We start from the raw sequence: 55,982 nt of genomic DNA, 5'->3' as shown, positions 1-55,982 counted from the left end.
CGGCACGGTCGGGCCGACGGCGGCGGCGCACTCGCGGACCAGCGAGGCGATCAGCCGGTCCTGACCCGGCCCGTCCGGATCCGGGACGACCAGGAACGGCGCCGGACCGTGCCAGTCGGCCAGGATCGACGGCGGCATCACCGGCGGCGGATGCCCCAGCGGCGGGCGCACCGCGACCAGGCCGATCGTGCGCGGCGGCTCCCAGCGCGCCGAGCGGGCCAGCTCGGCGATCGCCTCCCGGCTGGCCGGCGGGTCGACGATCAGCAGGTCGCGCAGCCGCCAGCGGGATCGTTCCCGTTCGGTGACGACCTGCTCCTGGGCGGCGGCGTAGCCCTGCGCGGCGGCCCCGGCCAGCTTCTCCAGGAACACGAACAACGACTCGGTGATCTGCCCCAGCACGTCCAGCGACCAGTCCAGCCGCCGGGCGTCCCGGATGAAGCGGCGGCAGGCGACCTGGCCGCTCACCCGGATGGCCGTCTGCAGCCCGTCCAGGCTGCGGCCCTTGCGCGCCTCGTACGCGCCGATGCCGGCGTAGATCCCGGTCAGCTCCGTCCAGTCGAAGTCGGGCCGCCCCATGGCGTCGACGAACTGCCGGACGGTCTCCTGCACCGCCCACTTCATCCGCCGGCCGTACTTGCTGTCGGTGGGGCGGGCGTACTCGGGGACCAGGCCCCGGATCTCCTGCACCATCTCCTCGGCCGCGGCCTCCAGGTAGGGGCGCAGCGGGTCGGCCAGCTCGGCGGGGACCTCGGCGAGCGGTGGATCTTCGGTGGCGGGGACTTTGCCCATGCGGACCCTCCCGGTGACGTGAGTCGCATGTGGCGCGGATAGCGCTCAGCGTTGGCAGTCCACACAACGAGTCACGGCGAGGTAAGTGCCTGAAGTGAGCCGGATCGGGAGCATAATTGTCCGCCAACTCACAAGAACGGGAAATGCCGGGATCCGTAGTCACTGGGACCGCCCGGGCCGCTTCCGGCCGGTATTGCCGCTGACCTGGGGTGGTCGGCGGCGGTGGGAATGTCGGACCCGCCCGCTAGGGTTGGCCGCATGGGTCGCACCAATGCCGAGGTGGCGGAACTGCTGCTGGAGTACGCCGATCTGTTCGCCATGAACGGGGGCGACGACATCCGGGTCCGCAGCTACAGGAAGGCCGCCGAGTCCATCGCGGCGCACCCCGGCGACCTGGCCGCCATCGACGTGCGCACCCTCCCCGACGTCGGCGAGGCCATCGCCAAGAAGGTCGAGGAGGCCCTGCGGCGCGGCACGTTCCGCCAGCTCGAGGACCTGCGCGCCAGGACCCCCGCCGGCGCCCGCAACCTCCTGGCCGTCCCCGGCCTCGGGCCCAGGCGGGCCCTCCGGCTCCACACCGAGCTGGGCGTCGACTCCCCCCGTGCCCTGGCCGCCGCCATCGAGCAGGGCCGCCTGAACGGCATGCGCGGCTTCGGCCCCAGGACCCGCCAGTCCCTCCTCGACGCCATCGCCGCCCTCTGACCCCGCACACGCCGGAACGGCGCCCGCCCTCCCGGCGGCGCGAGGCCGGGCACGGTCTCCTTCCGGGCCGCTCCTCCTGATCAGGGGCCGAGCGGTCCCGAAGACGGCGGCGGACGGGGTGATCGCGTTGCGATCCCTCGTGGGGCCGATCAGGGCCGCGCGGTCCGATGGCGGCGGGCTGCGCGACCGGGGCCGCCCCGCGAGGTGATGCGGACGTCAGAAGGCGGTGCGGGCCAGCCAGTGGTCCAGGAGCGCGGTGTCGCCGGTGATCTCGGTGCGGGCGCGGTCCGGGGGCAGGCGGCGGGTGAAGACCAGGACCAGGTCGGTGACGGGGCCGGTCAGGGTGACGTCGGCGGGGCCGTCGCCGCGTTCCCAGGTGACGCCCTCGGGAGCGCGGGTGATCAGCCAGCCGGGCTCGTCCAGGTCGGCGGGGGACAGCAGGAGCCGTTCGCCCGTGCCGCGGAGTTCGGCGATGGCGGGACGGGCCTGGGCGGCCAGGGGCAGGCAGAGCAGTTCCAGCCCCTCGGTGAGGGTGTCGGCGGCCAGATCGGGGGCGTAGTCGACCTCGACGCCCAGGGCGACGGCCGCGTCCGCCCGGTGGACCAGGGTGTCGTGGAGCATCCGGCGGATCCAGAACGAGGCGGGCCGCGGCCCGGCGAACGTCCACACGGTGGTCTCGGTCCCCGTGCGCCGTGCGGCGTCGAGCACCAGCGCGGCGCCCTCCCGCAGCCAGCCCGGCCAGTCCTCGGCCGCGGGCGACGGCGCGGGCGCGAGATCCAGTGCGGGCGGCTCGGTGAGCCGGCGCTCCACCAGGTCGGCGGTCCAGCGGTGGGCGTTCCCGATGTGCTCGACCAGGTCCCGCACCGTCCACTCCGGGCAGGTCGGCACCCGCAGATCCGGGTCGGCCCCACCGACGATGTCCGCGATCCGACCGGTCTCCTCGCGCAGTCCCGCCGCGAGCCGTTCCACTTCGAGCATGGCCTCTCCTTTCCGGCTGCTCGTACGGTAGGAACTCCACCCGGGTGGAGGTTCAAGTGAGTGTGACGGGGGTCACGGTGCTCGGCATCGGGGAGTTGGCGCGGTTGACCGGGGTGCCGGTGCGGACCATCCGGTTCTACTGCGACGAGGGGATTCTGGAGGCCGGGCGCACGTACGGCGGGCACCGGCGGTTCGGGCCGGACGCGGTGGAACGGCTGCGGACCGTGCGGCGGCTGCGGGCGCTCGGGCTGGGGCTGCCCGAGATCGGGCGGGTGCTCGCGGGGGAGCGGTCGCTGGCGGAGGCGGTCGCCGCCGAACGGGCCGCGCTGGACGCCGAACTGGCCGACCTGGCCTGGCGGCGCGCGTCGCTGCGCGCGGTCGAGGAGGCCGACCCCGCCGAACGGGCCCGCAGACTCGATCTGCTCGCGGCGGCCGAACGAGGGGCCACGGCCCATGACGCGCTGGTCGCGTTCTGGCGGGGCCTGGTGGTCGCGCAGGTGCCGCCCGGCTTGATGGAGGCGTTCCTGCACGGCACCGTCCCGGATCCGCCGCCCGACCCCACCCCGGCGCAGGTCGTCGCCTACGCCGAGATGGTCGCGCTCGCCGCCGACCGGTCGCTGGCGCGGACGCTGCGGGCGGGGGTGCGGCGGGCGGCGGCGGAGATCGCCGACGAGGGCGCCCTGATGCTCGGCGCCCACGAGGCGTCCGCCATGGTCCGGCCGGCGGTCGCCGCCGGCCGTCCCCCGGCCCCCGGACCGGCCCTGGACCTGTTCGTCGAGGCCCACGCCACCGCCCGCGACGCCCGCGACACCCCGGGCTTCCGCCGCCGTCTGCTGCGCACCGTCAGGGCCGGGCAGGACGAGCGCATGGACCGCTACTGGCGGCTCCACGGCGAGGTCACCGGCGACCCCGTCACCCTCGGCGCCGCCCAGTCCTGGCTGGTCGCCGCCCTCGCGACCACCTGCCCGCCACCGGCGCAGTGACGCCGCCCGGCCCGGCGCGCGCCCGCGGGGGCGCGGTCTCGTTCGACATCTCGTTCCTTCCGTACGTGTGTTCGGACGGGCGGACCGGCGGCGGAACGCGAACTCATCGGCGCGAGGGCGATGAGTTTCCGCGGCGCGGGTTGTCGGTACCGGTGACTACAGTCACGGGAAAGGACGAGAGGCCATGCTCATGACCCGGACCGAGGCTCCCGACACCGAGGACTTCGAGCGGCTGGCGGACCCGTTCCGCCGGGAGCTGATGGCGCACTGCTACCGGATGCTCGGGTCGGTGCACGACGCCGAGGACCTGGTGCAGGAGACCTACCTGCGCGCCTGGCGGGCCTACGACCGGTTCGAGGGGCGTTCCTCGCTGCGCACCTGGCTGTACCGGATCGCCACCAGCGCCTGCCTGACCGCGCTGGAGGGCAGGGCGCGGCGGCCGATGCCGACCGGGCTGGGCGGCCCCGGCGACCCCTCCGACGACCTGGTGGAGCGGCACGAGGTGCCGTGGCTGGAGCCGGTGCCGGACGCGCTGGTGGGGGCCGAGGGCACCGACCCGGCCGCGGTGGTGACCTCACGGGAGAGCATCCGGCTGGCGTTCGTGGCCGCCCTGCAGTACCTGCCGCCCCGGCAGCGGGCCGTGCTGATCCTGCGGGACGTGCTCAGGTGGCGGGCCGCCGAGGTCGCCGAGGCCGTGGGCGTCAGCACCGCCGCGGTCAACAGCATCCTGCAGCGCGCCCGCGACCGGCTCGACAAGGTCGCCCCGCGCGAGGAGGACGTCACCGAGCCGCCGGCCGCCGAGCAGCGCGACCTGCTCGACCGGTACGTGGCGGCGTTCGAGACCAAGGACGTCGCGGCCATCGTCGCGTTGTTCACCGACGACGCGGTGTGGGAGATGCCGCCGCTGCCCACCTGGTACGCCGGCCGCGACACCATCGGCCGTCACCTGGTCCAGGTGTGCCCGGCCCGCCCCGGCGACCTGCGGCTGCTGCGGACCTCGGCGAACGGCCAGCCCGCCGTGGCCCAGTACATGCGCGACCCGGCCGACGGCGTGTTCCGCCCGTTCAACCTGCAGGTGCTGAGCCCGACCCCCGAGGGCCTCATCAGGCACTGCGCGACCTTCCTGGACACCGGCCTGTTCCCGGTCTTCGGCCTGCCGGAGACCCTCCCCGCGCAGTCCCGATGAACGCCGGGCTCGCCCTGCTGGAGCGGGCGGTCGGCTACACCCTCGGCAGCCTCCTCGCCGTGACGCCCGCCGTCATGTCCCGTCCCACCCCCTGCCGCGACTGGGACCTGCGCGCCCTGCTCGACCACATGAACGACTCCCTGCAGGCCCTCTGCGAGGCCGCCGACCTGGGCCACATGGCCCTGGACCCGTCCCCCGGCCCCGCCGACGACCCGGTGACCGCCCTCCGCGAACGGGCCTGCCGCCTCCTCGGCACCTGGACCGCCGCCCCCGCCCGCGGCGACATCGCCATCGCCGACCTGCCCCTGGCCACCCACGTCGTCACCACCGCCGGAGCCGTGGAGATCACCGTTCACGGCTGGGACGTGGCCCGGGCCTGCGACCTGGACCATCCCATCCCCACCGCCCTGGCCGCGGACCTGCTCCCTCTGACCTCGTTCCTCGTCACCGAGGCCGACCGTCCCGCCCGCTTCGCCCCGCCGCTGTCACCGCCTCTCGACGCCACCCCCGCCGACCGTCTCCTGGCCCACCTCGGCCGCACCCCCCGCTGACCCAGGACCCGGAACAACCGCTCCTCGGCGGCGGGCTTCGAGGCGTTCGCGCTGGGGTTGGACGGTGTACTTCGGGTCGCGGGCGGAGGCCAGGCCGGCGTGGAAGACGCCGAAGCGGGTCAGGGCCGAGGCGGTCAGCAACGCGGCGCCCGCCAGGGCGTTCAGCGGGCGGTTGCGGGGGGCGAGGAGGGCGGTGGCGGTGGCGGCGAGGGTCAGGGCCTCGGCGGTGTGCAGGAGACGGCCCGGCTTGCCGGTCCGGTAGGGGGCGGCGAGCATGCCGAGGCGGCGGCGGATCAGCGCGGTGGCGGTCAGTTCCGCCGCGGTGCCGGTGAGCGCCAGGACACGGGCGGGACGGGTCTCGGCGGACGGGGCGGTCAGCAGGCCCAGCCCGGCGGCGGCCGCGGCGGCGGAGCCGGCGAACAGGAACGGCAGTTCGCGGTGGGCCTCGTGCCAGGCGGGGACGGCGGTGTCGGCGATCAGGACGGCGGTGTAGGTGGTGACGGCCGAGCCCAGGGCGGCGGCGGCCGTGCCGGTCGCGCGGCCCAGGCGGGGGAGACGGCCGGTGAGGGTGGACAGGGCGGTCGCACCCGCCATCGGGCCGTAGGCGGCCAGGAGCCAGGAGCCGACGCTCATGGGGGAGGTGGGCTTGGCGACGCGGAGCATGTTGACGAAGCGGGCGGGGCGGCCCAGGTCGTGGACGAGGGCGGCCATCGACAGGCCCAGCGCGCCCACGGCGGCGACCTCGGCGTTGCGGGCCAGCACCGGGCGGCCGGTCCACGAGGCGCCCGCGGCCAGCGCCGACGACGCGCCCGCCAGGCCGCCGAGGAAGAAGTAACCCGCGATGTCCAGCGGCTTCCACACCGGCGGGTTGAGGACGGGCTTGCCGTAGTACGAGGTGAACTCCGCCTTGGGGACCATCGGGCGCTCCCCGCCCGCGCCGCGACGACGCCGGGGGCTCACCGGCGGCGTCCCGTCAGGCAGGCGAGCGCGGTCGCGCCCAGCAGTCCGGCGGCGGCGACGGCCGCGTGCCGCCACATCGACGGCAGGTCCCGGGTGGTCACCACCGGGTCCGGCGGCAGCCCGTACACCTCGGGCTCGTCCAGCAGCAGGAAGAACGCGCCCGCCCCGCCCACGCCGTCGCCGGGGTCGGCCCCGTACAGGCGGGCCTCCTCCACTCCGGCGTCGTGCAGGGTCTCCACCCGGGCGGCGGCGCGTTCCCGCAACTCGTCCAGCGGACCGTACTGGATGGAGTCGGTGGGGCAGGCCTTGGCGCAGGCGGGCTCCAGCCCGTCGCCGATGCGGTCGTAGCACAGCGTGCACTTCCAGGCCCGCCCGTCGCCCTTGCGCTGGTCGATCACCCCGTACGGGCAGGCGGGGATGCAGTAGCCGCACCCGTTGCAGATGTCCTCCTGCACCACCACCGTGCCGAACTCGGTACGGAACAGCGAACCGGTCGGGCACACGTCCAGGCAGGCCGCGTGCGTGCAGTGCTTGCACACGTCCGAGGCCATCAGCCAGCGCAGCTCGCCCTCCTCCCGGCCCGGCGTCACGGCGCCCTGCGGGGAGATCCCCAGCACGTCCGTGTCCGGACCCACGGAGACCGGCTTGCGCTGCTCGATGAACGCCACATGCCGCCACGTGGACGCCCCCAGCCCCACGGTGTTGTCGTACGACATGCCGGTGAGCTCCATCCCGTCCTCGGGGATGGCGTTCCACTCCTTGCACGCCACCTCGCACGCCTTGCAGCCGATGCACACGGAGGTGTCGGTGAAGAAGCCCATGCGCGGCGGCGGCTCCTGGTAACCGGTGTCCGCGGCGGGGTCGCTCACATCTGCCTCCCGGTCTGCTCGTCGATTCCGGCACGCCGCCGGTACTCGTTCACCAGGTCGCGCAGCGCGGGTCCGCGGGGGCGGCGGCCCGGGCGGATGTCGCAGGCCAGCGCCTTGACCTCCTGGATGTGGACATTGGGGTCCAGCGAGATGTGGGCCAGCTCGTTGGCGGCGTCGCCGGTGCTGTAGCCGTTGGGTCCCCAGTGGTACGGGAGCCCGATCTGGTGCAGCCGCCGTCCCTGCACCTCCAGCGGCTTCATCCGTTCGGTCACCAGGACGCGGGCCTCGATGGCGTTGCGGGCGCTGACGATGGTCGCCCAGCCCAGGTGCTCCAGGCCGCGCTCGCGGGCCAGCTCCGGGGACACCTCGCAGAAGAACTCCGGCTGCAGCTCCGACAGGTACGGCAGCCACCGCGACATTCCGCCCGCCGTGTGGTGCTCGGTCAGCCGGTAGGTCGTCGCCACGTACGGGAACACCTCCGCGCCCCGTTCCCCGTCGGACGGCTGGAAGTAGTCCCGCCCCGGAGGCGGCAGCGACCGTACGGGGTTGCGCTGCTGCCCGTACAGCAGGTTGGTGAACGGCGACTCCTGCGGCTCGTAGTGCGCCGGCAGCGGCCCGTCCACCAGTCCCGATGGTGCATAGAGCCATGCCTTCCCGTCGGCCTGCATGATGAACGCGTCCGTCCCCGACAACGCCTCCGGGCCCGTGGCGCCGGGCGGAGGCTCGTAGTCGGGCGGGGTCGTGGCGTTGAAGTCGGGCACGTCCGGCCCCACCCAGCGGCGCTGCGACTCGTCCCACCGCAGGTACGCCTTGCGTTCGCTCCACGGGCGTCCGGACGGGTCGGCCGAGGCCCGGTTGTAGAGGATGCGCCGGTTCAGCGGCCACGCCCAGCCCCACTCGGCCGCCACCCAGTCCTGCTCGGATCCGGGCCTGCGGCGGTCGGCCTGGTTGACCCCGTCCGCGTAGACGCCGCAGTAGATCCAGCATCCGCAGGAGGTGGACCCGTCCGGCTTGAGCTCCAGGTACGTCGACAGCGGGCGGCCCTCGGCGTCCCGCCCGTTGATCTCGGCGAGCACCGCCTCCGCGTCCGGTTCCCCGTACCGGCCCTCGGTGGGGTAGTCCCATGTCAGGTCCAGGACCGGCCGGTCCATCTCCGGGTCGTCCAGGCCGTGCCGTTCCCGGTAGGCGGGGTCGGCGAGCCTGGCCCGGATCCGCCGCCCCAGTTCGTGGGCGAACCACAGGTCGCTGCGGGCGTCCCCGGTGGGCTCGACGGCCTGCCGGTGCCACTGCAGCAGCCGCTGGGTGTTGGTGAAGCTCCCGGACTTCTCGGTGTGCGCCGCGGCGGGCAGGAAGAACACCTCGGTGCCGATCTCCTCGGTGCGCAGCTCCCCGGTCTCGATCTCCGGCCCGTCCTTCCACCAGGTCGCCGACTCGATCAGCGAGAAGTCCCGCACCACCAGCCAGTCCAGGTTGGCCATCCCGAGCCGCTGCAGCCGGGCGTTGGCCGATCCGACCGCCGGGTTCTCGCCCAGCAGGAAGTAGCCCTTGCAGATGCCGTCGAGCTGGGCCAGCACCGTCTCGTACGTGCCGTGGTTGCCGGTCAGCCGGGGCAGGTTGTCGAAGCAGAAGTCGTTGTCCTCGGTCGCCGCGTCCCCCCACCAGGCCTTGAGCAGGCTCACCAGGTAGGTGCGCATGTTGCTCCAGTAGCCCTTGCGGGCGGACTCGGCCCGGATGTAGGTCTCCAGGTCCTGGTTGCGGTGCGCGTGCGGCATCGGCAGGTAGCCCGGCAGCAGGTTGAACAGCGTCGGGATGTCCGTCGAGCCCTGGATCGAGGCGTGGCCCCGCAGCGCGAGGATGCCGCCGCCCGGCCGTCCCATGTTGCCCAGCAGCGCCTGCAGGATCGACGCCGTGCGGATGTACTGCACGCCGACCGTGTGCTGGGTCCAGCCCACCGAGTAGACGAACGCGGTGGTGCGCTCCCGCCCGGAGTTCTCCGTGATCAGCTCGCAGACCTTCGCGAACGTCTCCTGCGGGACGCCGCAGATCCGCTCCACCGTCTCCGGCGTGTACCGGGCGAAGTGCCGCCGCAGGATCTGGAACACGCAGCGCGGGTGCTGCAGCGTCTCGTCGGTCCGGATCCGCAGCGGCTCCGCGGACACGTCCGCGCCGCCCGAGCCGTGCGCCTCGCCGCGCGCCGCCTCGCGGGTCTCGGCCCGTTCCTCGAACTGCTGCTCCTGCAGCCCGGACGGGGCGGACACGTCCGCGCCCTCGTACCGCCAGCTGTGGAAGTCGTAGGAACGGTTCCGCGGGTCCAGACCGGAGAACACCCCGTCCAGGTCCTCGGTGTCCCGGAAGTCCTCGCTGACGATGGTGGACGCGTTGGTGTAGGCCAGCACGTACTCGCGGAAGTACTTGTCGTTCTCCAGCACGTACCGGATCAGCCCGCCCAGGAACGCGATGTCGGACCCCGCCCGCAACGGGACGTGCAGGTCGGACATGGCGCTGGTGCGGGTGAACCGCGGATCCACGTGGACCACGGTCGCGCCGCGCAGCCTGGCCTCCATCACCCACTGGAACCCGACCGGATGGCACTCGGCCATGTTCGAGCCCTCGATGACGATGCAGTCGGCGTTACGCAGGTCCTGCTGGAACGTGGTGGCGCCGCCGCGCCCGAAGCTGGTCCCCAGACCGGGGACGGTGGAGGAGTGTCATATCCGCGCCTGGTTCTCGATCTGGATGGCGCCCAGCGCGGTGAACAGCTTCTTGAAGAGGTAGTTCTCCTCGTTGTCCAGCGTGGCCCCGCCGAGGCTGGCGAACCCGAGGGTGCGCCGCACCCGGTTGCCGTCCTCGTCGGTCCACTGCCAGCCGTCCCGCCGCGCCCTGATCACCCGGTCGGCGATCATGTCCATCGCGGTGTCGAGATCCAGGCGTTCCCACTCGGTGCCGTACGGCCGCCGGTAGAGCACTCCGCTCTCCCGGGCCGAGCCGGTGGTGAGCTGGAGGCTGGCCGACCCCTTGGGGCACAGCCGGCCCCGGGAGATCGGCGAGTCGGGGTCGCCCTCGATCTGGACGACCCTGCCGTCCCGGACGTACACGTTCTGCCCGCAGCCCACCGCGCAGTACGGGCAGACCGACTTGACGACCCGGTCGGCGTCGGCGACCCGGGGACGCAGCCGCTCGGTGCCCGCGCTGCGCGCGGCCGCCCCGCGTCCCGTCCGGTCGGCGCCGGTGGCCTGACGCCACACCGGCCACCTGCCCAGGAGGTCGCCCCATCCCATGCCCGCCGCCCTACCCGCCGTGCCGTCCCTTATGCACAGGACGAACCGCACATACATCCCGCAGGTCCGGGTAGGCGGGCGGCGACGGCTCCGCGACCCCGCGAGGGAGGTTCCGATGGCACAGAAGGTCGGCGAGGTCATGACCCCGGTCCCGGTCGCGGTGCCGCCTCGGTGCTCGCTGGCCGAGGCCGCCGGGCAGATGCGCGCGCACGGCATCGGCGACGTGCTGGTCGTCGAGGAGGGCCGGCTGCGCGGGCTGGTCACCGACCGGGACATCGTGGTGCGCGCGGTCGCCGACGGCCGGGACGTCAACACCACCACGGTCGGCGACGTGTGCAGCGCCGAACTGGTCACCGTGAGCACGGCCGACGACGCCGACACGGCGGTGCGGCTGATGAGCGAGCACGCGATCCGGCGGATCCCGGTCGTCGACGGCGACCGCCCGGTCGGCATCGTGTCCATCGGGGACCTGGCCGTGCAGCGCGACGAGCACTCGGTGCTCGCCGACATCAGCGCCCAGCCCCCGAACACCTAGACTGCGGACCCATTCGATCATCGAGTGACTCCTCCACTCCCCGAGGGGAGCGGCTTCTCGCTAGGCCGCTTGCGCGGCGTCGCGAAGGGCAAGCCCTGCCCGCAGGAAGTTGATCGCCGCGTTCACGTCGGCGTGCGCCTGGTGGCCACACCCCTGACATCGGAACTCGGCCTGGGTGACGCGGTTCCCGGCGGCGCAGTGCCCGCAGCGCGGGCAGGTGCGGGAGGTGCCGGCGGGGTTCACCGCGATCAGCTCACGACCGGCGCTTTCAGCCTTGTGCGCGAGGATTCGCAGGAACACCCCCCAGCCCGCGTCCAGAATGCTCCGGTTCAACCCGGCCTTGGCGGCGACGCCCCGGCCCGGCTGCTCGGCCGTGCCCTTGGCCGAGCGGGTCATGTTGGTGATCCTCAGGGCCTCATGCGCGATCACGTCATAGTCACGGACCAAGCGCAGGGCGGCCTTGTGCGCGCCGTCCAGGCGCTGGCGGCGGATCTTGGCGTGCAGGGCCGCCACGCGGGCGGCGGCCCTGCGGCGACGCCTGCTGCCGCGCTTCTTGCGGGCAAGGTCGCGCTGGGCGGCCGCCAGCCGGTCGGCGGACGCGGCCAGATGGCGCGGATTGGCCAAATGGTCGCCGTCGCTGGTGGTGACCAGCGAGGCCACGCCCAGGTCGATCCCGGCCACCGCGCCCGTGGCGGGCAGGGACTCGGCGGGCACGTCCTCGCACGACAGGATCACGTACCAGCGTCGGCCTTCCCGCTTCACCGCGATCGTCTTCACCCGGCCACGTACGGGGCGGTGCCGGTGCACACGGACGTGCCCGATGCCCTGCAGCCGCACGAACGTCGCGGTGGGGTGTCCGGGCTGGGAGTCCCACCGGCAGCCGTCACCGTCCTTGGGCCACTCGACCGTGTCGAACCAGCCACGCCCCTTGAACCTGGGGTATCCGGGTGTCTGCCCGGCCTTGCGGCGGCGGAAGAACGCCGCGAACGCCTTGTCCAGCCGGCGCAGCGTGGCCTGCTGGGAGGAGAACGACCAGCGGCCCTGCCCGCCGGGGTCGTCGCCGCGGATGTGCTTGAGCTCGGCGGACTGGTCGCCGTAGCGGATCTTCGCCCCGGCCATCCGGTAGGCGGTCCGGCGGTGCTCCAGCGCGGCGTTGTAAAGCTGCCGGTGCTCCTCCAGACACGCCACCAGCGCGACCGTCTGCCTACTGGTGGGGCGCAGCAGAAACTTGTAGGCGCGCCTCACTGCGCGCGCCGCCGTTCCTCGGCCCGCAGGCCCTCGGTGAGAAGCACCACGGCGGCAGCGTTGATCGAGATGCCGACCTGCTCGGCGTACTCGATGATCCGCCGCTTCAACTCCGGCGGGACGCGCAGGTTCAGCGACTCGCGCGGCGCTCCTCTGACCACAACCAACATGCTACCAAGATGTGGTGACAAAAGGGGGAGCGCGGATTCCCCCGCCGGCCAAGGCAGGCGGTCCCCTCCGCGCGAATCCAATGGGCTCGTACGGGATCGGCGTCGAACGGGCGATGGCCGCGATCGTGGAGGCGCACCACGACGACGCGGGGATCGTCTGGCCCGCCGCGGTCGCCCCGTTCCGGTTCGCGGTGGTCCTGCTCGACCCCGTGACGAGCAGGTCCGCCGGGTCGCCGAACGCCTCCACGGGGAACTGGGCCCGGAGTCGATCCTGGACGACCGCGACGAGCGGCCGGGCGCCTGGCCGCGCTCCGGTCCTGAGGCGCGACCGGGGCGAGGGCGCCGGCCCCGCCCCTGTCGCGCGCGTCAGTTCCGGTCGTCCTCCGGCGGGAGGTCCTCCAGCAGGTCGTCGAACTCGCCGTCCTTCACCCCGGCGACGAACGCCTCCCACTCGGCCTCGGTGAAGTAGAGCGTGGGACCGTCCGGGTCGGCGGCGTTCCGCATCGTGATCGCCTGGGTGCCGGGAGCGAAGACCTTGTTGTCCTTGCGGTGCTCGTCCGGAACGTCGGCGGCGTCGATGAACTCGATGATGACCCTGTCGGAGGCTTCCTGCTCACTCACGCGCACGCCTTCCCTTCGTCGCGAACGGTGTGACACGCCATGCTAGGGCCGCGACCGGCCGGAAGCGGTGTTACCGACAAGATGCCCCGGCCTGCGAGGTTTCATCCCGTACCGGCGAGTTCGCGCGGCCTGGCGTCGTTCTCCTCGCCGATCCCGTACCGGCGGTGCACCCGGGCCAGCGGGCCCGGCGCCCACCAGCAGGCCCGGCCCAGCAGCCGCATCGTCGCCGGCACCAGCACCAGCCGCACCACGGTGGCGTCCAGCACGATCGCGACGGCCATGCCGACCCCGATCAGCTTGATGAACGACACCCCCGAGGTGGCCAGCGCGCCGATCACCACGACCAGCAGCAGCGCGGCGCTGGTGATGATGCCGCCGGTGCGCTGCAGCCCGGCCGCGATGGCGCCGGCGACCTCGCCGGTCCGGTCGTACTGCTCGCGGATCCGCGACAGCAGGAACACCTCGTAGTCCATCGAGACCCCGAACAGCAGGAGCAGCATCAGGATCGGCATGGCCGGGGCGATGTCGCCGGTGGCGGTGAAGCCCAGCGGGCCCGACAGGTTGCCGTCCTGGAAGATCCACACCACCGCGCCGAACGCGGCCCCCAGCGACAGCAGGTTCGCCGCGATCGCCTTGACCGGCAGCACCAGCGAGCCGAACGCCAGGAACAGCAGCACCGTGATCGCCAGCCCCACCACCAGCGCCGCCCACGGCAGCACGGCGCCCATGCTGTCGAGCTGGTCGATCACCGCCGCGGTGGGGCCGCCGACGTGGACCCGCACGCCCGGCGGGGCGGGCACGTCGCGGACCCGTTCCACCAGCTCGCGGGTGGCGTCGGACTGGGCGTCGCCGGCGTAGGTCAGCGAGATCCGGGCGGCCTCGGCGCCGTTGCCGGTGACGGACGCGCCGGTCACGCCGGGGACCCGGGCCAGCCGTTCGGCGAACGCGGCCGGGTCGGTCCGGCCTTCGAGCACGACCTGGACGGGAACGTCGGTGTCGCGGGGGAACTCGCGTTCCAGGGTCTCGTCGACCACCCTGGCCTCGGTGCCCTCCGGCAGCACCCGGGTGTCGACCGCGCCCCAGTCGATCCGCAGGAACGGGGCGGCGACGGCCAGCAGCACCGCGGTGGCGGCCACGGCGTACAGCGCGGGGCGGCGCATCACGCCGTGGGCGAGCCGCTGCCAGCGGCCCGGCCCGTCCCCGGCGGTCCCGGCGGCCCGGCGGCGGACCGGCAGCGCGTTCACCCGCGGGCCGAGCACCGCCAGCAGCGCCGGCAGCACGGTCAGCGCCGCCACCAGGTCGACCAGCACGGTGGCCACGCCGCCGTACCCCATCGACTTGAGGAAGATCTGCGGGAACAGGATCAGCCCGGCCATGGAGATCGCGACCGTGATCCCGGAGACCAGCACGGTCCGCCCGGCGGTGGCCATGGTGGCGGCCAGCGCCTCCTGCACCGCGTCCGGGGCGCCGCCGGCGCGCCGCAGCTCCTCGCGGAACCGGGCGACCATGAACAGCCCGTAGTCGATGGCCAGGCCCATCCCCAGGAAGGTGGTGACGTTCACCGCGAACACCGACACGTCGGTGACCAGCGCGATCGCGTGCAGCGCGGTGAACGAGCCGAGGATGGCGACCCCGCCCACCGCCAGCGGCAGCGCCGCCGCCACCAGCCCGCCGAAGATCACCACCAGCAGCACCAGCAGGATCGGGGCGGACAACAGCTCGGCCCGGGCGATGTCGGCCGAGACCCGCCCGTTGATCGCGTCGTTGGCCGCGACGGCCCCGCCGACCCGCACGGTCAGCCCGTCCGCCCGCCCGAGCGCGTCCTTGACCGCCGCGTACGCGTCGGCGCGTTCGGCGGCGTCGTCCCCGGCGAGCATCACGGCGGCGAACGTCTTGGTGCGGTCCGCGCTGAGGAACGCGGGCGATCCGGTCGAGTAGTAGCTGGTCACCCGGGCGACCCGGTCCCGCGGGAGCTCGGCCAGGGCCGCGGTGACCGCGGCCCGCACGGCCGGATGGTCGGCCGTGCGGCCGGCGCGGTCCTCGTAGACGACCACCACGTCGGTGTCGTCGCGGGGCAGCGACCGCTCGGCGACCTCGACCGCCTCGGCGCTCTGGCTGCCCGGCGTGGAGAACCCGTCGGCCGAGGTCATCGCGCCGAACACGCCGGTGCCCCAGACCCCGGCGAAGATCATGGCGGCCAGCGCCAGGGCCAGGATCGGCCGGCGCCGCCGGTAGGTCAGGCGTCCCCATCGTTCCAACATCACTGCCTCCCCGGCGTCCTGCGATAAACGCCGTTAACTAGAGTTGCCTACGTTCGCATACGGCGTTAACTTGAGTCAACACCGTTAATGAGGGATCATGTGAGGCCCCGACGGCCAAGGAGGGCCCATGGCGGTGACCAGGCGCGACCGGCTCCGCGCGGCGACCGTCCAGGAGATCGTGCAGACCGCCCGCCGGCTGCTGGTCGAGCACGGCCCGGACGCGGTCACGCTGCGCGGGGTGGCCCGCGAGATGCAGCTGACCGCGCCCGCCCTGTACCGCTACTTCGGCAGCCACGAGGAACTGCTCAAACGCGTCATCGGGGAGCTGTTCGGCGACCTGGCCGACCACGTGCGGGACCGGATCACGGCGGTGCCGCCCGGCGACCTGTCCGGGCGGTTCCTGGCCGCCTCGCGCGGCTTCCGCGAGTGGGCGCTGGCCCACCGGCGCGAGTACGCCCTGCTGTTCGGCAACCCGATGCCCGGGGTGGACGTCGACCTCGAGGACCACGCCGCCAACGGCGGACGCCGCCTCGGCTGGGTGTACCTGTCGCTGTACCTGGAGCTGTGGAACCGGGCCCCGTTCCCGGTGCGCTCCCCGGAGGGGATCGACCCCGGCCTGCGCGCCCAGCTCGACCGGTACCGCGACCGGATGGGGGTCGACCTCCCGAGCGGGGCCATGCTCACGTTCCTGCGGTGCTGGACCCGGCTGCAGGGCGCCGTCAGCCTCGAGGTGCTGGGGCACCTGAGCTTCGCCCTGGACGACCCCGAGCCCCTGTTCGAGCTCATGCTCACCGAACTGGCCGCGGAACTCGGCCTGGAGTACCGCCCGCCGGACGGCCCGTAGCCGCCGGTGACCGGGCGTCGCGGGCATCGCGTCACCCGGTCAGGTCCACGCCACGGCGATCGCGGCGTTCGCGATCGTCAGGACGGCGACCGCGTACGGCAGGGGACCGGTGGGCCGGTCGTTGCGGGACGCCGCCGCGTGGGCGCCGTCAGGGCGGCGGCGGGCCAGCAGGGCGCAGACGAACACGGCCACGGCGACGGCGAGCTTGACCGCCAGCTTCGGCTCGTTGTTGCCCATGTCGCCCGCCGTCCGCACGGCGGCCAGCAGCACGCCGGTGCCGAGCAGCGCACCGGCCGCCGCCGGGAGCACGGCGCCGATCCGGCGGCCCGCGCCCAGATGGACGACGACCGAGACCAACAGGACCGCCAGGGCGGCGAGGTGGCCGGCCAGCAGGACCACGCGCAGGACTTCCATGCGCCTCCAATCGTGGGTTCCGGCCTCACACACTGGCGGCGGAGCCCGGGGCCGGGCCTCCGCCGTCCGGCCCGGTCCGCGGCCAGTGGGCGGAGGCGCCCTCCTCCGATCGGAGGAACCGCCGGGAGGGGGCGCCGACCTACCATCGGGCTGTGCTGACCCGGTGGATGGAGCGGATCGTCGACGACCAGGCGGCCCCGGCCCGCTTCGTCGTGCTGTCCGTTCTGGCGCTGGGCGACCTGCGGCTGGTGCACCGCCCGGAGACCGGGCGGGACTGGGCGCTGGCGCTCGGGGCGCTGGCGGTCTGCCTGGCCGGATCGCGGATCCCGCTGGGGGCGGCGGTCACGCTGGGGGCGCTGCTGCTGGGCGGCGACCTGCTCGGCGCGCAGGTCGGGGTGCCGATCAAGGCGATGATCGCGGTGGCGCTGTTCGAGCTGGCGCTGCGCAGGTCGGGACGGCGGGCGGTGCTCGGGGCCGCGGTGACCGTGACGCTGGTGGGCGTGCACGTGCTGCGCTCCCACGACGAGGCGGCCGGGTCGCTGTACCGGCTGGGCATCCTGGCCGGGCTGCCGCTGCTGCTCGGCGCCTACATCCGGCTGACCCGCGAGAACGCCCGGCAGGCCCGTGAACGGGCCGCCGAGACCGAACGCCGCCGCCGGTCCGAGACGCTCGCCGCCCGCGCCGCCGAGCGCACCGCCATCGCCCGCGAGCTGCACGACCTGGTGGCCCACCACGTGTCGTCGATGGTGCTGCGGGTCGGGGTGGCCCGGCACGTGCTGACCGGCGACACCGACCCCCGGGTCGCCGAGGTGCTGGACGACCTGCACGGATCGGGGACCGCCGCGCTGGCGGACCTGCGCCGGCTGGTGGCGCTGCTGCGCGACCCCGAGCAGGTCCGGGCCGACCCGGCGACCTCGCTGGTGGAGCCGGCCGGGCTGGTGGAGGCGCTGGAGGCGGTGCTGGAGCGCGGCCGGCGGCCCGGGCCGGCGGTGACCGCCGAGGTGGACCCGGCGATCACCGGGCTGGACGCGATGCGCGGGCTGACCGTCCTGCGGCTGTGCCAGGAGGGCCTGGCCAACGTGGCCCGGCACGCCGGCCCGGGCGCCGCCGCGCGCCTGTCGGTGCGTCTGGACGGCGCCACGGTACGGGTGGAGATCGCCGACGACGGCGGCCGGGACGTCCCGCCGCCGGACCGTCCGGCGGCGGTGCGATCCGGGGGACACGGGCTGATCGGCATGACCGAACGGGTGGAACTGCTGGGCGGCCGGCTCCAGGCCGGTCCGGTGCCGGGCGGGCGCGGCTGGCGGCTGCTGGCCGAGCTGCCCTCGGGCCCGCCCCCGGCCGCCGAACCCGGCCCGGCGCCGGTGCACCTCGCCGCCCCGCCGGACGCCCTGGATCCGGGCGGGTGGCGCGGAGGGCCGGGCCGGTGATCCGCGTCCTGCTGGTGGACGACCAGCACCTGGTGCGGATGGGCCTGCGGATGCTCTGCGAGTCGGCCCCCGACGTGGAGGTGGTCGGCGAGGCCGCCGACGGCCGGGACGCCCCGCGGCTGGTCGCCGAGCTGCAGCCGGACGTGATCCTGATGGACCTGCGGATGCCCGGGGTGGACGGGATCACCGCCACCGGGCGGATCATGGCGGCCCGCCCGGCCAGCCGGATCGTGGTGCTGACCACGTTCGGCGACGACGACCACCTGTACCCGGCGCTGGCCGCCGGGGCGTTCGGCTTCCTGGTCAAGGACGCCCCGCCACAGGACCTGCTGGCCGCGATCCGCCGGGCCGCCGCCGGGGAGCAGCCGTTCAGCCAGGACGTGCTCGGCAGGCTGGTGGAGCGGGCGGTCGGCGCGCACGACGCGCGCCGGGCCCCGGCCGGGCCCGGGCTGCCGGAGCTGACCGGCCGCGAGCGCCAGGTGCTGGCGATGGTGGGGGCCGGGCTGTCCAACGGCGAGATCGCCGCCCGGCTGCACCTCGGGGTGACCACCGTCAAGACCCACGTCGCCAACCTGATGCGCAAGACCGGCTGCCCCAACCGCATCCGGCTGGCCGTGCTGGCGGTGCGCAGCGGGCTGTCCGCCGAGTGATCCGGACGCGCGACGGCCCCGGACCGCGGCGGTCCGGGGCCGTTCGGGCGATGCGGGCGATCCGGGAGATCAGTACGTGGGCAGGCTCGGGTCGATCTGGTTGATCCAGGCGATCACGCCGCCGCCGACGTGCACCGCGTCGGCGAAGCCGGCCTTCTTCACCACGGCCAGCGCCTCCGCCGAGCGGACGCCCGACTTGCAGTGCAGCACGATCTTCCTGTCCTGGGGCAGCCGCTCCAGGGCGTTGCCGTTCAGGAACTCGCCCTTGGGGATCAGCGTGGCGCCCGGGATCGAGACGATCTCGTACTCGTTCGGCTCGCGCACGTCGACCAGGAAGATGTCCTCGCCCCGGTCCTGCATGGCCTTCAGCTCGTGCACCGAGATGGTGGAGTCCTTGGCGGCCTCGCTGGCCTCCTCCGACACCGTGCCGCAGAACGCCTCGTAGTCCGGCAGCAGCTCGGTGATGGTGGGGTTCTTGCCGCACAGCGCGCACTCGGGGTCCTTGCGGACCTTGACGGCGCGGTACTGCATCTCCAGGGCGTCGTAGATCATCAGCCGGCCGACCAGCGGCTCGCCGATCCCGGTGATCAGCTTGATGGCCTCGTTCACCTGGATGGAGCCGATGGAGGCGCACAGCACGCCGAGCACGCCGCCCTCGGCGCAGGACGGCACCATGCCGGGCGGCGGGGGCTCGGGGTACAGGCAGCGGTAGCACGGGCCGTGCTCGGCCCAGAACACGCTGGCCTGCCCGTCGAACCGGTAGATCGACCCCCACACGTACGGCTTGCCGAGCAGCACCGCGGCGTCGTTGACCATGTAGCGGGTGGCGAAGTTGTCGGTGCCGTCCACGATCAGGTCGTAGCCGGAGAAGATCTCCATCACGTTGTCGCGGTCCAGCGCGACGTTGTGCACCACCACGTCGATCAGCGGGTTGATCTCGCGCACCGTGTTGGCGGCGGACTCGGCCTTGGGCACGCCCAGCGAGGACTGCCGGTGGATGACCTGGCGCTGCAGGTTGGACTCGTCGACGACGTCGAAGTCGATGATGCCCAGCGTCCCCACCCCGGCGGCGGCCAGGTACATCAGGGCGGGGGAGCCCAGACCGCCGGCGCCCACGCACAGCACCTTGGCGTTCTTGAGGCGCTTCTGACCGGCCATCCCGACGTCCGGGATGATCAGATGCCGCGAGTAGCGGTTGACCTCGTCACGGGTGAGCTCCGCAGCGGGCTCGACCAGAGGGGGCAACGACACGGTGGCGCTCCTGTGCTTGGCCTTGGTGGCTGACGGACCGGGACGCCCGACCGAGGCGACCCGTCACTGCACAACCTTGCCATGCCCCCCGCCATTCCCGAACCCGGGGCGTTGCGGGCATGAAGTGGCCGATTGCGGGCATCGACCGGGCACCCGAGAAGTGAGGAGCGAACAGATGCGGTCGAAACGGCGTACCGCCCCCCGGGGCACCGCCCGCGAACGGCGGCGCGTGCCGAGCCTGCGCGAACTGCGGGCCCGGCTGCGCACCGAGAAGGCCGAGGCGCGCCTGCTGGACACCGAGATCCGCATCCACACCGAGGCCGCCCGCATCCGCGACCAGGTCCGGTCGTCGGCCTGACGGGCGGGTCGCGCGGCGACGCGCGAACGACAAGGAGGCGCACGATGGGACTGCTCGACAAGCTCAAGAACAAGGCACAGCAGGCCAAGGGCCGTGGCAAGGAGGAGGCCGGCCGGGCCACCGACGACCCGCGCCTGGAAGGCGAGGGCAAGGCCGACCGGACCTCCGGGAGCGTCAAGCAGGTGGGCGAGCACGCCAAGGACGCCGCCCGCGACGTGAAGCGCTCTTTCGATTGAACGCCGGGCGCGCCGGGGGGTGCGTCGTCGCCCGCCGGTATGCGCATTGCGGGCCCGTGGGCATTATGTTGTGAGACGTGGCCCTCCAGCCGTTTCGTTACCCGGCCGAGCCCGCGCCGGCGCCGCCCGACGCCCGAAGGGCCCTGGGGCTGCGCGCACGGGACTGGACCTGGGTGGCCCTGGCGGTGGCGATCGGCTACGTGGTGCTGAGCGTGGTGTCGGCGATCGGCGTCGCGCGCGAGCTGGGCCGCGAGCCGACCGCCGCCGAACTGCGCCGGGCGGCCGACGTGGAGGTGGCCCGGCGCTGGCGGGCCTGGCCCGCGGGACGGATCTTCCCGGCACGGCTGGCCTACCGGACCGGCGCCGATGAGGTCGAGTACGCCGTCCGGGCGGGCATCTCCCCGGAGACCGACTGCGCCACCGCGGTGGAGCCGGCCGTCGCCGAGGTGCTGCGCCGGCACGGCTGCCGCGCGGTGCTCCGCGCCACCTACACCGACCAGCTGGAGGGCGTCGTGGTGACGATCGGGGTGGCGGCCTTCCCCGACCAGCGGGCCGCCCACCGGGCCCGGCAGGAGATCCCCGGCTCGGCCACCGCGCTGCGGGCGGCGCCGTTCCCCGGCACCGCCGCCGCCCGGTTCGACGACGACGCCCGGCAGACCGGCACCGCCGAGCGCGGCGGCCCGTACCTGGTGCTGACCACCGCCGGGCAGTCCGACGGGCGCCCGGCCAGGGCGGTGGCCGGCAGGCAGCCGCCCGGCGACCTGTTCGGGCCGGTGCCCCAGCTCGGCCACACCGTCGCCCAGACCCTGTCCACCCGGGCCCTGCCCGACTGCGGCGACCGCGACTGGCAATGCTGAGGCGGCCGGGACGCACCGGGCTCGTGGCCCGGGCGGGGGCGGTGCTGGCCGCGGTCGGCCTGGCGGTCGCGCCGGTCGCCGTTCCCGCGCACGCCGACGAGATCCGCGACCGGCAGCAGCCGATCCTGCGCGCCCTCGGCGTCCCGGAGGCCTGGAAGATCACCCGCGGGGCCGGGGTGACCGTCGCGGTCGTCGACTCCGGAGTGGACCCCGGCCAGGCCGACCTGCGCGGCTCGGTGACGGCCGGCCCCAACATGCTCGCCGACATCGACGGCCGCCGCCCCCCGGTGGGCCGGCACGGCACCGGGATGGCCTCGCTGATCGCCGGGCACGGGCACGGCCCCGGCGGCCGGGACGGCGTCATCGGCGTCGCCCCGCAGGCCCGGATCCTGTCGCTGCGGGTGATCGCCGAACCCGGCGACCCCTCCTACGCGCTCTACCGGTCCGGCCGCGAGTCCGACTCGGTGGCCCGCGGCATCCGGTACGCCGCCGACAACGGCGCCGACGTGATCAACCTGTCGATCGGCAACGACCGGCCCGACCCGGAGGAGCGCGAGGCCGTCGCGCACGCCATCGCCAAGGGCGCGGTGGTGATCTCGGCGGTGGGCAACGACGGCGACGAGCGCGACCGGCTCGACGAGAACGGCTTCGCCCCGTACTCCTACCCGGCCTCCTATCCCGGGGTGATCGGGGTCGCCGCCACCGGCCGCGGCAACGACCGGGCCCCGTTCTCCAACCGCAACCACTCGGTGGTGGTGTCGGCGCCCGGGGTGGGGATCCCGGTCGCCGGGCCCGGCGACGACTACTTCCTGACCGAGGGCACCAGCGACGCCAGCGCGCTGGTCTCCGGGATCGCCGCGCTGATCCGCTCCCGCCATCCCGACCTGCGGCCGGCGCTGGTCCGGCAGGCGCTGCTGGACAGCACCCGGCACCGCCCGGCCGGGGAGTACGACGCGTCGGTGGGGTTCGGCCAGGTGCACGCCGGGGCGGCGCTGCGCGCGGCGGCCCGGCTGGCGGCCGCCCGCGACCCCGGCGGCCTGCCCGCCGACGAGCGGTTCGGCGCCGACGCGCCCGGCCCGGTGAAGGTGATCGACCGGCCCGTCTGGCTGGAGCCGGTCGCGATCGCCGCCATCGTGCTGTGCCTGGGCGGCGTCGCCGGAGGCGGCGCGCTGGCCGTGACGCTGTGGCGGCGCACCCGCCCGCTGCCGTGGTGGGCGGGGCCGGTCGCCGTCGCCGGGCCCCCGCCGCGCCCGGTCCCGCCCCCGCTGGTCTTCGACGACGCCGCCCCGCCCCCGGAGCGCCCCGCGGGCCCGCCGGTGTTCGAACGCCCCGAGGCCCCGGCCGCCACCGAGACGCCGGCTCCGGAACGCCCCGCCGCCCCGGTGGTCCCGGCGGCCCCGCCCGGAGTCCGGATGCCCGCGCCGACCTTCGAGCATCCCACGCAGCCGTCGGGGCCGTCCGGTCTGATGCCGCCCCCGCCCGAGCCGTCCCTGCTGAATCGGCCGGACCCGCCGCCGCGTTCGGCCCGACCGCAATTCGAGCCGCCGGCATAGCGCCGAAAATGTGATCAACCGGCCGGTCAAGATCCATTACATTGCCCGGCATGTCGACCCCCGAGGCGCCGCCCACGCCTCTCCCCGAAGACCCCGAACCCTCCGATCGCCCTGAGCGCCCCGAGCGCCGTCGTGGCCGCCTGCCGGCCGCAGCGCTGGCCGTCCTCGGCGTCGCCGCCCTCGTCGGCGGGGCCACCGGACTCGGCCTGGAACTGACGCGCACCCCGACCCAGAGCGAGATCAAGGCGGCCGGGGACAGGGAGCTGGCCCTGCGCTGGCGGTTTCTGACCGCCGGTGAGATCTTCCCGGCCACCGTGCGGTACGGCAACGGCGCCGAGGGCAAGGTCGTTCCGGGCGAGAAGCCGAAGACAGCGCGGCGCGTCGGTATCGCGCCTGCCGAGGACTGCGCCAAGGCCCTCGATCCAGCCCCGGCGAAGCTGCTCGTGCAGCACGGTTGCCGGACGGTCCTGGTCGCCACCTACGTCGATGACAGCCTCACCCAGGTCGCCACGGTGGGCGTCGCCGTGATGCCCGGCAGCGCACAGACCCTGGCCTTCATCAGTGCCCTCAACGGGCAGGGCGGCCCCGCGAGCGGCCAGGGGACGGGATTGCGGGCACAGGGATTCATCGGCACACCCGCTGATCGTTTCCTCGATTCCGGCCGCCAGGAGTTCGGGATGCGCGCCGATCTGTCGTTCCGCTACGTGATCTTCATGACCGCTGGATGGGGCGACGGCCGGGGCAGGGTCGCGGCCGCGCAGGTTCCGCCAGAGTTCATGTTCGCCCATGCGGTGCTCGAGCGGCTTCGGACGCGGTTCGCGGAGGTCGACGATCCCTGCGGGCAGGAGGGCGTCTCATGCTGACGAGGATCTGTGCGTCTTTTCTGGCGGTCGCACTGACGGCGGCACTGACGGTCGCGGATCCCGCCCCGGCCCGCGCCGACGAATCCTGGGCGCGGCAGTTGGGCAGGGACCTGGGGCTCGCCCGCCAAGTCACCAAGGGGGACGGCGTCACCGTCGCGGTGCTCAGCACCGGGGTCGACCGGAACCTTCCGTGGCTGCGCGGCCGGGTCGAGAAGGAAAAGGACTTCGTCGGCACGGACCACCCGACACGGACCCTCGGAACGGTGCTGGCCTCCCTGGTCGCTGGCGACCATGAGTCGCCCTTCATCAGGCTGGCCTCCGGTGCACGGGTTCTGCCCGTACGGATCCTGCCCGATGGAGAGGAACCGGACGCCGAGAAATGGTGGGAGGACAGCGACCTGGCGAAGGTCTTCGCCGACGGCATTCGTTACGCGGCCGACCAGGGAGCACAGGTCATCGTGATGCCCGTGGCCCTGATGACCCCCGACAGCCCGTACGTCGAAGGGTACTCGCGTGACCTGGGTGTGTTGAGCGACGCCGTGACCCACGCGAGAGCCAAGAACGCCGTGGTGGTCGCTTCCAACGTGCATGTCGGGGATGTCCCGCCCCGGTACTTTCCATATCCCGCCTCGTCGCCTGGAGTGATCGCCGTCAACGGGCTGAACGAGCAGGGCGAGCGGCATCCCGCCTACTCCAAGCGAAGCGGTGCGGTCCTGGTATCGGCTCCGGCCACCGAGATCGGAGTGCCGGGGCCCTCCGATCTGGTGTACGACCTTGGGGGAGATCCCGTCGCGGTTTCCTGGGTCGCTGCGGCCGTGGCATTCGTGAAGGCGAAGTATCCGGATCTGACGCCCGACCAAGTGGCGCGTGCCCTCGCCGCGTCCGCCCGCCATCCCAAGGGCGAGGGGACCTACGACACCGAGATCGGTTACGGCATCGTCAACCCGGACGGGGCACTGAAGGAGGCCGCCAAGCTCGCCGCCCAGGGCAAGCCCGTCCTCGTGGCCAAGGACGGAGCCGTCCCAGAGGACGAGCACTTCGGCGGTGGTAGGCCCGACCCCATCGGCGCGGCGCGGCATCCGGTCGCGGCCATGGCGGGGTTCCCGGCGCTGATGCTGGCGGGGGTGGCGGCGCTGGCGGGGGCGTTCTGGTTGTGGCGAAGGCCGCGCCCGGCGGAGCCCGTCGAGGGAGAAGGCGCGGGAGAATCGGCGGATGCCGCTGGAGCCTGACGAGTTCGCCGAGCTGGTGCTGGACGTGGTGGAACGGATCCCGCCCGGCCGGGTGATGTCGTACGGGGACGTGGCCGAGCTGCTGGGGCGCGGCGGTCCCCGGCAGGTCGGGCGGGTCATGGCGCTGTGGGGCGGCGGGGTGCCGTGGTGGCGGGTGATCCGCGCGGACGGCAGCCCCCCGCCGGGGCACGAGGTGCGGGCGCTGGAGCACTACCGGGCCGAGGGGACGCCGCTGCGGGCGGACGGGACGCGGGTGGACATGGGCCGGGCCCGCTGGCACGGGGCCGACTGACGTCCGAGGCGGCCGGTAGGATCCGGTGCTCCCGACCCAGTCGTCACAGCAGCACCTGATGTCGCATTTGCGACATTTGGTCGTTGTTGTCAGACGAGCCTCGATGATCTGCTGGAATCGTTTGTCGTGCCACCAGCGTCCTACCGCCTCGTCCGTCGCGCCGGTCCCGTCCGGACGGCCCCGCCCGTCCTGGACGAGCGGCAGCGACGGGTGGTGGAGCATGCGCACGGGCCGCTGCTGGTGCTGGCCGGTCCGGGCACCGGCAAGACGACCACGATCGTCGAGGCGGTGGTCGACCGGATCGAGCGGCGCGGCGTGGACCCGCAGCGGGTGCTGGTCCTCACGTTCAGCCGCAAGGCCGCCGAGGAGCTGCGGGACCGCATCACCGGCCGCCTGCGCCGCACCACCCGCTCCCCGCTGGCGCTGACGTTCCACGGGTACGCCTACGCGCTGCTGCACCGCGACGCGGTGGAGAACGGGGAGGAGCCGCCGCGGCTGCTGTCGAGCCCGGAGCAGTTGCTGGAGGTGCGCCGCCTGCTGGAGGGCGAGTTCGCCGACGGCGCGGCCGACTGGCCCGAAAGGCTGCGGCCCGCGCTGACCACCCGGGGGTTCGCCGAGGAGCTGCGGGACTTCATGCTGCGGGCGGCCGAACGCGGCTACGGCCCGCGGGAACTGGAGGAGCTGGGCCGCACCCGGGGCCGGGACGACTGGGTGGCGATCGGCCGGTTCATGGAGCGCTACGACCAGCGGTTCGCGGTCGACCCGGTGCCGACCCACGACTACGCCGACCTGATCGGTGTCGCCGCGCACATGCTGGCCGAGGACGAGGTGAGGATCCGCGAACGCGACGCCTACGACGTGGTGTTCGTCGACGAGTACCAGGACACCGACCCCGCCCAGGAGGCCCTGCTGCAAAGGCTGGCGGGCGACGGCCGCGACCTGATCGCGGTGGGGGACCCGGACCAGTCGATCTACGGGTTCCGGGGCGCGGACGTGCGGGGGATCCTGGAGTTCCCGCAGCGGTTCCGCACCCTCGACGGGGAGCCCGCCCCGGTGGTGGCGCTGCGGGAGTGCCGCCGGATGGGCCCGGTGATCCTGGAGGCGTCCCGCCGGATCGCCCGCCGCCTGCCCGCCGGACCGCTGGCCGCCGAGCACCGGGCGCTGCACCCCCAGGAGGGCGCCGAGGACGGTGAGGTGCACGTCGTCATCGCCGACAGCGCCAGCCAGGAGTCCGCGCTGGTCGCCGACGAGCTGCGGCGCGCCCACCTGCTGGACGGGGTGCCGTGGTCGCGGATGGCGGTGCTGGTGCGCAGCGCCGTACGGCAGGTGCCGGTGCTGCGCCGCGCCCTGGCCCAGTCCGGGGTGCCGGTGGTGGTCGCCGGCGACGAGCTGCCGCTGGCCGGCGAACCGGCCGTGCGCCCCCTGCTGGTGCTGCTGCGCGCCGCCCTCAAGAAGGACTTCCTGACCGGCGAGGTCGCCGAGGAGCTGCTGACCGGGCCGCTCGGCGGCGCGGACGCGCTGGCGATGCGGCGGCTCAAACGGGCGCTGCGCGACGTGGAGGTCATGTCCGGCGGCGACCGCCCGCTCGGCGAGCTGCTGACGGCGGCCCTGCTGGACCCGCGCGAGCTGCTGCTCGTCCACGCCAAGGTCCGCGCCCCCGCCGAGCGCGTCGCGCACCTGATCCGCACCGCCCGCGAATCGGCCGAGGCGGGCGGCACCGCCGAGGAGGTGCTGTGGGCGGTCTGGCAGGAGAGCGGGCTGGCCGACGCCCTGCTGGAGCAGTCCGCCAAGGGCGGTCCCCGGGGCGCCGCCGCCGACCGGGACCTGGACGCCGTGGTGGCGCTGTTCGACCACGCCGCCCGGTTCGTGGACCGGATGCCGCACGCCGGGCCCGAGCTGTTCGTGGACGACATCGCCGGGCAGGAGATCGCCGGGGACACCCTCGCCGAGCAGGCCCCCTCGGGCGAGGCGGTGCGGATCCTGACCGCGCACCGCGCCAAGGGCCTGGAGTGGGACGTCGTCGTGGTCGCCGGGGTGCAGGAGGGCCTGTGGCCCGACCTGCGGCTGCGCGGCTCGCTGCTGGGCGTCGAGGAGCTGATCGAGCACCACGCGGGCAACGACCTCGACGGTTCGGCCGCGGGCGCGTCGGTGGCGGCCAAGCTGCTGGACGAGGAACGCCGGCTGTTCTACGTCGCCGTCACCCGCGCCCGCCGCCGCCTCGTCGTCACCGCGGTCGGCGGCGACGACACCGAGGAACGCCCCTCCCGGTTCCTGAACGAGCTGTCGCCCGGCGCGTTCGAGCAGTCCCAGCTCGACGAGAAGACCCGCTGGCTGTCCATGCCGGCGCTGGTCGCCGACCTGCGCGCGGTGGTGACCGACCCGTCCCGGCCCGAGCCGCTGCGCCGCGCCGCCGCCGGCCACCTGGCCCGGCTGGCCCGCGCCGGGGTCCGCGGCGCCCGCCCCGACTCCTGGTACGCCATCACCGCGATGTCGGACCCCGGCCCGGCGTTCACCGAGGACGAGCCGATCACCATCTCCCCGTCGCAGGTCGAGACGTTCACCACCTGCGGGCTGCGCTGGCTGCTGACCTCGGCGGTCGGCGCGCAGGAGGGCGGCCCGAACGAGTTCGCCGCGATGGGCAAGGTGATCCACGCGGTCGCCGAGATGGCCGGGGCCGAGGGCGACCTGGACGACGGGGACGTGGCGCGGCGTCTGGACGACATCTGGAACGAGCTGGACTTCCGCAGCGCCTGGTACTCCGGCAAGCAGCGCGAGCAGGCCGCCCGGATGGTCGACAAGTTCCTGGCCTGGCACCGCGACAACCCCAACGAGATCGTGGCGCTGGAGGAGGCGTTCCAGGTCGACCTGGGCCGGGTGGTCATCAAGGGCCGCATCGACCGGGCCGAACGCGACGAGCACGGCCGCGCGGTGATCGTCGACATCAAGACCTCCGCCACCCCGGTGCCCAAGGACGAGCTGGCCCGCCACCCCCAGCTCGGCGTCTACCAGTACGCGGTGATGCTGGGGGCGTTCGAGCGGCACGGGCTGATCGAGCCGGGCGGCGCCAAGCTGGTGCAGGTCGGCAAGGCGGCGCTGGCCGCCAAGGCGCGCGAGCAGGAGCAGCCGCCGCCCGCCGAGGACGACGACCCCGAGTGGCCCAAGAAGCTGATCGAGATCGTCGCGACCGGGATGGGCAGCGAGGTCTTCGCCGCGCGCGCCAACGACAAGTGCCGCACCTGCCCGGTCCGCTCCTGCTGCCCGGTCCACGAAGAGGGCGGGCAGGTGGGGTCGTGATCTCCCCGGCGGAGCTGGCGCGGCTGCTGGAGATCCCCGAGCCGACCGCCGAGCAGGCCAAGGTGATCAGCGCGCCGCTGGCCCCGATGGCGGTGGTCGCGGGCGCCGGGTCCGGCAAGAGCGAGACGATGGCCGCCCGTGTGGTGTGGCTGGTCGCCAACGGGTTCGTGCGGCCCGAACGGGTGCTGGGCCTGACGTTCACCCGCAAGGCCGCCGCCGAGCTGGCCTCCCGGGTGCGCCGCCGCCTGGACCAGTTGCGGGAGCGGCTGCCGGAGGACGAGCTGGCCCGGCTCGGCGGCGAGGCCCTGTTCGACGGCGAGCCGGTCGTGTCCACCTACCACTCCTACGCCGCCCGGCTGTTCGGCGACCACGCGCTGCGCGAGGCCCTCGAACCCACGATGAGGCTGATCGGCCCCGCCGTCGCCTGGCAGCTCGCCTCCCGGGTGGTGGACGACTACGACGGCCCGATGGAGCACATCGACTGGCAGCCCGACACGGTGGTGCGGGCCGTGCTGGACCTGGCCGGCGACCTCAACGAGCACCTGCGGACCCCCGAGGACGTCCGCAGGGTCGGCCGGTGGCTGGAGGAACGGCTCGCCGAACTGCCCAGGCCGCTCAAGCCGCAGCGCGAGATCCTGGCCCGGCACGCCGTCCGTGAGGAGCTGCTGCCGCTGGTCGAGCGGTACGGCCAGGCCAAGCGGGAACGGGAGGTCATCGACCACGGCGACCAGATGGCGCTGGCCGCCCGGATCGCCCACCGGCACCCCGAGGTCGGGATGATCGAACGCTCCCGCTACTCGGTCGTCCTGCTGGACGAGTACCAGGACACCAGCCACGCCCAGCTCGTGCTGCTGCGGTCGCTGTTCTCCGGCGGGCATCCGGTGACCGCGGTGGGCGACCCCTGCCAGTCCATCTACGGCTGGCGCGGGGCGAGCGCGGGCAACCTGCTGCGGTTCGCCCACGACTTCCCGCTGCACCCGCCGGTCGGGGACCGCCCCGCCACGCCCGCGCCGATCGCCCAGTTGTCGGTGAGCTGGCGCAACGGCGAGCGGATCCTGGACGCCGCCGCCCGCGTCCAGGCCGAGCTGCGCGCCGAGGCCAAGGTCGTCCCCCGGCTGTACTCGGGGGAGAGCCGCCGCGGCCGGGGCCGGGTCGAGTGCGCGCTGTTCACCACGGTCGAGGAGGAGGCCGAACGGATCGCCGCCCGGGTGCTGCGGCTGATGGCCGCCGAGACCGCCCCCGACGGCGGGCCGTGGGACGGCGAGGGACCGCTGAGGTACTCCGACATCGCGGTGCTGGCCCGCAAGCGGTCGCAGTTCCCGCTGCTGCGCCGCGCCCTGGAGGACCGCGGCATCCCCGTCGAGGTCGTCGGGCTGGGCGGGCTGCTCACCGTTCCCGAGGTGCAGGACGTGGTCGCCACCCTGCGGGTCATGCACGACCCCACCGCCGGGGCGTCGCTGGCGCGGCTGCTGACCGGCCCCCGCTGGCGGATCGGCCCGCACGACCTGGTCGCCCTCGGCCGCCGCGCCCGCGAGCTGGCCCGCGAGGCGCGGCGCGACATCACCCCGCCCGAGGGCGCCGAGCAGCCCGAGCCCGCCGAGCCGCCCGCCGACGACGGCGACCCGCTGCGGCAGGTGGTCGCCGAGCTGAACGAGGAGACCGGCAGCCTCGTCGACGCCCTCGACGACCTGGGCGACCCGTCCGCCTACTCCCCGGAGGGGTACCAGCGGCTGCGGCGGCTGGCCGCCGAGCTGCGGTCGCTGCGCACCCAGGCCGGGCTGCCGCTGCCCGAGCTGGTCGCCGAGGTGGAACGGACCCTCGGCCTGGACATCGAGATCGCCGCCCGGTCCGGTCTGGACCCGGTGACCGCCCGCGCCGACCTGGACGCCTTCATCGACGCCGCCGCCTCGTTCGCCGGCGACGCCGAGGACCCCACCCTCGGCGCGTTCCTGGCGTACCTGAAGGCCGCCGAGACCGAGGAGTTCGGGCTGGAGGCCGGCCGGGTGGGGGAGAGCGACAGCGTCAAGCTGCTCACCATGCACGCCGCCAAGGGCCTGGAGTGGCCGGTGGTGATCGTCCCCGGCCTGTCGTACGCGCCGCTCAAGGACGGCCGCCGCCCCGCCAAGGGCTCGGTCTTCCCGTCCCCGCCGCAGAGCCCCACCCGCTGGACCGACAACCCCCGGCTGCTGCCGTTCCCGCTCCGCGGCGACCGCGCCGACCTGCCGGTGCTCGGCGGCCTGACCAAGGAGGACCTGGCCGCGTTCGACGAGGCGTGCGCCGAACGGGACCTGCGCGAGGAACGCCGCCTGGCCTACGTCGCGGTGACCCGCGCCTCCCACCTGCTCATCGCCACCGGCTACTGGTGGGGCGCCTCCAGCCGGCCCCTCGGCCCGTCCCCGTTCCTGGAGGAGATCCGCGAGGTCTGCCTGGAGGGCGCGGGTTCGGTCGTGGCGTGGGCCGACCCGCCGGAGGAGGGCGCGGCCAACCCGCTGCTCGCCGACCCGCCCGAGGCCGAGTGGCCCGCCACCCCCGAGGGACGGCGGCACGAGGCCATCGTCGAGGGCGCCCGCATGGTCCGCGACGCCATGGTCGGCCGGACCGGGCGCTGGGCCGGCGACGAGGGCCTGACCGAGGCCGACCGCCGCCGCATGACCGCCTGGGCCCGCGACGTGGAGCTCCTGCTCGCCGAACGGGACCGGGGCCGCGGCGGCGACGGCATGCTGGTCGAGCTGCCGCCCAAGCTCACCGTCTCCACCCTGGTCGCGCTGTCCCGCGACCCCGAGGCCCTGGCCCGCTCGATCCGCCGCCCCATGCCGCGCCCGCCCGCCCCGTACGCCCGGCGCGGCACCGCGTTCCACCGCTGGCTGGAGGCGCGCTGGGGCCAGCAGCCCCTGCTGGGCCCCGACGACCTGCCCGGCGCGGCCGACGAGGACGCCGCCGACGACTCCCTGCTCGCCACCCTCCAGGCGCGTTTCGAGGAGTCCGAGTGGGCCGCCCGCGAACCCGTCGAGGTCGAGGTCTCCTTCGAGACCGTCATCGGCGACCGCGTCGTCCGCGGCCGCATGGACGCCGTGTTCGCCGGCCCGGACGGCGCCTACGAGATCGTCGACTGGAAGACCGGCCGCCCGCCCACCGACGAGGAGGCCCGCCACGCCGCCGTCCAGCTCGCCGCCTACCGCATGGCCTGGTCCGAGCTGGCGGGCGTCCCCCTCGACAAGGTCAGCGCCGCCTTCCACTACGTCCAGGCCAACCACACCATCCGTCCCGCCGACCTCCTGGACGCCGAGGGACTGGCCGCCCTGATCCGGTCCGTCCGCGCCGTCGACTGAGACCGGCGACCGTGTGCGCGAATCCCTTGTCACCGGATCGGAGCGGGGCTTGAACGCCGCCCGTCCCGCGCGTCCGGATCGACCGGGGAGGCCGCGCATGGCCGGATCCGGACACCGACGGGCACCCGGCGGACACGCTCCGAGGTGGTGCGGGCAGGTCGCGCTTAGTAAGGTCCGCGGCATGCGTCGATTGATGATGGTCGCCGTGCTCGCGTCGGGGCTCGCACTGACCGGTTGCGGTGGTTCGGAGGACGACCTGCCGCCCCCGCCCTCCGTGCCGCCGGAGCTGACGAGCCCTCCGGCTCCCCCGTCGGTGACCATTCCGCCGGAGCTGACGGACCTGCCCACCCCGCCGCCGGTGCCTCCGGAACTCACCGATCCGCCGGAGGCCCCCGACGCCGACCCGTCCTGAACCGCCCCGAAGCCCGGCCGCCGGCCGGGCTTCGGCGTTCGCGGGATGATCGGCCGCCTCGACGGGGCATTACCTCGCTTGGATATGTGAGGGACTCCCTATGGCCTTCGGGTGAAGTTCCGGGAGATGATCCCCGCATCGAACGAGGAGGTCGGTGTGACGGTGACGCGCGAGGAGAAGGTCGCCCGCGAGGGGGCGGTGACCGAGGCGGCTGGTCTGGCGAGGCTGGTGGACTTCATCGAGCCGGAGCTCGACCTGGAGGACGTGGTGCTGGAGGTGGGCGCCGGGACCGGGCGGGTGTCGCGCACGATCGCCCGGCGAGTACGCCATGTCACCGCGCTGGACCCGTCACGGGAGGCGCTGGAGCGCGGCAAGCGCGAGGCCGACCAGGACGCGGTCATGAACGTCACCTTCTCCCGCGGGGACGCCGCCGACCTGCCGTTCGCCGGTCGCTCGTTCACCCTGCTGATCTCCCGGTTCGGGCTGCACCGGGAGGAGGACCCGGCGGCGGTGCTGCGCGAGCTGGTGCGGGTCAGCCGGCCCGGCGCCGGGCTGGTGGTCGCCGACCTGGTGCTGGCCGACGGTAACGGCGGCGACCCCGACCGGCTGCTGCGGCTGCGCGACGCCGGGCACCGCGCCCTGCTGAGCGCCGAGCGGATCGCCGAGCTGATCGCCGAGGCGGGCGCCGACGTGCGGCGCAGCGAGCGGTTCGACCTGATCCGGCCGGTGGACGCCTGGCTGGCCGACGCCCCGGCCGAGGCCGCCGAGCAGATCCGCGCCGAACTGCGCGCCGAACTGGACGGCGGGCCCGCCACCGGCCTGCGCCCGGTGCTGTCCGCCGACGAGCTGTGCGTCACCCTGCCGGTGGCGCACCTGGGGGCCACCGCCTCCTGATTTCGAGCGTTTGTTCGACGCCGCCCGCGGGCCCGCTCTATGCTCTCGATCATGAGTTCGACCCGGAGCGCCCGTCCCCTGGAGCGCGAGCCCGCGGCGCTGGCGATGCGGATCGGCCTGGTCGCCGCCGAGGCGGCGCTGGCCTCCTTCGCCCGCCACCTCGACCTGGACGACCTGGACGGGGAGGTGGACTTCCGGGGCGCCATCGGTCCCGCCGAGTGGCCGGTGTTCTCCCTGGTCGTCGACACCATCGCGACCGCGGACCCCACCGACGACCGGCCGCTGGACGAACGCCGGGTGGACGCCCTCAACGACCTGGCCCGCATCTGCCTGGCCGCCAAGCGCGCCGGCTCCCCGGCCTGACGTGTTCGTCTGGGGGACGACCCCCAGACCCCCGAGGAGGAGGGTCAGACGATCCTCGCTTCGCTGCGGTCGTCTGGCGTGTCCGTCTGGGGGCGGACCCCCAGGCCCCCCGAGGGTGAGGGTCAGACGATCCTCGCTTCGCTGCGGTCGTCTGACCCTCAGCCCGGGGACCGGTGCAGGGGGCTGGGGACGAGCACGTAACCGGCGGCCCGGTCGGGCGAGCGCGACCAGCGGGTCCGCAGGTTGGCCTTGGCGGGCAGCGGCACCCCGGCCAGCAGCGCCCGCAGCCGGGGACCGCCGCCGTGCTCGCGGGCGTACCCGGCGAGGCCGTCGCGCAGGATCCGCCACAGGTCGGCGTCGCGTTGCGGATGCAGGTCGGCGACGGCGGCGGCGACCTCGGCCAGGTGGTTGACCAGCAGGCAGTACACCACGCGGTTCCAGCCCCGGTCGGCGTCGTAGGTCAGGGCCTCGCGCACCCGGGCGGGCAGTTCGGGCAGCGCGGCCAGCTCCGCGTCCCAGTGCCCCTCGACCAGCTTGGTGCCCTCCAGGTCGCGGAACACCGCCCGTACCGGCATGCCCTCCTCGTCCACGGCGACCAGCACGTTCTGCAGATGCGGCTCCAGCACCACCCCGTGGGACAGGTACGCGTCCAGCACCGGGAGGGCGACCAGGCGGACATAGCGCGTCCACCACTCCAGCGCCCCGTCCGGGTCCGCCGCGCACGCCAGCCCGGCCAGGGACCCCGGGCCGGTGCCGTACGGGTCGGCGAGGGCGGCGGCCAGCAGCGGCGTGCCGGGCAGGTCCGCGACCCCGCCGCGCAGGATCACCCCCAGCCCCTCGTGCAGCCGCCGGTCGGCCAGGTGAACGCTGCGGTACGCGGGCTCCGGCAGCAGCCGGCACCCGTCGAACCGGCCCGCCAGCTCCGCGAACACCGGCCGCAGCAGCCGGTCCAGCGTCACCGCCCCGGTCAGCTCGTACCAGGCGTTCTTGCGGACGCAGTTGGTGATCCGCACGTCCAGGCTGAACTTGCAGAACACGTCCGCGCCCGGCACGTACACGGTGCGCACCGAGGACGTCGGCACCACCTCCGGACCGGCCGCCCCCAGATCCGCCACCAGCCCGGACGCCAGCGCGCGGCGCAGCACCGGCCGGTCGGCCAGCAGCCCGAGCTGCCACGGGTGCGCGGGCAGCAGCCGGTGACCGGGCGGGGGAGTCGGCCCCAGCGACTCCAGCGCCGCGAACGCCCCCGCGTCCCCGCCCTCGGCCACCAGGTCGGCGCGCACCGCCAGCCACCGCAGCCGGAACCGCGCCCCGGCCTCCGGCGCGTACGGCAGCCACTCCTGGGGCCGCCCCTGCCGTGCCTTGGGGGTCGGGTGGAACCGGTGCCCGGCGACCAGCGACTGCTCCGACGCCAGATACCCGTCGACCCCGGTCGCGTTCGCCGGCGGGGCCTGCCGGACCTCCAGCAGCGCCCGCAGCGCGCCGTGGCTGCCGGTCACCTGCTCCAGGAACTCGGGGTTGGGCCGCCCGGTCGCCAGCTCCAACTCCCCGGCGATCAGGTCGGCCAGCCGCCGCCAGCCGACCTCGATCCACTCGCCGTCCCGCCGTTCCTCGCACGGCGTCCCCAGCCGGTAGGCGAACGCCACCGGCGGGCGGGCCAGCCGGGCGCGCAGCAGCACCCCCACCCGGGGCAGCCGGATCAGCAGGTGCGCCCCGTGCGGCCGCACCTGGTGCTCGGGGGCGCAGACCTCCCGGACCAGGCAGTTGAGCAGGGCGGTGGCGGTGGCGTCGTCGGCGGACAGGACGCGGTCGGCGGAGCCGGTGAGCAGCACGTGTCAGTCCCGGAGGTAGTCGAGGTAGTTGGGCCCGTCAGGGCCGTAGTGCTTGTTGATGTCGCGTGCTCCGGTGCGGGCCTTGTCGACGAGGGTCCCGGCGGTGAGCATCGCCTTGGCCGGCAGCGCGTCGGCGTCCAGCGTCCGCGACCGCAGGAACCCGTCCTCGGGGCCCAGCGCCGCGTCCAGCCGTTCCCGCACCATCGCCAGGCCGGTGCGCAGCGGCAGCAGCCCCCGTTCGGCCAGCCCGAACGCGACCGCCCCCGCGCACAGGTGCAGGGTGATGGTGACGAAGACCCGCGCCAGCGACTCCGGATCCCCGGCGGCCATCCGCGGATCCTCGAACGAGTCCCGGCCCGGTCCCGGCGCCGCCGCCAGCCGCCGCGGATCCACCAGCATCCCGTCGTTGTCCTTGACCAGCAGCCGCAGCGGGCCGTCGCCGAGGACCAGCGCCACGTTCTGCTGGTGGGCCTCCAGCGCGATCCCGTACCGGAACAGCGTCACGTTGGCCGTCAGCAGCGCCGACAGGTACTCGCCGAACAGCTCCGGCACGTCCCACCGTTCGATCACCGTTCCGCCGCCGGGGTGGTCCGCCAGGAGCGCCGCCACCGGGACGACGTGCGCGCCCTCGGTCTCGGCCGGGAACTTCCGCACCAGATAGCCCAGCAGCGGATCGCCCGCATGCCCGTAGGTCTGCTCGTCGGCGAGCAGCAGCGGCAGACCGGGCTCGCGGGCCAGGACCCGCCGCAGGATCCGCTCGGCCAGCGCGCCGTCGTGGAGGGTCCGCGGCACGATCGTCCGCCGGTTGCGCAGCCCGAGCGTGCTCGTCGGCAACGGCACCTTCAGATGGGTACGTCCGTCCACGGCCACCGTCCTCATCGACAGCGTCGGCCGAACGTCCAGATAAGGCAACGGGGCCACCGCGACGCCCGTGTTCAGCGGGTGCACGGGCAGCAGCTCGCACGGGCCGTCCACGCCCACATCGGCCGGACGCGGCCACCAGCCGGGCCGTTCCCCCGCCCGCGTCACCCGCTCGGGCGGCACCGCCGCCCACCGCAGCGCGAACACCGGCGCGAACTCGGGCGCGTACCGGCGCAGGTCGTCGGTGGTTAACCCGGTCCGGCACCGCCCGGTCGGATACACCGGATGGTCGGTGTGGGCGGCGAGCGTCTCGTAGAAGACCCCCGCACCCGTCACCGGCACTTCCGCCAGGCGTCCGGCCACGGCCGGCCAGGCGTTCTCATGGAGCAGCAGCGTGGCCAGGCACTCGCGGCACTCGCGTTCGAACGCCGCCACGTCGTCGCGAGGGTCGGCGAGGGCGCGGACGGCCGCGAACACCTCCTCCAGCCGCAATCCCGCATCCGGGTCCACGGACCACTCGGCCAGAAACCCCGGCGGCGGCCACACCCCCCGCCCCGCATCCTCGCGCCCGCGCAGCCGGACGACCGGACCGCCGGGAAGCCGCAGCTCACCACCCTGGCGGTAGCGGCGCAGCCCGGCGTAGTCCTCGCGCAGCAGGGCGTCCAGCACGCGGGCGGCCAGGACGGACTCGACGCCCGGCCGCCCCGGGGCCGCGGGGGACGGCGCCCGGCTGCGGCCGGTCGCCGGAACGAGGTCGTCGGCAGGACGGCGAGGCGGGGGAGGGGAACCGGTCGTCACGCGATCTCCCAGCGGTGCTCGGCGCGGAAACGGGCCAGCGCGGCGTCGACGGCCGCCTCGTCCGGCCCGATCGCCTGCACGGTCCCCAGGTAGTCCCGGTTGGTCCCGGTCAGGGTGACGGTCTCGCCCGCCCGCCGGACCGGCCGGTAGGTCAGCCGCACCTCGCCGTAGGCCAGTTCCAGCGGATCGGGGGCCGACCGCAGCACCCCGGAACGGCCGGCGACCACCGAGTCGACCGCCGCGTGCCGGTCCGGGCGCGGTGGCGGCGGCCCCAGCGGCTCGCCCAGATGCACCCGCAGCACCTGCTCGAACACCGGAACGCCCAGCAGGTCCGCCAGCAGGAAGTCGCAGTGGTCCCCGATGATCCGGTAGTTGACCTCGATGATCCGCGCCCGCCCCTCGTGCACCACGAACTCGGTGTGGCAGGCCCCGAACCCCACCCCCAGCGCCTCCAACTGGGCCAGCACCTGGCCGGTCTCGGGCGGGGGAGGAGCCCAGTCCAGCCGCTCCTCGACGAAACGCGGCGGCGGCGACAGGCGTGTGCGGAACGACCCCAGCACGTGCAGCCGCTCGCCGTCCCCCAGGGTCTCCAGCGTGTGCAGCCGCCCCGGCAGGTACTCCTCGGCCACCAGCGGGTCGGACCGCCGCTCCCGGATCTCCTTGTAGCGGGCGGCCAGCTCCTCCGGGTCGGCCACCAGGAACACGTCCTCGCTGGCCACCCCCTCCCGCGGCTTGAGCACCAGCGGGTACGGCCCCTCCGGCACCCCGTCCTCGGTGACCTGCACGCTGAACACCGGGTCGACGCCGGCCAGGTGCCGGCGCAGCAGCGCCTTGTTCTTGGTCCGGGTGGCGGCCCGCCAGTCCTTGCCCGGCAGCCCGAAGTACGCGGCGGCCAGCGCGGTCGGGGCCTGCAGGAAGTCGCTGTTGGAGAAGATCGCGCGGACCGGCCCGTCCAGCGCCGACACCGCGTCCACGACGGCCCGGTAGTCGTCCACCGCGCACTCGACCACCGGCAGGTCCGGGTGGCGTTCACGGTGGTCGGCGGGGCGGTCGGTCAGCACGGTCACCCGCAGCCCGAGCCGCCCGGCGGCGGGCAGGAACCCGTGCGTCACCGAGTCGGTCGCCTTCCCGGCGACCAGGACGAGATGGGGCCCGGACTGCACGGTGCGCCTCCCGGCTGAGGTAAGCCTAACCTAATCCCCGTTACCGTAGTACGCCCCGCCCTCACCGCGCGGCAGAAATCTCCGCGTGTCCCGCCCCGCGCGCGCACGGCAGGATGGCGTTCATGGATCTCCTCCAGCGCTGGATCGCGCTGGCCGGGGAGGACACCCGGCACATCGGGGCCGACCTGGCCGCCCGCTACGGCGAACCGCACCGCCGCTACCACACCACCGACCACCTGATCGCCGTCCTCGACCTGGTCGACGAACTGGCCGGGCACGCCGACGACCCCGACGCCGTCCGGCTGGCCGCGTGGTTCCACGACGCCGTGTACGACCCGCAGCGCGGCGACAACGAGGAACGCAGCGCCGTCAAGGCCGAACGCATGCTCGCCGACACCGACCTGCCGCCGGAGACCGTCGCGGAGGTCGCCCGGCTGGTCCGCCTCACCACCACCCACGCCCCCGGACCCGACGACCGCAACGGCCAGGTCCTCTGCGACGCGGACCTGGCCGTCCTGGGCTCGGACCCGCGGACCTACGCCGCCTACGCCTCCGCCGTCCGGGAGGAGTACGCCTTCGTTCCCGACGAGCACTTCACGATCGGCCGCGCCGGGGTCCTCCGCTCCCTGCTCGACCTCCCGGCGCTGTTCCACACGCCCCCGGCCCGCGAACGCTTCGAGGCCCGGGCCCGCCAGAACCTCCGCACCGAGCTGATGCTCCTGGAGGCCGGCGGCCCGTAGCGTTCAGGCCCCGACGCGCGGCTTGCGGCGGCGCAGTCCCGCGCGGGTCAGCCGGGCCAGCAGCTCCTGGCACCCCACCGGCTCCGCCCCGAGCGCGACCGCCCGCTCGTACAGCTCGGACGGCACGTCGTAGTGGTCCCGGTCGAACGCCCTCGGCGGCACCCCCAGCCGCGCCGCGAACTCGTGCAGCTCCTCGTAGGAGGAGTCCTGTCACTTCTGGGGGCCGCCCCCCAGACCCCCGAAAGGCGGTCGGTCGATCCTCGCTCCGCTGGCGCTCCGCTGCGGTCGACCGCCGCGACCATGTGGGACCACACACGGCCGCGCCACGGCCACAGCGGCGGGTCGATCAGGATCAAGGCGGCTCCAGGGGGAAGGGACCGGCGGATATAGAGTGCCACGCGAAGTGATGCGCGAAGGGGGGCATGAGGCGTGGACGTCCGTGCGTACATCGAGGCCAACGCGGCCGGCTTCTTCGAGGACCTGAAGGAGTGGCTGGCCATCCCCTCCATCTCGGGGAATCCCGCGCACACCGACGACGTGCGCCGCTCGGCCGCCTGGCTGTCGGGGCACCTGCGCGGGATCGGCTTCCCCACCGTGGAGGTGTGGGAGACCCCCGGCCTGCCCGCCGTCTTCGCCGAGTGGCCCGCCGACGACCCCGGCGCCCCGACCGTGCTGGTCTACGGGCACCACGACGTGCAGCCGGTCGAGCCGCTCGAGGAGTGGGAGACCGACCCGTTCCACCCGGTCGAGCGCGGCGACCGGCTGATCGGCCGCGGCGCCTCCGACGACAAGGGCCAGGTGCTGTTCCACTCCCTCGGCCTGCGCGCCGCCCTGGCCGCCTCCGGCCGGACCGCCCCGCCCGTCACGATCAAGATGCTGGTCGAGGGCGAGGAGGAGTCCGGCTCGCCCAACCTGCCGGACCTGCTGCGCCGCAACGCGCGGCGGCTCGCCTGCGACGTCATCGTGATCAGCGACACCACCATGTGGGCCGCCGACGTGCCCTCCATGTGCACCGGCATGCGCGGCCTCACCGAGGTGGAGCTGTCGCTGTACGGGCCCGACACCGACCTGCACTCCGGCTCGTTCGGCGGCGCGGTGCCCAACCCGCTGCACGCCATGGCGGCCCTGCTGGCGGGCCTGCACGACGAGAACGGGCGGGTCACCCTGCCGGGCTTCTACGACGACGTGATCCCGCTGACCGACGAGGAGCGGCGGCTGTTCGCCAAGCTCCCGTTCGACGAGGAGGAGTGGCTGCGCACCGCCGGCAACAGCCGCGCCGCCTGCGGCGAGGCCGGGCACACCACCCTGGAACGGGTCTGGGCGCGCCCGACCGCCGAGGTCAACGGCATGTGGGGCGGGCACACCGGCCCGGGCGGCAAGACCATCGTGCCGCGCGCGGCGCACGCCAAGATCTCGTTCCGGCTGGTCGCCGGGCAGGACCCGGACAAGGTGCAGCGCGCGTTCGAGCAGTACGTCGCCGAGCGCACCCCGCCGGGCGTCCGCGCCGAGGTCACCCTGGGCGCCGGCGGCTTCCGCGCCTGCTTCTCGCCGATCGACTCGCCCGCCGTGCAGGCCGCCCGCCGCGCGATGGAACGGGCGTTCGGCACCGAGGTGCTGTTCACCCGGGAGGGCGGCAGCGGCCCGGAGGCGGACCTGGCCGAGATCCTGGACGCCCCGCTGGTGTTCGTGGCGGTCGGCCTGGACTCCGACCGCATCCACGCCCCCAACGAGAAGGTCGAGAAGCCGCTGCTGCTCAAGGGCGCCGAGTCCGCCGCCTACCTGTGGGACGAACTGGCCACGGCGCTGCGCTGACGGCCCTGGAAGGAGCGCCATGGAGACGCCGCTGGAATGGCTGGCGCTGGCCCGCGGCGGCCTGGACCGGGCCGCCGAACGGCGCACCGACGACGCCTGGCTGGCCGGACGCTGGGCCGACCCCCGCACGCGGGTCCTGGTGGTGGAACGCGGCCAGGCCCTGATCCGCTCCACCGGCGACGGCCCGGAACTCATCCTCGTCGGCCCGGACGACGCCCCCGAGGGCGACCGCTACCTGCTCGGCGTGGACGACGAGGACGTGGCCTACTTCGCCGTGTCCGGCGCCCTCCCGGCCATCGAGGGCTCCGACACCGCCGACCTGCGCCGCATCGGCGCCGCCCTCGGCGACCGCGACTCCACGCTGTTCACGCAGGCGGTCGCCCTGCAGAACTGGCACGGCACCCACACCCACTGCCCGCGCTGCGGAGCCCCCACCGACATCGCCAAGGCCGGGCACACCCGCCTCTGCCCGGCGGACGGGTCCGAGCACTTCCCCCGCCTCGACCCCGCCGTCATCATGCTCGTCCACGACGACCGCGACCGCGTGCTGCTCGGCCGCGCCCCCACCTGGCCGGAGCACATGATGTCGATCCTCGCCGGCTTCGTCGAACCCGGCGAGTCCCTCGAGCAGTCCGTGGCCCGCGAGGTCCGCGAGGAGGTCGGCATGACCGTCGACCGGATCGCCTACCTGGGCAGCCAGCCCTGGCCGCTGCCGCAGAGCCTGATGCTCGGCTTCTTCTGCCGCGCCCCCGGAGACCAGGAGCCCGCCCTGGAGTCCGACGAGATCGCCGAGGCCCGCTGGTTCACCCGCGAGGAACTCCGCACCGCCACCGAGGACGGCTCGGTCATGATCCCCGGCCGCGTCTCCATCGCCCGCCAGCTCATCGAACGCTGGTACGGCGGCCCCCTCCGCGGCTCCTGGCGGAGATAATGGCCCTCTGCTCCCCGCCCAGGCGGGGTTGATCCGGCGACGGTGCCCACCGTGCTGTTTCCCGATGGGTCGGCCCCGCCTCCGCGGGGTTGAACGAGGCTCGCAGCCGTTTCGGCCGCGAGCCTCGTTGCTCACTCGGAGGCCGCTTCCAGCGACTCCAGGTGCTTCTTGACCGTCTTGGCGGGCGGGTTCGTCATCACCGTGCCGTCGGGGAAAACGATGGTCGGCACCACGGCGTTGCCGCCGTTGACGCTCATCACGAACTCGGCGGCCTCGGGGTCGCGTTCGATGTCGACCTCGTGCAGGTAGATGCCGTCACGGGCGAGCTGGCTCTTCAGGCGCCTGCAGAAGCCGCACCAGGACGTGGTGTACATGGTGAGCTTGCCGGTGGGCGTGCTCGCGGGGGTCGCCATCGGTGTCCCGTCTCCTCTGCCGTGGTGAACCTGTCCAGGCATTATCAACCGTTCGGCCCACCCGGACATTCCGATCGCGCAGGTGCCGGATGGTGCGAGGATGGACTCCCGGGAAAGGAGGGGCGGATGGACGCGGACGCGATACTCGACGGGCTGGACCCCGAGCAGCGCGCGGTGGCCGAGGCGGTGCGCGGGCCGGTGTGCGTGCTGGCCGGGGCGGGCACCGGCAAGACCCGCGCCATCACCCACCGGATCGCCTACGCCACCGCGACCGGGGCGGTGGCCCCGCAGCGGGTGCTCGCCGTGACGTTCACCACACGGGCGGCCGGGGAGCTGCGCGGGCGGCTGCGGCGGCTCGGCGCGCCCGGGGTGCAGGCCCGCACCTTCCACGCCGCGGCGCTGCGCCAGCTGACGTACTTCTGGCCCAAGGTGATCGGCGGCGAGCCGCCCAAGATCATCGAGTCCAAGATCGGGCTGGTCGCCGACGCGGCCCGGGCCTGCCGGCTGTCGTACGGCCGGACCGAGCTGCGCGACGTGGCCGCCGAGATCGAGTGGGCCAAGGTCACCCAGCACCGGCCGGAGGACTACGCCGCCGCCGTCGCCCGCACCGGCCGCAGACCCCCCGCCGACGTGGTCGACGTGGCCCGCGTCTACGCCATGTACGAGACGCTGCGCCGGGAGCGCAACCTGCTGGATTTCGAGGGGATCCTGGAGCTCACCGCCGCCGTCCTCACCGAGTACCCCGAGGTCGCCCGGGAGGTCCGCGACCAGTACCGGTACTTCGTGGTGGACGAGTTCCAGGACGTCAACCCGCTGCAGAAGCTGCTGCTGGACGCCTGGCTCGGCGACCGCGACGAGCTGTGCGTGGTCGGCGACCCCAACCAGACGATCTACTCGTTCACCGGCGCGACCACGCAGTACCTGCTGGACTTCACCCGCGCCCACCCGAACGCCACGGTCGTCAAGCTGGTCCGCGACTACCGCTCCACGCCCCAGGTCGTACGGCTGGCCAACGCGGTGATCGGGCCGGCGTGGGACGCGGAAACACGTGGGGAGGCGGCGCGGCGGCACAGACTGGAGCTGGTGGCGCAGCGCCCCGACGGGCCCGAGCCGGTGTACGTCGAGTACGACGACGAGGTCGCCGAGGCCGACGACATCGCCCGCCGCGCCCGCAAGCTGATCGACGAGGGCGTGCCCGCCAGCCAGATCGCCGTGCTCTACCGGATCAACGCCCAGTCGGAGAACTTCGAGGCGGCGTTCGCGGCGGCCGGGGTCCCGGTGGTGCTGCGCGGCGCGGAACGCTTCTTCGAACGCCCCGAGGTCCGCGAGGCCGTCGTCCAGCTCCGCGGCGCCGCCCGCGCCGGGGCCGACGCCGAGACCGAGGGCATGGGCCTGATCGCCACGGTCCGGCACGTGCTGTCGGGGGTGGGCTTCACCGACCAGGCCCCCGAGGGGACGGGCGCGGCCCGCGCCCGGTGGGAGTCGCTGCAGGCGCTGGCCCAGCTCGCCGAGGACGTCGCCATCGCCGACCCCCGGGCGGGGCTGCCGGAGTTCGTCGCCGAGCTGGAGGAACGCGCCGCCCTGCAGCACGCCCCCACCATGGAGGGCGTCACGCTGGCCAGCCTGCACGCCGCCAAGGGCCTGGAGTGGGACGCGGTGTTCCTGGCCGGGCTGACCGAGGGCACGCTGCCGATCGTCTACGCCGAGACCCCCGAGCAGATCGAGGAGGAACGGCGCCTGCTGTACGTGGGCGTCACCCGGGCCCGCGAGCACCTGACCCTGTCCTGGTCGCTGTCGCGCACCCCGGGCGGCCGCAAGAACCGCCGCCCCTCCCGCTTCCTGGCGGGCCTGACGCCCCGCGCGTCCACCCCGAGCCCCGCGCCCGCCGACCGTTCCCGGCGGCGCACCGGCGGCAAGGCGGGCCCGCAGCCGTGCCGGGTGTGCGGGCGCCCGCTGACCGCCGCGCTGGAACGCAAGCTCGGCCGCTGCGCCGACTGCCCCGCCGAGATCAACGAGGAACTGCTGCTGGGCCTCAAGGAGTGGCGGTCGGCGGTGGCCGGGGACCAGCGGATCCCCGCCTACGTGGTGTTCACCGACGCCACCCTGCAGGCGATCGCCGAGCGCTGCCCGGAGACGATGGAGGAGCTGGCGCAGATCTCCGGGGTCGGCGCCGCCAAGCTGAAGAGGTACGGCGCGGCCGTGCTGGCGTTGTGCCGGGGTGAGACGCCGGACACATCGCCCGGCCTGCCAGACTGACGTGTTACCCCGCCGCCGGGCGGGGGATTCGAGGCTCATCGCTCCCCGTCGCCTGCGAGGGGAGCGCGGACACGGTGGGTGGCTTGTGAGAGAGGCGCTGAAGGATCTGCTGGACCTGCTCGACCTGGAGCAGATCGAGAACGACATCTTCCGCGGCCGCAGCCCGCAGGAGAGCCGGCAGCGGGTCTTCGGGGGACAGGTCGCCGGGCAGGCGCTGGTGGCGGCCGGGCGCACCGTGCCGGTCAACCGGTCCGTGCACTCGCTGCACGCCTACTTCCTGCGGCCCGGCGACCCGCTGGTGCCGATCGTCTACATGGTGGACCGGATCCGCGACGGGCGCTCGTTCACCACCCGCCGGGTCACCGCCGTCCAGCACGGCCGGGCCATCTTCATGCTGTCGGCGTCGTTCCAGATCGCCGAGGAGGGGCCGGCGCACCAGGCCGCCATGCCGGAGGTGCCCGCCCCGCTGACGCTGCCGACCATGCGCGAGCGGATGACGGCGCTGTTCGGGGAACGGGCCGCCGACGAGTTCGAGCGCCGCCGCCCGTTCGACCTGCGGCACATCACCCCGCTGACCTTCGAGGCGGCCAAGGACCCCAAGCTGACCGGGCCGGAGTCGAAGGTGTGGCTGCGGGTGGACGGCGAGCTGCCCGACGACCCGCTGCTGCACGTGTGCCTGATGACGTACGCCTCGGACATGACGCTGCTGGACACCGTGCTGCTCAACCACGGTCTGTCCTGGGGCGACAACCGCACGATGGGGGCCAGCCTGGACCACGCGATGTGGTTCCACGGGCCGTTCCGCGCCGACGAGTGGCTGCTCTACGCTCAGGAGACCCCGTTCGCCGGCGGCGCCCGCGGGCTGGCGCGCGGTCACGTCTTCACCGCCGACGGCAGGCTGGTGGTGTCGGTGGTGCAGGAGGGGCTCATCCGGGTGGTGGACGCTCCCGCCGATCCGGAAGTTCGGTGAAATCGCCCACAGAATCGCAGGTCAAAAATAGGTTGATGGTTTTCGCGTCGCGAACGTAGAGTCTTCACGACAGCGAACGAACGTCTCGAGCGCCGCGCGCGCGAGGCCGAGGAGCCAGGAAGGTGGTGTGCAGTCCGGTGATCAGCATGATGCGCAAATCCGCGACCTGGACCGCACCGTGCCCGGGCCTGGCCGGCCTTGCGCCACAGCTCCCCGCATTGACCCTGCTCGCGCAGCCCGAACAGGACTGCGGCAGGAACGGTGGCGATCGGCCGTTCACCCGGACCGCGTCGATGCACCGCGGCCTCGCGCGACTGCGCGAGGTGCGGCACCTGCAGCCGTATCAGGACGAGCGCCAGGGGTGGAGTGTCTTCAGCGGCACCGCCACCGGATCGATCGTCCGCACGGCCACGCAGGGCGGCGTGCAGCGCATCGTCCGCACCGTGTCCGGGCTGGATGAGGCCCACGTGGCCGCCAACGGCGGTATGTCGGGTCCGTACCCCTGGAGGCGACCGGTTTAGCACCGGCTCAGCCCCCAGGCCGCGGATCCAGACACCGGATCCGCGGCCTTCTTCGTATCTGGCCGCAAGTCCCGTCGAACGAACCCGTTGAGAACCCAACGAGAGGAACAAGGGTGACTGCGATGCAGGGGGCTCTCGCTTTCATGAGCGACGAGGACCTCACGCTTCCGTGCCGGACCGACCCGGAGCTGTTCTTCGCCGAGGCTCCCGCCGACGTCGAGCTGGCCAAGGCGCTCTGCCTCGACTGCCCGATCCGCAAGTCCTGCCTGGCCGGCGCCATCGAGCGTCAGGAGCCGTGGGGCGTGTGGGGCGGCGAGCTGTTCGTCAAGGGCCAGATCGTGGCCCGCAAGCGCCCGCGCGGCCGCCCCCGCAAGAACGCCGAAGTCGCGGCCTGAGGCCACGGCCCGGCCGGAGCGCTCCGGCGCCCGGCCGGGCCGGACCGAAGCGGACGGCGGCTCCGGCGGGCCGCCGAAAAGGCACCGAAGCGTACGAAACCTCCCGACCCACGACTGAAAATTTCACAACCACCCAGAAATTCGTGCCGTTCCCGGCACCGTGCGCACCGGCTCCGGCGGGTCGGCGGGCACGGTGCACCCGGGAGGGACGGCGAGACCCTGCGAACCGCGTTCCGTACCTGACCAGGCCGGACGGCGGGCGGCTCCGGCGGGCCGCCCCCGTCCGGCGACCGGCCCCGAGGACCGGGCCGGACGTCGAGGCGGCGGTGTCACCGCGCCCACGGCGGTACGGGACGCGGATCGAGAAAGAGGACGAAGAACCGACAAGGTCGTTCCTGAACGCGACCGGGCGGACGGCGGCTCCGGCGGGCCGTCATCGGTGCGGTGCGGGAACGCGAGGACGGACGGCCGCGGCCAGGGGGCGCGGCCGGTTGCCGGGAGCACACCGTGACCATGGTCCATGCGACGTCCGCGATGGAGCGGGCGATCGAAGACAGAAACCGACTCGAGCCCCACGCGGCGGCACGCGTGCGCGCACTGCGCCGTGCCCGCCGGAACGCGCAGGTCCGCGCGATCCGCGTCCGCCGCATCCTGCTCACCAGGTAGAGGCGGCCATCCTCCCGCGCTTGGGATGGTTTCGCGGGAGGCGCCTCCCCGGTGAGCCGCGTGGCCCGGCGCCCTACCTTCGCCGGTCCCACGCACCCGAGGCCCCGCCCACCATCACTGGGCGGGGCCTCCTTATGGCGCTCGCGCGTGCTCATGGCCGCGGCTTCGCCGCGGCGGCTCGCGCGCCTTTGACGCGCGGCCGTTCGTCGTCGCGGTTCAAGATCGCTCGTTCCTCGCGATCTTGAACCGCTCCTCCTCACGGCCACGCGGGCGCGCTCGCGGTGGTCTTCAGGATCTCCAGATGCGGGGCCGCAGCGAAATGGATCCGCACACCGTAGCCGTCGGGATGGCCGTCGGGTCCCTCAGGCGGACAGCTCGTCGTCCTCGGTGAGGTCGTCGTCCTGGATGAGTTCGTCGTCGTCGGCGAAGCCGGGGATCCACTTGAGGGATTCGGCGCGGGCGGGGATCTCGCACTCGAGCTGGCAGAGGACTCCGGTGCCGGCGGACAGCACGCGGTGGATGATGACGTACTCGGGCGGCAGGTTGAGCTGGCGGACCACGTTGCCCGGACGCAGGTCGGTGACCTTGGCGGCCATCATGCGCAGCCACTCGCGGTTGAAGGCGAAGGTCTCGGTGACGAACGGCTCGGTGATGGGGGCCAGGAACGCCTGCAGGGCCTCGGGGTCGATCTCGACGCCCTCGCGGATGAAGTCCTCGGCGCGCAGCGCCGCCATGATCTCGTCGATCTCGGCCATGCAGCCGATGCGCAGCAGCAGGCCGAGACGGCGCTGGAAACCGCCGGGGATGCGGTCCACCGCGCCGAAGTCCATCACGCCCAGCCGGCCGTCCTCCAGCAGGCGGAAGTTGCCCGGGTGCGGGTCGCCGTGCAGCATGCCCGAGCGCTTGGGGCCCGACAGCAGGAACCGGCAGTACAGCAGGGCGGCGTGGTCGCGCTGTTCCTGGTCGCCGTCGCTGATCACCCTGGACAGCGGGATGCCGTCCATCCACTCGGTGACCAGCACGTTGCCGGACTGGGCGACCACCTCGGGGATGTAGAAGTCCGGGTCGCCGGCGTAGGCCTTGGCGAACGCGCGCTGCGACTCGGCCTCCACGGTGTAGTCGAGTTCCTCGGTGACCCGTTCCTTGAGCTCGGCCAGCATGGGCTTGATCTCCAGCCCCGGCATCAGCACCGCGAACAGCTTGCCCAGCCGGGCCAGCTGGTTGAAGTCGCTGATCAGGGCCTTGCCGGCACCGGGGTACTGCACCTTGACGGCGACCGTGCGGCCGTCGTGCCACACCGCCTTGTGCACCTGGCCGATGGACGCGGCGGCGGCCGGCCTGTCGTCGAACGAGGCGAAGCGATCCCGCCAGTCCTCGCCGAGCCCCTCGGCCAGCACCTTGTGCACGGCCTGCGCGGGCAGTGGCGGCGCCGCCTCCTGCAGCCTGGTGAGCGTGGCGCGGTACGGCCCGGCGATCTCCGGTGGCAGCGCGGCCTCGAAGATCGACAGCATCTGGCCGAGCTTCATCGCGCCGCCCTTGAGCTCGCCGAGCACCTTGAACAGCTGCTCGGCGGTGCGCTGCTGGATCTCGACGGCGACCAGCTCGGCCGGCTTGCCCAGTGTCCGCTTCCCGACGCCGAGCGCGGCCCGGCCGGCGAATCCGAGGGGCAGCGAGGCCAGCTTGGCGGAGCGCGTCACCGCGCGGCGAGGGAGATCACTCACCAGCCCATTGTCAGGGATCGGTGACGCTTCCGCCACATTCCGGTCCGAGCAATCCCATGACTCCCCCACGTCCCACCGCCCTGCCAGGGGAAACGATGTAAGTGTGCGCTTTCTCACGTCGGCGGGCCGCGCCGCGCGCCCGCGGCGCGTGCGGGCTCGCCGGGCCGGACGCCGGGAACGCGTCCGGCCCGGCCGCGTTCCGGGGGGCTCAGTTCCTGGACGCGGTGACCGGCGACTGCCGGGGCGTCAGCCGTCCCCGCGGGGCCCGGCGGGCCCCGGCCGACCGGCGGGTGCGGCCCCGGCCGCCGCGGCCGGCCAGCCCGCCGACCGCCAGGAACGCCGCCACCGGGGCGGTGATCTCGACGACCCGGATCACCGACTGGGCGGGCAGGCCGATCCGCCGGGCGGCCCGGCGGGCGACGGGGCGCAGCGCCCGGCCGGCCAGCCCGCCGGCCAGCGCCCCCGCCGCACTCTGGGCGAGCCGGGCGGCCGGTGACCGGCGGGACGCGCCGGAGCGCCGGTTCTTCCTGGTGTAGTGGCTCATGTGAGTCCCCCCGTAACTAGACTGTCACTTTCGGTACCCGCATGGTCGCGCGGTGAAGCGCCCGCCCGCGCCGCCGGTTTCGCCGGGTCTCTTGCCTAACGTTCCACACCGCCGGCCTTCGGGGACAGCCCTGTGGATAACTTGTGGAAATCCTGTGGATCGGTGGTCCGAAGTTGTGGACAATCTCCGGCGGGGCTGTGGAGATCTTTGGGGATGTGCAAATTCCATTGGGCTGACCTGGGGAAACGCCGATGACCCCCTGTGGAGAAAGCAAAATCTCGGATACCGTCTACCTGTGCCGCCCCCCAATGTCGAGGTCCGCCGGAGCGCCCGTCGGCAGCGGACCGTCTCCGCCTACCGTGACGGTGACAAGACCGTGGTGCTGCTTCCGTCCCGGCTCTCCAAGGCCGAGGAGGAGCGCTGGATCGCCACCATCCTGCAGCGGCTCGCCGAACGCGAACGCCGTCGCAGGCCCAGCGACGCCGCCCTCCTCGCCCGGGCCCAGGAGCTGTCCCGGCGGTACCTGAACGGCTCCGCCCGCCCGGTCAGCGTCCGATGGGTGGACAACCAGCGCTCCCGCTGGGGCTCGTGCACCCCCGACGACGGCACCATCCGGCTGTCCACCCGGCTGCGCGGCATGCCCGCCTGGGTGGTGGACTACGTGCTGGTCCACGAGCTGGCGCACCTGCTCGTGCCCGCCCACAACAGCCGCTTCTGGGCGCTGGTCGCCAACTATCCCAAGGCCGAACGCGCCCGCGGCTACCTCGAGGGGGTCGCCGCCGCGGCCAACCTGCCGATGGCCGGCCAGGAGGACGACTGCCATCCCGCCGGCGAGGACGGCGGCGAGACCGGCGAACTGGCGCGCGAGGCCGCCGGGTGACCACCCGGTTCGCCGCCGTGCTGTCGGTGCCCCCGGCCGGCCGGATCCGCCTGCCCGGCATCGACCCCGACGAGCTCCGCCTGGCCCTGCTCGAGGACGTCTACGAGGTCGTCGCGGGACTGGAGCACGTCCATCCCGCGCTGATCCTCCATCCCCCCGACCAGCCGGACGCCGAGGCCGTCACCTGGCCCGGCACCCCGATCCTGCGCGAACCCGGCCCGATCGCCGCCCTGCGCGCCCTGCACGAACTCGGCGCCGACGAGGCCGCGCTGGTCGTTCCGGACGCCCCCGACCTGCCCCCGCTGCTGATCGGCAAGCTGTTCCGGGCCCTCGGCGCCGCACCCGCCGCGGCCTGCCCCGCCACCGGCGGCGGCCTGGTCGCCCTCGCCGTACGCCTCCCGGCGCCGGACTGGCTGACCGAGGCCCTGCCCGCGCTCGGCCCCGCCTTCGACGACCCGCAGGCCCTCGCCGCCCTGCGCGCCGCGGCCCCGCGCCCCGGCCTGGTCCGCAAGACCCCCGGCTGGCATCGCCTGCGCGAACAGGCCGACCTGGGCCGCCTGGACCCGGGCCTGGAAGGCTGGGAGAACACCCGCGCCCTGCTCGCCGGTCACCCCCTGCCCACCACCTACTGAACGTTCACCGCCCGGGCCACCAGGCGGCGGAGGGCGTCGTCGGTGGGCTCGGGGAGCGCGTCGACGGGGAACCAGCGCAGGTCGTCGGACTCGGCGCTGATCCGGTGCTCGGCCCCCGCCGGGGCGATCGCCACGTACTGCACGTCGAGGTGGTACAAGCCCTCGGGATGGCAGCGGACGAAATGACGGTCCACCTGCACCGGGACCGGATGCAGGCGCAGCCCCGCGATCCCCGACTCCTCGGCGGCCTCCCGCAGCGCGGCCCCCGCCAGCGAGGAGTCGCCCGGCTCGCAGTGCCCGCCGAGCTGCAGCCACGCCTTGATCTTGCCGTGCAGGGTCAGCAGTACCCGCGTCCGCGACTCGTCCAGCACCGCGGTGCTGGCGGTGATGTGGCCGGGGACGCACTCCCGCCACACCCCGTCCGGATGCCGGTCCAGATGGCGCAGGAACTCCACCCGCAACCGGTCCTGCCCGGCGTCGGGCGCGCGCCAGCCCGTCAGCACCCGCATCGCGTCGGCGTGCAGCCCGCCGTGCACCGGCGTCATGCGCCGCCGATCAGCCGGCGGCGACGGCGTTCCTGCTCGTGCGGGCGCTCCCAGCGGACCGCGCCGGCCGCCGCCCGCACCGCGCGCGGCGGATGCGCCGGACGGCCGAACGGCTCACCGTGCGCGGACCGGCCGAGGTCCCCGCCGACCACTCCCGGGCAGCCGCCGCCGTGCCGGGTCGAACGGCACTGGTCACCGCGGCCGAACCGGCGCCTCAGCGCGCAGTGCGCGCTCCAGACGCTCAAGACTCCTCCGGGGAGTCGCCGTCGTCCTTGGAGTCCCCCTTGGAGCCCCCGTCGCCGAACTCGTCGGTCAGCTTCGACAGGTCCAGATCCGACAGCCCCGACGTCTCCGGGCGGCCGTGCACGAACCCGTCCGGATCGTCCAGGTCGTCGGCGGTCGGCATCAGGTCGGGGTGACCCCACACCGCGTCCCGGCCCTCGACCCCGCGCGCCGAGGTCAGCGCCCGCCACAGCGCGCCCGCCTCGCGCAGCCGGCGCGGCCGCAGCTCCAGGCCGACCAGCGTGGCGAACGTCCGTTCCGCGGGACCGCCGGTGGCCCGGCGGCGGCGGACCGCCTCGGCCAGCTTGACCGCGCCCGGCAGCCGGCCGGCGGCCACGTCGTTGACGACGGTGTCCACCCAGCCCTCGATCAGCGCCAGCGCCGTCTCCAGCCGGGCCAGCGCCGCCCGCTGCTGCGGGGTCTCTTCCGGGGCCAGCGAGATCTCCCCGCCCAGCGCCCGCTGCAGCGCCTCCGGGTCGGACAGGTCCAGCCCGGTCACCGCCTCCTCGATGCCCGACAGGTCGACGGTGATGCCGCGGGCGTACTCCTCGACCGCGCCCAGCACATGCGCGCGCAGCCACGGGACGTGCGCGAACAGCCGCTGGTGGGCGGCCTCGCGCAGCGCCAGGTACAGCCGGACCTCCTCGGTGGACAGCTCCAGGCCCTCGCCGAACGCGGCGACCCCGGCCGGCAGCAGCGCGCCCACCCCGTCCGGGGCCAGCGGCAGGCCGATGTCGCTGGAGCCGACCACCTCGCGGGCCAGCGCGCCGAGCGCCTGCCCGGCCTGCCCGCCCACCATCGCGCCGGCCATCTGCTTGACCATCCCGATCAGCGGGCCGGCCATGGCCTGCATCTCCTCGGGCATGGGGCCGCCGCCCAGCGCGCCGCCCATCGAGTCGACCATCCGGGCGGCTATCGGGTCGCAGATCGTCGCCCACACCGGCAGGGTCTGCTCGATCCACTCCGCACGGCTCCAGGCCTGCGGGGTGCGGATGCCGGCGGGCAGCGTGGTGCCCTCGTCCAGCCACAGGTCGGCCAGCCGCAACGCCTCCACCACCTGGGTGCGTTCGGCCTCCACGACCGAGGGATCGCCCTGCTCGGCCACGGTGTGACGGGCGATGTTGCGGGCCAGCTCCCAGTTGAGCGGGCCGCCCGATCCGGACGCGGCGGCCGCGGCCCCGCCCTGGATCATGTCGGCGAAGCGACGCAGCATGTCAGCGAACTGCCGCATATCCCCGCCCATGGCGGAAAAGGGATCGGAGGGCTTGCCGGACGAGGGGTCGTCGCCCTCGTCGCCCGGCCGGTTGAAGCCGAAGGGCAGATCACTCATCGGGACGCCCCCAAGCGGCATGATGGGACCATACGGCCACGTTAGTCGGTCCTCGGCACGACGCGAACTCAGGAAGGGGGCGCTGGCCTTGACAACCGGGAAGGTTCGCCCTCGGCGTAGCACGGGCCCGGTCGTCGCCGTCACCGGCGCCGCCACCGGAGCCGGCAGGCTGCTCGTGCGGCGGCTGGCGGGCAACGCCGACGTCCGCAAGGTGGTGGCGATCGACGGGCACCGGGGGGACGTGGCCGGGGTGCTGTGGCGGGTCGCCGACGTCCGCGATCCGCTGCTGTCCAACCGGCTGGCGGACGTGGACGTCCTGGTCCACCTCGACATCGACCGTTCGCCCGACGGCGACCCGCGGGAACGCCGCACCTACAACGTGCGCGGCGCGCAGACCGTGGTGACCGCGAGCGCCGCCGCCCGCGTCCGGCACGTCGTGCTGGTCACCAGCGCCATGGTGTACGGGGCGGCCCCCGACAACCCGGTGCCGCTCTCCGAGGACGCCCCGCTGCGCGGCGAGGCCAACTCCAGCATCGTCGGCGACTTCCTGGAGATGGAGGAGGTCGCCGCGCAGGCGCCGGTGACCCACCCCGGCCTGCGCGTCACCGTGGTGCGCCCCGCCGCGCTGGTCGGCCCCGGCATCGACACCGTGGTCAGCCGCCACTTCGAGGCCCCCCGGCTGCTGGCCGTCAAGGGCTGCGCCCCCTGCTGGCAGTTCTGCCACGTCGACGACCTGGCCTCCGCCCTGGAACAGATCGTCCTGGACACCGGGGCGGCACGGGCCTCCGGCGCCCCGCCCCGCGTCGTCGGGGTCGGCTGCGACGGCTGGCTGGAACTGGAGGAGGTCGAGGAGATCACCGGCAAGCGCCGGTTCGAACTGCCCGCCGCGCTCACCTTCGGCACCGCCCAGCGGCTGCACCGCCTCGGCATCACCCCCGCCCCCGCCACCGACCTGCACTACGTGGCCTACCCGTGGGTGGTGGACTGCGCCGCCCTGCGCGCCGCCGGGTGGAAGCCCGCCTACGACAACGCCTCCGCCCTGCGCGCCCTGCTGGAGGAGACCGCCGGCCGCCACGCCGTCGTCGGCCGCCGCGTCGGCGGCAAGGAGGCCACCATGGCCACCGCCGCCGGCGCCACCGTGGCCGTCATAGGCGCAGCCGCCGCGGTACGCCGAGCACGCAAGCGCCGCCGCTAGCCGCTCACGAGAAAGGGGCCGCCCTCTGGGAGGACGGCCCCTTCGGCTAGTCGGTCGGTGTGGGACTCGGGGTGCCCGGCGTCGGGGTGGGGGAGGGGGTCGACGGGCGGTTCTGCTGGTTCTGCTGGTTGGCGGCCTGCTGGGCCTGGGCCAGGCGGTTCAGGGCGTCCTGCAGGCCCTTCTGCGCCTCGCCGTAGGCGGCCCAGTCGGGCGGGTTCTTGGCCAGCGCGTCCTGACCGGCCTTGAAGTAGCGCTGGGCGTCGGCCAGGGCCTGCCGGATGTCGCCGCTCAGGTCGCCGTCGTCACCGTCACCGGGCGGCGGCGGGGGAGTGCCGCCGCCGGGGGCGGGGGTGACCTCGGTCTTGAAGAGCTGGGCCAGGGCCTGGTCCAGGGTCGTGCCGGCGGCGACCTTGTCGCCGAAGGCGACGAGGACCTGGCGGAGGACGGGGTAGGGCTCCTGCTCCGAGCCTCCGGCCGCCTGGGCGTACATCGGCTCGATGTAGAGCAGGCCCCCGGCGAACGGGATGGTCAGCAGGTTGCCGGGGACGGTCCGGGTGCCGCCCTGCCGCAGCTTGAACAGCACGTCCTTGACCGCGGTGTCGGCCTCGAAGGCGTTCTGGATCTGGCCGGGGCCCTGCACCAGCGAGTTGCGGGGCAGCTCGAGGATCCGGATGCGGCCGTAGTTCGGGCCCGGGGTGGAGTCCACCGCCATGAACGCCGCCAGGTTGGGGCGCCCGCGCGGGTTGAACACCGTGGTCAGCGAGAACTGCGGGGCCTGGTCGCCCGGCAGCTTCAGGCTCAGGTAGTACGGCGGCTGCTTGCGGCCCTGCGCCGTCGGGTCCTGCGGGACCTCCCAGAAGCCCTGCGCGCCGTAGAACGCGTCGGGCTGGGTGACGTGGTAGCGGGCCAGCACCTGCCGCTGCACCTTGAACATGTCCTGCGGGTAGCGGAAGTGCTCCATCAGCTCCGGCGGGATGGAGCTCTTGGGCTGGACGGTGTTGTCGAACACCTTCATCCAGGTCCTGGCCACCGGGTCGGACTCGTCCCACTGGTAGAGCCGCACCGTGCCGTCATAGGCGTCCACGGTGGCCTTGATGGAGTTCCGCATGTAGTTGACGTGGTCGTTGGCCTGCCGCGCCACCGCCGACCGGGTGTCGGTGACGGTGTCGCGGGTGGCGTCGCCCAGGCTGATCCGCTCCGAGTACGGGTAGCCGTTGGAGATGGTGTAGCCGTCCAGGATCCACAGGATCCGGCCGTTCACCACCGCCGGGTACGGGTCGCCGTCCAGGGTCAGCCACGGCGCGACCCGCTGCACCATCTCCCGCGGCGTCCGGTTGTACAGGATCCGGGCGCCGTCGTTGATCGCGCCCGACAGCAGGATGTTGCGGTCGGAGAACTTGGTGGCGAACAGCAGCCGGTTGAAGAACCCGTCGACCGGCACGCCGCCCCGGCCGCTGTAGGTGGTGTTCTTCTGCCCGGCGGGGCTGTCGTCGGGGTAGTCCAGCTCCTGCTGGCCCCGGCCGCCGACGATCGAGTAGCTGTTGGACCGCTCGCCGAAGTAGATCTGCGGCCTGTCGATCCGCAGCGCGCCGGTGACGGGCATGTCCTTGGTCACCCACTCGGGGGTGCCGTTGGCCGCCAGCCGCTCCCCGTACCCGGACACGAAGCCGTACCCGTGGGTGTAGACCAGCCGGTCCTTCACCCAGCTCTGCTGCCCGGCGGGGGCGCCCGACAGCTCGCGCACGGCCACCACCGCGTCGCGGGTCTGTCCGTCGATCCGGTACCGGTCGACGTCCAGCACGTCGGAGAAGCGGTAGAAGTTACGGCCCTGCTGGAGCTGCTGGAACGTCTCGCCGACCACGTTCGGGTCCAGCAGCCGCACCCCGGTGAGCTGCTCGGCCTCCGAGCCCAGCCGGCCCGGGTCGGCCTCCGGACGCGCCCCGTACGAGGCCACCTGCGTCCTGTCCACGCCGAACGCCCGGCGGGTGGCCTCGATGGTGCGCTGCAGGTACTGGCGTTCCTTGGCCAGCTCGTCGGGCCGCACCTGGAACTGCTGGATCAGCAGCGGGTACACCCCGCCGATCAGGATCGCCGCCAC

51 protein-coding genes and 1 pseudogene (2 of these 52 running past the window's edge) are annotated in these 55,982 nt (G+C 74.0%); 30 read left to right on the top strand and 22 right to left on the bottom strand.

The window, feature by feature from the left end:
- Nucleotides 1–789 carry the 5' portion of a PucR family transcriptional regulator gene (locus HNR21_RS32155; RefSeq protein WP_182708090.1) on the bottom strand. It extends 423 nt beyond the left edge of the window, so the window shows 789 of its 1,212 coding nt (coding positions 1–789); its start codon is at nt 787–789; the stop codon falls past the left edge of the window.
- A gap of 258 nt (nt 790–1,047) precedes the next feature.
- On the opposite strand from HNR21_RS32155, the gene HNR21_RS32150 reads away from it, so the two are divergent.
- Nucleotides 1,048–1,491 carry a helix-hairpin-helix domain-containing protein gene (locus HNR21_RS32150; protein ID WP_182708089.1) on the top strand — a complete coding sequence of 148 codons (444 nt, stop codon included), beginning with the start codon at nt 1,048–1,050 and terminating at the stop codon, nt 1,489–1,491.
- 216 nt (nt 1,492–1,707) lie between these two features.
- On the opposite strand, the gene HNR21_RS32145 is transcribed toward HNR21_RS32150, so the two are convergent.
- Nucleotides 1,708–2,469: a maleylpyruvate isomerase family mycothiol-dependent enzyme gene (locus HNR21_RS32145; protein WP_182708088.1), complete on the bottom strand. Its 762-nt coding sequence runs from the start codon at nt 2,467–2,469 to the stop codon at nt 1,708–1,710.
- A 56-nt stretch (nt 2,470–2,525) separates the two neighbouring features.
- Between HNR21_RS32145 and HNR21_RS32140 the strand changes: the two genes are divergently transcribed.
- The 3 genes from HNR21_RS32140 to HNR21_RS32130 all read left to right on the top strand — a co-directional run bounded on the left by HNR21_RS32140 (nt 2,526) and on the right by HNR21_RS32130 (nt 5,189).
- Nucleotides 2,526–3,452, top strand: a complete 927-nt coding sequence (locus tag HNR21_RS32140) for a MerR family transcriptional regulator (RefSeq protein WP_220500382.1) — start codon at nt 2,526–2,528, stop codon at nt 3,450–3,452.
- A gap of 184 nt (nt 3,453–3,636) precedes the next feature.
- Nucleotides 3,637–4,638 carry a sigma-70 family RNA polymerase sigma factor gene (locus HNR21_RS32135; RefSeq protein ID WP_376766613.1) on the top strand — a complete coding sequence of 334 codons (1,002 nt, stop codon included), beginning with the start codon at nt 3,637–3,639 and terminating at the stop codon, nt 4,636–4,638.
- Nucleotides 4,635–5,189, top strand: coding sequence for a TIGR03086 family metal-binding protein (locus HNR21_RS32130; protein WP_182708087.1), 555 nt, complete (start codon nt 4,635–4,637; stop codon nt 5,187–5,189). Before HNR21_RS32135 ends, HNR21_RS32130 begins: the two co-directional genes overlap by 4 nt.
- Here the strand turns inward: HNR21_RS32130 and nrfD are convergent.
- Genes nrfD through fdh form a run of 3 tightly spaced genes read right to left on the bottom strand, consistent with a single transcriptional unit; the run spans nt 5,124 to nt 10,296 of the window.
- Nucleotides 5,124–6,107, bottom strand: coding sequence for an NrfD/PsrC family molybdoenzyme membrane anchor subunit (gene nrfD / locus HNR21_RS32125; protein WP_182708086.1), 984 nt, complete (start codon nt 6,105–6,107; stop codon nt 5,124–5,126). The genes HNR21_RS32130 and nrfD overlap by 66 nt on opposite strands.
- A 38-nt stretch (nt 6,108–6,145) precedes the next feature.
- A complete protein-coding gene (locus HNR21_RS32120; RefSeq protein WP_182708947.1) occupies nt 6,146–6,970 on the bottom strand; it encodes a 4Fe-4S dicluster domain-containing protein in 825 nt (274 codons plus the stop codon).
- Nucleotides 6,971–7,014: 44 nt separating this feature from the next.
- Nucleotides 7,015–10,296 carry a formate dehydrogenase gene (fdh, locus tag HNR21_RS32115; protein WP_246442401.1) on the bottom strand — a complete coding sequence of 1,094 codons (3,282 nt, stop codon included), beginning with the start codon at nt 10,294–10,296 and terminating at the stop codon, nt 7,015–7,017.
- Between the two features lie 115 nt (nt 10,297–10,411).
- On the opposite strand from fdh, the gene HNR21_RS32105 reads away from it, so the two are divergent.
- A complete protein-coding gene (locus tag HNR21_RS32105) occupies nt 10,412–10,831 on the top strand; it encodes a CBS domain-containing protein (RefSeq protein ID WP_119728987.1) in 420 nt (139 codons plus the stop codon).
- 60 nt (nt 10,832–10,891) lie between these two features.
- On the opposite strand, the gene HNR21_RS32100 is transcribed toward HNR21_RS32105, so the two are convergent.
- The 4 genes from HNR21_RS32100 to HNR21_RS32085 all read right to left on the bottom strand — a co-directional run bounded on the left by HNR21_RS32100 (nt 10,892) and on the right by HNR21_RS32085 (nt 15,128).
- Nucleotides 10,892–12,076, bottom strand: a complete 1,185-nt coding sequence (locus HNR21_RS32100; protein WP_182708085.1) for an RNA-guided endonuclease InsQ/TnpB family protein — start codon at nt 12,074–12,076, stop codon at nt 10,892–10,894.
- On the bottom strand, nt 12,073–12,246 hold the full coding sequence (locus HNR21_RS32095) for a toxin-antitoxin system HicB family antitoxin (protein WP_182708084.1): 174 nt from the start codon (nt 12,244–12,246) through the stop codon (nt 12,073–12,075). The genes HNR21_RS32100 and HNR21_RS32095 overlap by 4 nt, the downstream gene beginning before the upstream one ends.
- A gap of 366 nt (nt 12,247–12,612) precedes the next feature.
- Nucleotides 12,613–12,867 carry a DUF397 domain-containing protein gene (locus HNR21_RS36490; RefSeq protein ID WP_119731877.1) on the bottom strand — a complete coding sequence of 85 codons (255 nt, stop codon included), beginning with the start codon at nt 12,865–12,867 and terminating at the stop codon, nt 12,613–12,615.
- 101 nt (nt 12,868–12,968) lie between these two features.
- Nucleotides 12,969–15,128, bottom strand: a complete 2,160-nt coding sequence (locus HNR21_RS32085; RefSeq protein WP_182708083.1) for an MMPL family transporter — start codon at nt 15,126–15,128, stop codon at nt 12,969–12,971.
- Nucleotides 15,129–15,255: 127 nt separating this feature from the next.
- Between HNR21_RS32085 and HNR21_RS32080 the strand changes: the two genes are divergently transcribed.
- On the top strand, nt 15,256–15,972 hold the full coding sequence (locus HNR21_RS32080) for a TetR/AcrR family transcriptional regulator (protein ID WP_182708082.1): 717 nt from the start codon (nt 15,256–15,258) through the stop codon (nt 15,970–15,972).
- A 39-nt stretch (nt 15,973–16,011) separates the two neighbouring features.
- Here HNR21_RS32080 and HNR21_RS32075 read toward each other — a convergent pair whose 3' ends face one another.
- Nucleotides 16,012–16,386, bottom strand: coding sequence for a hypothetical protein (locus HNR21_RS32075; RefSeq protein WP_182708081.1), 375 nt, complete (start codon nt 16,384–16,386; stop codon nt 16,012–16,014).
- Nucleotides 16,387–16,538: 152 nt separating this feature from the next.
- On the opposite strand from HNR21_RS32075, the gene HNR21_RS32070 reads away from it, so the two are divergent.
- Both HNR21_RS32070 and HNR21_RS32065 read left to right on the top strand, forming a co-directional pair.
- On the top strand, nt 16,539–17,816 hold the full coding sequence (locus HNR21_RS32070) for a sensor histidine kinase (RefSeq protein ID WP_220500381.1): 1,278 nt from the start codon (nt 16,539–16,541) through the stop codon (nt 17,814–17,816).
- Complete coding sequence (locus HNR21_RS32065; RefSeq protein WP_182708080.1) at nt 17,813–18,466, top strand: response regulator transcription factor; 654 nt, start codon at nt 17,813–17,815, stop codon at nt 18,464–18,466. Before HNR21_RS32070 ends, HNR21_RS32065 begins: the two co-directional genes overlap by 4 nt.
- A gap of 69 nt (nt 18,467–18,535) precedes the next feature.
- On the opposite strand, the gene moeZ is transcribed toward HNR21_RS32065, so the two are convergent.
- Nucleotides 18,536–19,717, bottom strand: coding sequence for an adenylyltransferase/sulfurtransferase MoeZ (gene moeZ, locus HNR21_RS32060; protein ID WP_119728993.1), 1,182 nt, complete (start codon nt 19,715–19,717; stop codon nt 18,536–18,538).
- A gap of 175 nt (nt 19,718–19,892) precedes the next feature.
- On the opposite strand from moeZ, the gene HNR21_RS32055 reads away from it, so the two are divergent.
- The 12 genes from HNR21_RS32055 to HNR21_RS32000 all read left to right on the top strand — a co-directional run bounded on the left by HNR21_RS32055 (nt 19,893) and on the right by HNR21_RS32000 (nt 33,397).
- A complete protein-coding gene (locus HNR21_RS32055) occupies nt 19,893–20,075 on the top strand; it encodes a hypothetical protein (RefSeq protein ID WP_119728994.1) in 183 nt (60 codons plus the stop codon).
- Between the two features lie 44 nt (nt 20,076–20,119).
- Entirely contained in the window at nt 20,120–20,311 is a 192-nt protein-coding gene (locus HNR21_RS32050; protein WP_182708079.1) for a CsbD family protein, read from the top strand.
- Between the two features lie 77 nt (nt 20,312–20,388).
- The gene (locus HNR21_RS32045) at nt 20,389–21,168 is read left to right on the top strand and encodes a hypothetical protein (RefSeq protein ID WP_182708078.1); all 780 of its coding nucleotides are present in this window, start codon (nt 20,389–20,391) and stop codon (nt 21,166–21,168) included.
- Nucleotides 21,162–22,721, top strand: a complete 1,560-nt coding sequence (locus HNR21_RS32040) for a S8 family serine peptidase (protein WP_220500380.1) — start codon at nt 21,162–21,164, stop codon at nt 22,719–22,721. The genes HNR21_RS32045 and HNR21_RS32040 overlap by 7 nt, the downstream gene beginning before the upstream one ends.
- A gap of 50 nt (nt 22,722–22,771) precedes the next feature.
- Entirely contained in the window at nt 22,772–23,584 is an 813-nt protein-coding gene (locus HNR21_RS32035; protein ID WP_182708077.1) for a hypothetical protein, read from the top strand.
- On the top strand, nt 23,578–24,813 hold the full coding sequence (locus HNR21_RS32030; RefSeq protein ID WP_182708076.1) for a S8 family serine peptidase: 1,236 nt from the start codon (nt 23,578–23,580) through the stop codon (nt 24,811–24,813). The genes HNR21_RS32035 and HNR21_RS32030 overlap by 7 nt, the downstream gene beginning before the upstream one ends.
- Entirely contained in the window at nt 24,797–25,105 is a 309-nt protein-coding gene (locus tag HNR21_RS32025; RefSeq protein WP_182708075.1) for an MGMT family protein, read from the top strand. The genes HNR21_RS32030 and HNR21_RS32025 overlap by 17 nt, the downstream gene beginning before the upstream one ends.
- Before the next feature lie 126 nt (nt 25,106–25,231).
- On the top strand, nt 25,232–28,399 hold the full coding sequence (locus tag HNR21_RS32020; protein ID WP_182708074.1) for an ATP-dependent helicase: 3,168 nt from the start codon (nt 25,232–25,234) through the stop codon (nt 28,397–28,399).
- Entirely contained in the window at nt 28,396–31,728 is a 3,333-nt protein-coding gene (locus HNR21_RS32015) for an ATP-dependent helicase (RefSeq protein ID WP_182708073.1), read from the top strand. Before HNR21_RS32020 ends, HNR21_RS32015 begins: the two co-directional genes overlap by 4 nt.
- 181 nt (nt 31,729–31,909) lie before the next feature.
- A complete protein-coding gene (locus HNR21_RS32010; RefSeq protein WP_182708072.1) occupies nt 31,910–32,140 on the top strand; it encodes a hypothetical protein in 231 nt (76 codons plus the stop codon).
- Between the two features lie 156 nt (nt 32,141–32,296).
- The gene (locus HNR21_RS32005; RefSeq protein ID WP_182708071.1) at nt 32,297–33,034 is read left to right on the top strand and encodes a class I SAM-dependent methyltransferase; all 738 of its coding nucleotides are present in this window, start codon (nt 32,297–32,299) and stop codon (nt 33,032–33,034) included.
- Nucleotides 33,035–33,085: 51 nt separating this feature from the next.
- On the top strand, nt 33,086–33,397 hold the full coding sequence (locus HNR21_RS32000) for a hypothetical protein (RefSeq protein ID WP_119731880.1): 312 nt from the start codon (nt 33,086–33,088) through the stop codon (nt 33,395–33,397).
- Nucleotides 33,398–33,555: 158 nt separating this feature from the next.
- On the opposite strand, the gene HNR21_RS31995 is transcribed toward HNR21_RS32000, so the two are convergent.
- Genes HNR21_RS31995 through HNR21_RS31985 form a run of 3 tightly spaced genes read right to left on the bottom strand, consistent with a single transcriptional unit; the run spans nt 33,556 to nt 38,051 of the window.
- Nucleotides 33,556–35,229, bottom strand: a complete 1,674-nt coding sequence (locus HNR21_RS31995; protein WP_182708070.1) for an IucA/IucC family protein — start codon at nt 35,227–35,229, stop codon at nt 33,556–33,558.
- Nucleotides 35,230–35,232: 3 nt separating this feature from the next.
- Nucleotides 35,233–36,888 (bottom strand): IucA/IucC family protein, encoded by a 1,656-nt coding sequence (locus tag HNR21_RS31990; RefSeq protein WP_182708069.1) that lies wholly within the window; start codon nt 36,886–36,888, stop codon nt 35,233–35,235.
- Nucleotides 36,885–38,051: an ATP-grasp domain-containing protein gene (locus tag HNR21_RS31985; RefSeq protein WP_182708068.1), complete on the bottom strand. Its 1,167-nt coding sequence runs from the start codon at nt 38,049–38,051 to the stop codon at nt 36,885–36,887. Before HNR21_RS31985 ends, HNR21_RS31990 begins: the two co-directional genes overlap by 4 nt.
- Nucleotides 38,052–38,173: 122 nt before the next feature.
- Here HNR21_RS31985 and HNR21_RS31980 point away from each other — a divergent pair, with 122 nt between their 5' ends.
- Complete coding sequence (locus HNR21_RS31980) at nt 38,174–38,791, top strand: HD domain-containing protein (protein ID WP_182708067.1); 618 nt, start codon at nt 38,174–38,176, stop codon at nt 38,789–38,791.
- 3 nt (nt 38,792–38,794) lie between these two features.
- Here the strand turns inward: HNR21_RS31980 and HNR21_RS35710 are convergent.
- A pseudogene (locus tag HNR21_RS35710) lies at nt 38,795–39,147 on the bottom strand (DUF4031 domain-containing protein).
- A gap of 73 nt (nt 39,148–39,220) precedes the next feature.
- Between HNR21_RS35710 and HNR21_RS31970 the strand changes: the two are divergent.
- On the top strand, nt 39,221–40,603 hold the full coding sequence (locus HNR21_RS31970; RefSeq protein WP_182708066.1) for a dipeptidase: 1,383 nt from the start codon (nt 39,221–39,223) through the stop codon (nt 40,601–40,603).
- A 19-nt stretch (nt 40,604–40,622) separates the two neighbouring features.
- Nucleotides 40,623–41,534, top strand: a complete 912-nt coding sequence (gene nudC / locus HNR21_RS31965) for an NAD(+) diphosphatase (RefSeq protein ID WP_182708065.1) — start codon at nt 40,623–40,625, stop codon at nt 41,532–41,534.
- Nucleotides 41,535–41,665: 131 nt separating this feature from the next.
- On the opposite strand, the gene HNR21_RS31960 is transcribed toward nudC, so the two are convergent.
- A complete protein-coding gene (locus HNR21_RS31960) occupies nt 41,666–41,947 on the bottom strand; it encodes a mycoredoxin (RefSeq protein WP_182708064.1) in 282 nt (93 codons plus the stop codon).
- A gap of 126 nt (nt 41,948–42,073) precedes the next feature.
- On the opposite strand from HNR21_RS31960, the gene HNR21_RS31955 reads away from it, so the two are divergent.
- The 4 genes from HNR21_RS31955 (at nt 42,074) to HNR21_RS31940 (ending at nt 46,089) form a co-directional block, all read left to right on the top strand.
- On the top strand, nt 42,074–44,203 hold the full coding sequence (locus HNR21_RS31955) for an ATP-dependent DNA helicase UvrD2 (protein ID WP_182708063.1): 2,130 nt from the start codon (nt 42,074–42,076) through the stop codon (nt 44,201–44,203).
- Nucleotides 44,204–44,288: 85 nt separating this feature from the next.
- Entirely contained in the window at nt 44,289–45,173 is an 885-nt protein-coding gene (gene tesB, locus HNR21_RS31950; RefSeq protein WP_119729012.1) for an acyl-CoA thioesterase II, read from the top strand.
- A 137-nt stretch (nt 45,174–45,310) separates the two neighbouring features.
- Nucleotides 45,311–45,694, top strand: a complete 384-nt coding sequence (locus tag HNR21_RS31945) for a hypothetical protein (protein ID WP_119729013.1) — start codon at nt 45,311–45,313, stop codon at nt 45,692–45,694.
- Nucleotides 45,695–45,837: 143 nt separating this feature from the next.
- Nucleotides 45,838–46,089: a WhiB family transcriptional regulator gene (locus HNR21_RS31940; protein ID WP_119729014.1), complete on the top strand. Its 252-nt coding sequence runs from the start codon at nt 45,838–45,840 to the stop codon at nt 46,087–46,089.
- Between the two features lie 1,028 nt (nt 46,090–47,117).
- Here the strand turns inward: HNR21_RS31940 and HNR21_RS31935 are convergent.
- A complete protein-coding gene (locus HNR21_RS31935; protein ID WP_182708062.1) occupies nt 47,118–48,476 on the bottom strand; it encodes an ABC1 kinase family protein in 1,359 nt (452 codons plus the stop codon).
- Between the two features lie 208 nt (nt 48,477–48,684).
- On the bottom strand, nt 48,685–49,020 hold the full coding sequence (locus HNR21_RS31930) for a hypothetical protein (RefSeq protein ID WP_182708061.1): 336 nt from the start codon (nt 49,018–49,020) through the stop codon (nt 48,685–48,687).
- Between the two features lie 295 nt (nt 49,021–49,315).
- Between HNR21_RS31930 and HNR21_RS31925 the strand changes: the two genes are divergently transcribed.
- Nucleotides 49,316–49,900: a M48 metallopeptidase family protein gene (locus HNR21_RS31925; RefSeq protein WP_182708060.1), complete on the top strand. Its 585-nt coding sequence runs from the start codon at nt 49,316–49,318 to the stop codon at nt 49,898–49,900.
- Complete coding sequence (locus tag HNR21_RS31920) at nt 49,897–50,532, top strand: glycosyltransferase family protein (RefSeq protein WP_220500378.1); 636 nt, start codon at nt 49,897–49,899, stop codon at nt 50,530–50,532. The genes HNR21_RS31925 and HNR21_RS31920 overlap by 4 nt, the downstream gene beginning before the upstream one ends.
- On the opposite strand, the gene HNR21_RS31915 is transcribed toward HNR21_RS31920, so the two are convergent.
- From HNR21_RS31915 to HNR21_RS31905, 3 genes are read right to left on the bottom strand one after another with little or no spacing between them, the layout of a single operon-like run.
- The gene (locus HNR21_RS31915; protein WP_246442399.1) at nt 50,526–51,077 is read right to left on the bottom strand and encodes an NUDIX hydrolase; all 552 of its coding nucleotides are present in this window, start codon (nt 51,075–51,077) and stop codon (nt 50,526–50,528) included. The two genes, HNR21_RS31920 and HNR21_RS31915, sit on opposite strands and share 7 nt — an antisense overlap.
- Nucleotides 51,074–51,322, bottom strand: coding sequence for a hypothetical protein (locus HNR21_RS31910; protein ID WP_119729017.1), 249 nt, complete (start codon nt 51,320–51,322; stop codon nt 51,074–51,076). The genes HNR21_RS31915 and HNR21_RS31910 overlap by 4 nt, the downstream gene beginning before the upstream one ends.
- Complete coding sequence (locus HNR21_RS31905) at nt 51,319–52,689, bottom strand: zinc-dependent metalloprotease (RefSeq protein WP_182708059.1); 1,371 nt, start codon at nt 52,687–52,689, stop codon at nt 51,319–51,321. Before HNR21_RS31905 ends, HNR21_RS31910 begins: the two co-directional genes overlap by 4 nt.
- Nucleotides 52,690–52,771: 82 nt before the next feature.
- Between HNR21_RS31905 and HNR21_RS31900 the strand changes: the two genes are divergently transcribed.
- Nucleotides 52,772–53,884: an NAD-dependent epimerase/dehydratase family protein gene (locus HNR21_RS31900; RefSeq protein WP_376766634.1), complete on the top strand. Its 1,113-nt coding sequence runs from the start codon at nt 52,772–52,774 to the stop codon at nt 53,882–53,884.
- Nucleotides 53,885–53,930: 46 nt separating this feature from the next.
- On the opposite strand, the gene HNR21_RS31895 is transcribed toward HNR21_RS31900, so the two are convergent.
- Nucleotides 53,931–55,982, bottom strand: partial view of a UPF0182 family membrane protein gene (locus tag HNR21_RS31895; RefSeq protein ID WP_182708058.1) — the 3' portion only. It continues 879 nt past the right edge of the window; 2,052 of the gene's 2,931 nt are visible here — the last part of the coding sequence; its start codon lies beyond the right edge, outside the window — the gene reads right to left on this strand; its stop codon occupies nt 53,931–53,933.

This window comes from Thermomonospora cellulosilytica, from assembly GCF_014138835.1.
In the GTDB taxonomy this organism is placed as follows: domain Bacteria; phylum Actinomycetota; class Actinomycetes; order Streptosporangiales; family Streptosporangiaceae; genus Thermomonospora; species Thermomonospora amylolytica.
Note: the sequence above shows the minus strand (reverse complement) of the source record. Positions and strands in the feature narration are given on the sequence as shown.

What these genes read in the sequence shown, in the direction of transcription:
- HNR21_RS32080 (WP_182708082.1), top strand. Translation starts at nt 15,256, where the DNA reads ATGGCGGTGACCAGGCGCGACCGGCTCCGCGCGGCGACCGTCCAGGAG.
- HNR21_RS32040 (WP_220500380.1), top strand. Translation starts at nt 21,162, where the DNA reads ATGCTGAGGCGGCCGGGACGCACCGGGCTCGTGGCCCGGGCGGGGGCG.
- HNR21_RS32130 (WP_182708087.1), top strand. Translation starts at nt 4,635, where the DNA reads ATGAACGCCGGGCTCGCCCTGCTGGAGCGGGCGGTCGGCTACACCCTC.
- nudC (WP_182708065.1), top strand. Translation starts at nt 40,623, where the DNA reads ATGGAGACGCCGCTGGAATGGCTGGCGCTGGCCCGCGGCGGCCTGGAC.
- HNR21_RS31940 (WP_119729014.1), top strand. Translation starts at nt 45,838, where the DNA reads ATGAGCGACGAGGACCTCACGCTTCCGTGCCGGACCGACCCGGAGCTG.
- HNR21_RS32105 (WP_119728987.1), top strand. Translation starts at nt 10,412, where the DNA reads ATGGCACAGAAGGTCGGCGAGGTCATGACCCCGGTCCCGGTCGCGGTG.
- HNR21_RS32035 (WP_182708077.1), top strand. Translation starts at nt 22,772, where the DNA reads ATGTCGACCCCCGAGGCGCCGCCCACGCCTCTCCCCGAAGACCCCGAA.
- HNR21_RS32030 (WP_182708076.1), top strand. Translation starts at nt 23,578, where the DNA reads ATGCTGACGAGGATCTGTGCGTCTTTTCTGGCGGTCGCACTGACGGCG.
- HNR21_RS31980 (WP_182708067.1), top strand. Translation starts at nt 38,174, where the DNA reads ATGGATCTCCTCCAGCGCTGGATCGCGCTGGCCGGGGAGGACACCCGG.
- HNR21_RS32095 (WP_182708084.1), bottom strand. Translation starts at nt 12,246, where the DNA reads ATGTTGGTTGTGGTCAGAGGAGCGCCGCGCGAGTCGCTGAACCTGCGC.
- HNR21_RS31905 (WP_182708059.1), bottom strand. Translation starts at nt 52,689, where the DNA reads ATGAGTGATCTGCCCTTCGGCTTCAACCGGCCGGGCGACGAGGGCGAC.
- HNR21_RS32120 (WP_182708947.1), bottom strand. Translation starts at nt 6,970, where the DNA reads ATGGGCTTCTTCACCGACACCTCCGTGTGCATCGGCTGCAAGGCGTGC.
- HNR21_RS31960 (WP_182708064.1), bottom strand. Translation starts at nt 41,947, where the DNA reads ATGGCGACCCCCGCGAGCACGCCCACCGGCAAGCTCACCATGTACACC.
- HNR21_RS31955 (WP_182708063.1), top strand. Translation starts at nt 42,074, where the DNA reads ATGGACGCGGACGCGATACTCGACGGGCTGGACCCCGAGCAGCGCGCG.
- HNR21_RS32000 (WP_119731880.1), top strand. Translation starts at nt 33,086, where the DNA reads ATGAGTTCGACCCGGAGCGCCCGTCCCCTGGAGCGCGAGCCCGCGGCG.
- HNR21_RS32085 (WP_182708083.1), bottom strand. Translation starts at nt 15,128, where the DNA reads ATGTTGGAACGATGGGGACGCCTGACCTACCGGCGGCGCCGGCCGATC.
- HNR21_RS32055 (WP_119728994.1), top strand. Translation starts at nt 19,893, where the DNA reads ATGCGGTCGAAACGGCGTACCGCCCCCCGGGGCACCGCCCGCGAACGG.
- HNR21_RS32135 (WP_376766613.1), top strand. Translation starts at nt 3,637, where the DNA reads ATGCTCATGACCCGGACCGAGGCTCCCGACACCGAGGACTTCGAGCGG.
- HNR21_RS32010 (WP_182708072.1), top strand. Translation starts at nt 31,910, where the DNA reads ATGCGTCGATTGATGATGGTCGCCGTGCTCGCGTCGGGGCTCGCACTG.
- HNR21_RS32050 (WP_182708079.1), top strand. Translation starts at nt 20,120, where the DNA reads ATGGGACTGCTCGACAAGCTCAAGAACAAGGCACAGCAGGCCAAGGGC.
- HNR21_RS31930 (WP_182708061.1), bottom strand. Translation starts at nt 49,020, where the DNA reads ATGAGCCACTACACCAGGAAGAACCGGCGCTCCGGCGCGTCCCGCCGG.
- nrfD (WP_182708086.1), bottom strand. Translation starts at nt 6,107, where the DNA reads ATGGTCCCCAAGGCGGAGTTCACCTCGTACTACGGCAAGCCCGTCCTC.
- HNR21_RS32075 (WP_182708081.1), bottom strand. Translation starts at nt 16,386, where the DNA reads ATGGAAGTCCTGCGCGTGGTCCTGCTGGCCGGCCACCTCGCCGCCCTG.
- HNR21_RS32025 (WP_182708075.1), top strand. Translation starts at nt 24,797, where the DNA reads ATGCCGCTGGAGCCTGACGAGTTCGCCGAGCTGGTGCTGGACGTGGTG.
- HNR21_RS31915 (WP_246442399.1), bottom strand. Translation starts at nt 51,077, where the DNA reads ATGACGCCGGTGCACGGCGGGCTGCACGCCGACGCGATGCGGGTGCTG.
- HNR21_RS32145 (WP_182708088.1), bottom strand. Translation starts at nt 2,469, where the DNA reads ATGCTCGAAGTGGAACGGCTCGCGGCGGGACTGCGCGAGGAGACCGGT.
- HNR21_RS32150 (WP_182708089.1), top strand. Translation starts at nt 1,048, where the DNA reads ATGGGTCGCACCAATGCCGAGGTGGCGGAACTGCTGCTGGAGTACGCC.